This is a genomic window from Burkholderia sp. 28_3 (assembly GCF_003253915.1).
Taxonomy (GTDB): Bacteria; Pseudomonadota; Gammaproteobacteria; order Burkholderiales; family Burkholderiaceae; genus Burkholderia; species Burkholderia cenocepacia.
Genome location: NZ_QKZF01000003.1, coordinates 50,264 through 105,249, shown reverse-complemented (window position 1 = coordinate 105,249; position 54,986 = coordinate 50,264). Strand labels below are relative to the sequence as shown.

The 54,986-nt window shown below is 65.4% G+C and carries 60 protein-coding genes and 1 pseudogene (2 of these 61 running past the window's edge); 20 read left to right on the top strand and 41 right to left on the bottom strand.

Annotated features, from left to right (window positions below):
* The 18 genes from DFS13_RS08580 to DFS13_RS08485 all read right to left on the bottom strand — a co-directional run.
* Positions 1–678, bottom strand: the 5' portion of a protein-coding gene (locus DFS13_RS08580; RefSeq protein WP_060211526.1) for an amino acid ABC transporter permease. 48 nt of this gene lie to the left of the window's left edge; the window shows 678 of its 726 coding nt (coding positions 1–678); the start codon lies at positions 676–678; the stop codon falls past the left edge of the window.
* A 2-nt stretch (positions 679–680) separates the two neighbouring features.
* Positions 681–1,403 (bottom strand): amino acid ABC transporter permease, encoded by a 723-nt coding sequence (locus DFS13_RS08575; protein WP_006483961.1) that lies wholly within the window; start codon positions 1,401–1,403, stop codon positions 681–683.
* A gap of 94 nt (positions 1,404–1,497) precedes the next feature.
* Positions 1,498–2,313 (bottom strand): ABC transporter substrate-binding protein, encoded by an 816-nt coding sequence (locus DFS13_RS08570; protein ID WP_111441625.1) that lies wholly within the window; start codon positions 2,311–2,313, stop codon positions 1,498–1,500.
* A 457-nt stretch (positions 2,314–2,770) separates the two neighbouring features.
* Positions 2,771–4,075: an MFS family transporter gene (locus DFS13_RS08565; protein ID WP_006483959.1), complete on the bottom strand. Its 1,305-nt coding sequence runs from the start codon at positions 4,073–4,075 to the stop codon at positions 2,771–2,773.
* A gap of 232 nt (positions 4,076–4,307) precedes the next feature.
* Positions 4,308–5,987 (bottom strand): SpoVR family protein, encoded by a 1,680-nt coding sequence (locus tag DFS13_RS08560; protein ID WP_006483958.1) that lies wholly within the window; start codon positions 5,985–5,987, stop codon positions 4,308–4,310.
* A complete protein-coding gene (locus tag DFS13_RS08555) occupies positions 5,984–7,252 on the bottom strand; it encodes a YeaH/YhbH family protein (RefSeq protein WP_006483957.1) in 1,269 nt (422 codons plus the stop codon). The genes DFS13_RS08560 and DFS13_RS08555 overlap by 4 nt, the downstream gene beginning before the upstream one ends.
* A gap of 125 nt (positions 7,253–7,377) precedes the next feature.
* Positions 7,378–9,300, bottom strand: coding sequence for a PrkA family serine protein kinase (locus DFS13_RS08550; RefSeq protein ID WP_006483964.1), 1,923 nt, complete (start codon positions 9,298–9,300; stop codon positions 7,378–7,380).
* Positions 9,301–9,851: 551 nt separating this feature from the next.
* Complete coding sequence (locus DFS13_RS08540) at positions 9,852–11,624, bottom strand: methyl-accepting chemotaxis protein (protein WP_058901432.1); 1,773 nt, start codon at positions 11,622–11,624, stop codon at positions 9,852–9,854.
* A 291-nt stretch (positions 11,625–11,915) separates the two neighbouring features.
* Complete coding sequence (gene rbsK / locus DFS13_RS08535) at positions 11,916–12,845, bottom strand: ribokinase (protein WP_034201811.1); 930 nt, start codon at positions 12,843–12,845, stop codon at positions 11,916–11,918.
* Entirely contained in the window at positions 12,842–13,873 is a 1,032-nt protein-coding gene (locus DFS13_RS08530; RefSeq protein ID WP_006484167.1) for a LacI family DNA-binding transcriptional regulator, read from the bottom strand. The genes rbsK and DFS13_RS08530 overlap by 4 nt, the downstream gene beginning before the upstream one ends.
* A 34-nt stretch (positions 13,874–13,907) precedes the next feature.
* Complete coding sequence (locus DFS13_RS08525; RefSeq protein ID WP_111441624.1) at positions 13,908–14,927, bottom strand: ABC transporter permease; 1,020 nt, start codon at positions 14,925–14,927, stop codon at positions 13,908–13,910.
* Positions 14,924–16,537 carry a sugar ABC transporter ATP-binding protein gene (locus DFS13_RS08520; RefSeq protein WP_111441623.1) on the bottom strand — a complete coding sequence of 538 codons (1,614 nt, stop codon included), beginning with the start codon at positions 16,535–16,537 and terminating at the stop codon, positions 14,924–14,926. Before DFS13_RS08520 ends, DFS13_RS08525 begins: the two co-directional genes overlap by 4 nt.
* A 145-nt stretch (positions 16,538–16,682) precedes the next feature.
* The gene (locus DFS13_RS08515) at positions 16,683–17,633 is read right to left on the bottom strand and encodes a sugar ABC transporter substrate-binding protein (protein ID WP_006484190.1); all 951 of its coding nucleotides are present in this window, start codon (positions 17,631–17,633) and stop codon (positions 16,683–16,685) included.
* Between the two features lie 725 nt (positions 17,634–18,358).
* Positions 18,359–19,285, bottom strand: coding sequence for a CysB family HTH-type transcriptional regulator (locus DFS13_RS08505; protein WP_006484201.1), 927 nt, complete (start codon positions 19,283–19,285; stop codon positions 18,359–18,361).
* Between the two features lie 75 nt (positions 19,286–19,360).
* Entirely contained in the window at positions 19,361–20,419 is a 1,059-nt protein-coding gene (locus DFS13_RS08500) for a sulfate/molybdate ABC transporter ATP-binding protein (RefSeq protein WP_006484184.1), read from the bottom strand.
* Between the two features lie 13 nt (positions 20,420–20,432).
* Positions 20,433–21,377, bottom strand: a complete 945-nt coding sequence (gene cysW / locus DFS13_RS08495; protein ID WP_006484215.1) for a sulfate ABC transporter permease subunit CysW — start codon at positions 21,375–21,377, stop codon at positions 20,433–20,435.
* Positions 21,374–22,267, bottom strand: coding sequence for a sulfate ABC transporter permease subunit CysT (gene cysT / locus DFS13_RS08490; protein WP_034201813.1), 894 nt, complete (start codon positions 22,265–22,267; stop codon positions 21,374–21,376). The genes cysW and cysT overlap by 4 nt, the downstream gene beginning before the upstream one ends.
* Before the next feature lie 123 nt (positions 22,268–22,390).
* Positions 22,391–23,428: a sulfate ABC transporter substrate-binding protein gene (locus DFS13_RS08485; RefSeq protein ID WP_048986575.1), complete on the bottom strand. Its 1,038-nt coding sequence runs from the start codon at positions 23,426–23,428 to the stop codon at positions 22,391–22,393.
* 264 nt (positions 23,429–23,692) lie between these two features.
* On the opposite strand from DFS13_RS08485, the gene lexA reads away from it, so the two are divergent.
* The 3 genes from lexA to DFS13_RS08465 are packed head-to-tail and all read left to right on the top strand — an operon-like array spanning position 23,693 to position 25,451.
* On the top strand, positions 23,693–24,340 hold the full coding sequence (gene lexA / locus DFS13_RS08475) for a transcriptional repressor LexA (protein WP_006484226.1): 648 nt from the start codon (positions 23,693–23,695) through the stop codon (positions 24,338–24,340).
* Between the two features lie 26 nt (positions 24,341–24,366).
* Entirely contained in the window at positions 24,367–24,702 is a 336-nt protein-coding gene (locus tag DFS13_RS08470; protein WP_006484149.1) for a hypothetical protein, read from the top strand.
* A gap of 29 nt (positions 24,703–24,731) precedes the next feature.
* On the top strand, positions 24,732–25,451 hold the full coding sequence (locus DFS13_RS08465) for a DUF2939 domain-containing protein (RefSeq protein ID WP_111441622.1): 720 nt from the start codon (positions 24,732–24,734) through the stop codon (positions 25,449–25,451).
* Between the two features lie 87 nt (positions 25,452–25,538).
* Here DFS13_RS08465 and DFS13_RS08460 read toward each other — a convergent pair whose 3' ends face one another.
* Complete coding sequence (locus DFS13_RS08460) at positions 25,539–26,036, bottom strand: universal stress protein (protein WP_006484144.1); 498 nt, start codon at positions 26,034–26,036, stop codon at positions 25,539–25,541.
* Between the two features lie 330 nt (positions 26,037–26,366).
* On the opposite strand from DFS13_RS08460, the gene nodI reads away from it, so the two are divergent.
* Both nodI and DFS13_RS08450 read left to right on the top strand, forming a co-directional pair.
* Positions 26,367–27,281, top strand: coding sequence for a nodulation factor ABC transporter ATP-binding protein NodI (gene nodI, locus DFS13_RS08455; RefSeq protein ID WP_111441621.1), 915 nt, complete (start codon positions 26,367–26,369; stop codon positions 27,279–27,281).
* A 6-nt stretch (positions 27,282–27,287) separates the two neighbouring features.
* Entirely contained in the window at positions 27,288–28,121 is an 834-nt protein-coding gene (locus DFS13_RS08450) for an ABC transporter permease (protein ID WP_006484127.1), read from the top strand.
* A 37-nt stretch (positions 28,122–28,158) separates the two neighbouring features.
* Here the strand turns inward: DFS13_RS08450 and DFS13_RS08445 are convergent, their stop codons facing one another.
* The 4 genes from DFS13_RS08445 to DFS13_RS08430 all read right to left on the bottom strand — a co-directional run bounded on the left by DFS13_RS08445 (position 28,159) and on the right by DFS13_RS08430 (position 31,886).
* On the bottom strand, positions 28,159–28,581 hold the full coding sequence (locus tag DFS13_RS08445) for a hypothetical protein (RefSeq protein WP_006484198.1): 423 nt from the start codon (positions 28,579–28,581) through the stop codon (positions 28,159–28,161).
* A gap of 101 nt (positions 28,582–28,682) precedes the next feature.
* On the bottom strand, positions 28,683–29,741 hold the full coding sequence (locus DFS13_RS08440) for a permease (protein WP_006484180.1): 1,059 nt from the start codon (positions 29,739–29,741) through the stop codon (positions 28,683–28,685).
* A complete protein-coding gene (mnmH, locus tag DFS13_RS08435; RefSeq protein ID WP_060211536.1) occupies positions 29,738–30,868 on the bottom strand; it encodes a tRNA 2-selenouridine(34) synthase MnmH in 1,131 nt (376 codons plus the stop codon). Before mnmH ends, DFS13_RS08440 begins: the two co-directional genes overlap by 4 nt.
* 64 nt (positions 30,869–30,932) lie before the next feature.
* Entirely contained in the window at positions 30,933–31,886 is a 954-nt protein-coding gene (locus DFS13_RS08430; protein ID WP_059723595.1) for a LysR substrate-binding domain-containing protein, read from the bottom strand.
* A 162-nt stretch (positions 31,887–32,048) separates the two neighbouring features.
* Here DFS13_RS08430 and DFS13_RS08425 point away from each other — a divergent pair, with 162 nt between their 5' ends.
* Together DFS13_RS08425 and DFS13_RS08420 are read left to right on the top strand one after the other, a co-directional pair.
* The gene (locus DFS13_RS08425; protein ID WP_111441620.1) at positions 32,049–33,470 is read left to right on the top strand and encodes a M20 family metallopeptidase; all 1,422 of its coding nucleotides are present in this window, start codon (positions 32,049–32,051) and stop codon (positions 33,468–33,470) included.
* Positions 33,471–33,505: 35 nt separating this feature from the next.
* Entirely contained in the window at positions 33,506–34,792 is a 1,287-nt protein-coding gene (locus DFS13_RS08420; RefSeq protein WP_006495224.1) for an MFS transporter, read from the top strand.
* A gap of 77 nt (positions 34,793–34,869) precedes the next feature.
* Here the strand turns inward: DFS13_RS08420 and DFS13_RS08415 are convergent, their stop codons facing one another.
* Both DFS13_RS08415 and DFS13_RS08410 read right to left on the bottom strand, forming a co-directional pair.
* Positions 34,870–35,922 (bottom strand): NADP(H)-dependent aldo-keto reductase, encoded by a 1,053-nt coding sequence (locus DFS13_RS08415; RefSeq protein WP_111441619.1) that lies wholly within the window; start codon positions 35,920–35,922, stop codon positions 34,870–34,872.
* A gap of 148 nt (positions 35,923–36,070) precedes the next feature.
* Positions 36,071–36,508, bottom strand: coding sequence for a PaaI family thioesterase (locus DFS13_RS08410; RefSeq protein ID WP_006484216.1), 438 nt, complete (start codon positions 36,506–36,508; stop codon positions 36,071–36,073).
* Between the two features lie 187 nt (positions 36,509–36,695).
* On the opposite strand from DFS13_RS08410, the gene DFS13_RS08405 reads away from it, so the two are divergent.
* Together DFS13_RS08405 and DFS13_RS08400 are read left to right on the top strand one after the other, a co-directional pair.
* Entirely contained in the window at positions 36,696–37,184 is a 489-nt protein-coding gene (locus DFS13_RS08405; RefSeq protein ID WP_006495227.1) for a helix-turn-helix domain-containing protein, read from the top strand.
* 343 nt (positions 37,185–37,527) lie between these two features.
* Positions 37,528–38,151: a phospholipase D family protein gene (locus DFS13_RS08400; RefSeq protein WP_034201824.1), complete on the top strand. Its 624-nt coding sequence runs from the start codon at positions 37,528–37,530 to the stop codon at positions 38,149–38,151.
* Between the two features lie 160 nt (positions 38,152–38,311).
* Here the strand turns inward: DFS13_RS08400 and DFS13_RS08395 are convergent, their stop codons facing one another.
* On the bottom strand, positions 38,312–38,530 hold the full coding sequence (locus DFS13_RS08395) for a hypothetical protein (protein ID WP_006484186.1): 219 nt from the start codon (positions 38,528–38,530) through the stop codon (positions 38,312–38,314).
* A gap of 264 nt (positions 38,531–38,794) precedes the next feature.
* On the opposite strand from DFS13_RS08395, the gene DFS13_RS08390 reads away from it, so the two are divergent.
* The gene (locus tag DFS13_RS08390; RefSeq protein ID WP_006484192.1) at positions 38,795–39,766 is read left to right on the top strand and encodes a diguanylate cyclase; all 972 of its coding nucleotides are present in this window, start codon (positions 38,795–38,797) and stop codon (positions 39,764–39,766) included.
* Between the two features lie 77 nt (positions 39,767–39,843).
* Here DFS13_RS08390 and DFS13_RS08385 read toward each other — a convergent pair whose 3' ends face one another.
* The 4 genes and pseudogenes from DFS13_RS08385 to DFS13_RS08370 all read right to left on the bottom strand — a co-directional run bounded on the left by DFS13_RS08385 (position 39,844) and on the right by DFS13_RS08370 (position 41,313).
* On the bottom strand, positions 39,844–40,317 hold the full coding sequence (locus tag DFS13_RS08385; RefSeq protein WP_006484195.1) for a VOC family protein: 474 nt from the start codon (positions 40,315–40,317) through the stop codon (positions 39,844–39,846).
* A 160-nt stretch (positions 40,318–40,477) separates the two neighbouring features.
* Positions 40,478–40,703 (bottom strand): annotated as a pseudogene (locus DFS13_RS08380) (hypothetical protein); the annotation flags it as partial.
* Positions 40,704–40,715: 12 nt separating this feature from the next.
* Positions 40,716–40,964: a hypothetical protein gene (locus tag DFS13_RS08375; protein WP_006484170.1), complete on the bottom strand. Its 249-nt coding sequence runs from the start codon at positions 40,962–40,964 to the stop codon at positions 40,716–40,718.
* A gap of 40 nt (positions 40,965–41,004) precedes the next feature.
* Positions 41,005–41,313, bottom strand: coding sequence for a hypothetical protein (locus DFS13_RS08370; RefSeq protein ID WP_006484174.1), 309 nt, complete (start codon positions 41,311–41,313; stop codon positions 41,005–41,007).
* A 183-nt stretch (positions 41,314–41,496) separates the two neighbouring features.
* Between DFS13_RS08370 and DFS13_RS08365 the strand changes: the two genes are divergently transcribed.
* Both DFS13_RS08365 and DFS13_RS08360 read left to right on the top strand, forming a co-directional pair.
* Positions 41,497–42,240, top strand: coding sequence for a DUF695 domain-containing protein (locus tag DFS13_RS08365; protein ID WP_012492591.1), 744 nt, complete (start codon positions 41,497–41,499; stop codon positions 42,238–42,240).
* Positions 42,241–42,634: 394 nt separating this feature from the next.
* Positions 42,635–42,985: a hypothetical protein gene (locus DFS13_RS08360; RefSeq protein ID WP_077021959.1), complete on the top strand. Its 351-nt coding sequence runs from the start codon at positions 42,635–42,637 to the stop codon at positions 42,983–42,985.
* 28 nt (positions 42,986–43,013) lie between these two features.
* On the opposite strand, the gene DFS13_RS08355 is transcribed toward DFS13_RS08360, so the two are convergent.
* Complete coding sequence (locus DFS13_RS08355) at positions 43,014–43,409, bottom strand: hypothetical protein (RefSeq protein WP_006484118.1); 396 nt, start codon at positions 43,407–43,409, stop codon at positions 43,014–43,016.
* 301 nt (positions 43,410–43,710) lie between these two features.
* On the opposite strand from DFS13_RS08355, the gene DFS13_RS08350 reads away from it, so the two are divergent.
* The gene (locus DFS13_RS08350; protein ID WP_006484172.1) at positions 43,711–44,175 is read left to right on the top strand and encodes a hypothetical protein; all 465 of its coding nucleotides are present in this window, start codon (positions 43,711–43,713) and stop codon (positions 44,173–44,175) included.
* A gap of 85 nt (positions 44,176–44,260) precedes the next feature.
* Here DFS13_RS08350 and DFS13_RS08345 read toward each other — a convergent pair whose 3' ends face one another.
* From DFS13_RS08345 to DFS13_RS08335, 4 genes are all read right to left on the bottom strand, one after another.
* Positions 44,261–44,776: a GNAT family N-acetyltransferase gene (locus DFS13_RS08345; protein WP_111441618.1), complete on the bottom strand. Its 516-nt coding sequence runs from the start codon at positions 44,774–44,776 to the stop codon at positions 44,261–44,263.
* A gap of 522 nt (positions 44,777–45,298) precedes the next feature.
* Positions 45,299–45,547, bottom strand: a complete 249-nt coding sequence (locus DFS13_RS41150) for a DUF6566 family protein (RefSeq protein ID WP_062910674.1) — start codon at positions 45,545–45,547, stop codon at positions 45,299–45,301.
* A gap of 533 nt (positions 45,548–46,080) precedes the next feature.
* Positions 46,081–46,848, bottom strand: coding sequence for a hypothetical protein (locus tag DFS13_RS39825; protein ID WP_134163138.1), 768 nt, complete (start codon positions 46,846–46,848; stop codon positions 46,081–46,083).
* A 133-nt stretch (positions 46,849–46,981) separates the two neighbouring features.
* Entirely contained in the window at positions 46,982–47,653 is a 672-nt protein-coding gene (locus tag DFS13_RS08335) for an SOS response-associated peptidase family protein (protein ID WP_111441617.1), read from the bottom strand.
* Positions 47,654–47,733: 80 nt separating this feature from the next.
* Between DFS13_RS08335 and DFS13_RS08330 the strand changes: the two genes are divergently transcribed.
* From DFS13_RS08330 to DFS13_RS39820, 3 genes are all read left to right on the top strand, one after another.
* Positions 47,734–48,186, top strand: coding sequence for a hypothetical protein (locus DFS13_RS08330; protein ID WP_111441616.1), 453 nt, complete (start codon positions 47,734–47,736; stop codon positions 48,184–48,186).
* 47 nt (positions 48,187–48,233) lie between these two features.
* Positions 48,234–48,623 (top strand): hypothetical protein, encoded by a 390-nt coding sequence (locus tag DFS13_RS08325; protein ID WP_134163139.1) that lies wholly within the window; start codon positions 48,234–48,236, stop codon positions 48,621–48,623.
* A 100-nt stretch (positions 48,624–48,723) separates the two neighbouring features.
* The gene (locus DFS13_RS39820; protein ID WP_134163140.1) at positions 48,724–48,981 is read left to right on the top strand and encodes a hypothetical protein; all 258 of its coding nucleotides are present in this window, start codon (positions 48,724–48,726) and stop codon (positions 48,979–48,981) included.
* Here the strand turns inward: DFS13_RS39820 and DFS13_RS08320 are convergent.
* The 4 genes from DFS13_RS08320 to DFS13_RS08305 are packed head-to-tail and all read right to left on the bottom strand — an operon-like array spanning position 48,963 to position 50,662.
* Positions 48,963–49,448, bottom strand: coding sequence for a DUF2514 family protein (locus DFS13_RS08320; RefSeq protein WP_111441614.1), 486 nt, complete (start codon positions 49,446–49,448; stop codon positions 48,963–48,965). The genes DFS13_RS39820 and DFS13_RS08320 overlap by 19 nt on opposite strands.
* The gene (locus tag DFS13_RS08315) at positions 49,445–49,993 is read right to left on the bottom strand and encodes a hypothetical protein (RefSeq protein WP_111441613.1); all 549 of its coding nucleotides are present in this window, start codon (positions 49,991–49,993) and stop codon (positions 49,445–49,447) included. The genes DFS13_RS08320 and DFS13_RS08315 overlap by 4 nt, the downstream gene beginning before the upstream one ends.
* Positions 49,990–50,487 (bottom strand): lysozyme, encoded by a 498-nt coding sequence (locus DFS13_RS08310; RefSeq protein WP_111441612.1) that lies wholly within the window; start codon positions 50,485–50,487, stop codon positions 49,990–49,992. Before DFS13_RS08310 ends, DFS13_RS08315 begins: the two co-directional genes overlap by 4 nt.
* Complete coding sequence (locus tag DFS13_RS08305) at positions 50,480–50,662, bottom strand: hypothetical protein (RefSeq protein ID WP_006495243.1); 183 nt, start codon at positions 50,660–50,662, stop codon at positions 50,480–50,482. The genes DFS13_RS08310 and DFS13_RS08305 overlap by 8 nt, the downstream gene beginning before the upstream one ends.
* Positions 50,663–50,836: 174 nt before the next feature.
* Here DFS13_RS08305 and DFS13_RS08300 point away from each other — a divergent pair, with 174 nt between their 5' ends.
* The 4 genes from DFS13_RS08300 (at position 50,837) to DFS13_RS08290 (ending at position 53,347) form a co-directional block, all read left to right on the top strand.
* Entirely contained in the window at positions 50,837–51,121 is a 285-nt protein-coding gene (locus tag DFS13_RS08300; protein WP_111441611.1) for an XRE family transcriptional regulator, read from the top strand.
* Between the two features lie 2 nt (positions 51,122–51,123).
* Positions 51,124–51,855: an SGNH/GDSL hydrolase family protein gene (locus DFS13_RS08295; protein ID WP_111441610.1), complete on the top strand. Its 732-nt coding sequence runs from the start codon at positions 51,124–51,126 to the stop codon at positions 51,853–51,855.
* Between the two features lie 82 nt (positions 51,856–51,937).
* Positions 51,938–52,165 (top strand): hypothetical protein, encoded by a 228-nt coding sequence (locus DFS13_RS39815; protein ID WP_134163141.1) that lies wholly within the window; start codon positions 51,938–51,940, stop codon positions 52,163–52,165.
* Between the two features lie 21 nt (positions 52,166–52,186).
* Positions 52,187–53,347 (top strand): acyltransferase, encoded by a 1,161-nt coding sequence (locus DFS13_RS08290; protein WP_111441609.1) that lies wholly within the window; start codon positions 52,187–52,189, stop codon positions 53,345–53,347.
* Here the strand turns inward: DFS13_RS08290 and DFS13_RS39810 are convergent.
* Together DFS13_RS39810 and DFS13_RS40790 are read right to left on the bottom strand one after the other, a co-directional pair.
* A complete protein-coding gene (locus tag DFS13_RS39810) occupies positions 53,300–53,488 on the bottom strand; it encodes a hypothetical protein (protein ID WP_134163142.1) in 189 nt (62 codons plus the stop codon). The genes DFS13_RS08290 and DFS13_RS39810 overlap by 48 nt on opposite strands.
* 9 nt (positions 53,489–53,497) lie before the next feature.
* A protein-coding gene (locus DFS13_RS40790; RefSeq protein WP_241308501.1) for a hypothetical protein crosses the window boundary here: on the bottom strand, positions 53,498–54,986 show its 3' portion. The gene runs 359 nt beyond the window's last position; only the last 1,489 of its 1,848 coding nucleotides appear in the window; its start codon lies off the right edge, out of view; it ends in the stop codon at positions 53,498–53,500.

Below are 54,986 nucleotides of genomic sequence, written 5' to 3'. Positions count from 1 at the left end.
CGCCCTCGGGCGGCGCGACAGCAGCCAGCGCGCCGCGCCATCGAGCGACGTGCACAGCACCAGATAGATCAGCGCGACGAACAGGAAGATCGGCGCCGGATACACCATCAGCCGGTTGTTCACCTGCGTCGCGACGAACGACAGTTCCGGCACGCCAACGATATACGCGAGCGACGTGTCCTTCACGAGCGCGACCCACTGGTTGACGAACGACGGCGTCATGATCCGGATCGCCTGCGGCAGCAGCACGTAGCGCACCGTCTGCCAGCGCGTGAGCCCGAGCGACAGCCCGGCCTGCCATTGCCCGTCGCCCGCCGCAACGATCCCCGCATGCACCGCATGCGCGAGATACGCGCCACCGATCAGCGCCAGCGCGCACACGACCGTCGCGAGCCCTGGCACGTCCATGTGCAGCAGCACGGGCATCAGGAAATACGTCCAGAAGATCAGCATCAGCACCGGAATCGCGCGGAAGAAGCCGATGACCGCGAGCAGCAGCATGCGCGCCGGGCCGCGCGCGAGCGCCATCGCGACGCCGAGTGCCACGCCGAGCACGGCCGACGCGACTGCGGACGCGAGCGCCAGCACCAGCGACAATGCGGCGCCGCCGAGCGGGCCGTCCGGAAACGCGCCGACCAACAGGTACGGCAGATTCGAGAGCAACAGCGAAAGATCCATCGTCAGCGTCCCGCTCCGAGCCGGTCGCGCCATTGCGTGGCCGCATACGCGCCGGCCTCGATCGCGGCCACCGCCGCGACGTACAGCACGGTCGCGACACCGAACGCGGCGAAGGTCTGGAACGTCTCCGTCTCGACCTGCCGCGACGCATACGACAGCTCGGCCACGCCGATCGCCATCGCGAGCGACGAGTTCTTCACGAGATTCATGTATTGGCCGAACAGCGGCGGCAGCGCGATGCGCACGGCCTGCGGCAGCACCACGTAGCGCAGCGACTGCATCGGCGTGAGGCCGAGCGCGGCCGCCGCGTCGTGTTGCGCGCGCCGCACGCCGCGCAAACCGGCTTCGCATTCCTCGGCGACGAAGGCAGCCGTATAGGCGCTCAACCCGACCCAGCCCGCCACGAATTCGAAGGACGGCCACGCGAGCGTGACCGGGCCCACGCTCACCGCATGGCGCGCATTGAGCCACGCGATCCACGTATCGGGCAGCAACGACGCGACGCCGAAATACCAGAACAGCAACTGCACGAGCAGCGGCGTGTTGCGGAACGCGACGACGTACGCGGCAGCGACCGTGCGCGGCGCCCTGCCGCGCGCATGCCGCATCACGGCGAGCAGCAACCCGCCGACGGTCGCGGCGACGGCCGACGCGGCCGCGAGGCCGAGTGTCAGCAGGAAACCCTGCCAGAGCCAGGACAGATATTTGGGAGCCAACCCGAGCATGCTGGGGAGCGCGCACGACGCGCGCGGTCGGATGAAAACGAAAAGCGCCGCGCGGCCGAGGTTCCGGCCAAACGCGGCGCGCGTGCGGCAGCGGTCAGGTCTTGTCGCCGATCCGGAAAATGCGCGTGAGCGGCGTTTTCGTCGTCGGCCCGAACCATGCGTCGTAGATCTGCGTCGCGCGGCCGTTCGCCTCGAGCCCCTTCAGCGTGTCGTTGACGAAGCCGAGCAGGCGCGTCTCGCCCTTCGGCACGCCGACGCCCATGTAGTCGTTCGAGATCGTGAACGCCGGGATCTCGTAGTTCTGCTTGTCGGGCACGTTCGCGAGCAGGCCGATCAGCTTCGGGCCGTCCTGCGTGATGGCCTGCACGTTGCCGGCGCGCAACGCGGCGAACGCGAACGGCGTGTCGTCGTACGCGACGATCGTCACCTTCGGGAATTTCTCGCGCAGCGTGATTTCGTTGGTCGTACCCTTGTCGGCGCCGACGCGCAGGCCGTTCAATTGGTCGGCCGATTTCAGCACGCCCTTCTTCGCGAGAAATTGCTGGCCCGACGAGAAATACGGGATGCTGAAGTCGACCTGCTTCGCACGCTCGTCGGTGATCGTGAAGTTCGCGAGCACGAGGTCGACCTTGCCGGACGTCAGGAACGGGATGCGGTTCGCGGGGTTGGTCGGTTGCAGCTGCAGCTTCACGCCGAGCTTGTCGGCGAGCGCCTTCGCGTAATCGACGTCGAGACCGACGATGTGATTGCTTTTCGCGTCGACATAGCCGAACGGCGGATTGCTGTCGAACGTCGCGACGCGCAGCACCCCGGCCTTCTTGATGTCGTCGAGACGGTCCGCATGGGCGACGGTGCCTGCGGTAACGAGCGCGACTCCGATGAGCCACGTAGCGAGCGTGTTGATTTTCATGAGCACGACCTGATTTGTTATGGAGGCCGCCGCGGATCGCGCGGCGGCACGGTTCGAAGAACATCGCGACGGAGTGTGTCGTCGCGAAGCCGCTAACGTATCAGCGCGTGCGGCGAATCCGAACCAACAAATGGTGCTTTGCTCTGCGGGTTTCGTGATGAAGCAGACGGGCTGCGGGCACGCATTGCCGCCGCGCAAAAAAAGACGCCCGCTGCACGCAGCGGGCGCGAATCCCAGTCAAGGAGGTGTCACACGAACTACGCAGTCAGATTAAGGAAATCGGCCGCCACGGACAACGAATCGATTTCCATATCGATATGACGCGGCGCGTTCATGCCGGCACCTGGCCTGTCGAGCCGCGGGTGCCGTCACATGCGCGATTGCTCGTCGCAAAAAAAACGTCCCGCCAACCGGCGGGACGTTCGTCATGATGCGAGTACGCGCGACGCGCGGCCGATCACGGCTCGTGACGCAGATACCCTTCCTTGCTCGGATCGCGCATCCGCCACGACACGATCAGCGAGATCGCGCACAGTGCGGTCACGTACCAGTAGAACGTTTCCTCGCTGCCGATCGACTTGAACCACAGCGCGACGTACTCGGCCGAGCCGCCGAAGATCGCGTTCGCCACCGCGTACGACAGGCCGACGCCCATCGCGCGCACCTCCGGCGGGAACATCTCGGCCTTGATCAGGCCGCTGATCGACGTGTAGAAGCTGACGATCGCCAGCGCCACCGTGATCAGCACGAACGCGGCCACCGGGCTCGTCACGCCCTTCAGCGCATGCATCAGCGGCACCGTGCCGATCACCGCGAATGCACCGAACAGGATCATCGACGTGCGGCGGCCGATCTTGTCCGACAGCGCGCCGAACACCGGCTGCATCAGCATGTAGACGAGCAGCGCGACGGTCATCACGTTGCTGGCCGTCTTCGCGTGCATGCCGGCCGTGTTCACGAGGTACTTCTGCATGTACGTCGTGAACGTGTAGAAGATCAGCGAGCCGCCGGCCGTGAAGCCGACCACCGTGAAGAACGCCCCCTTGTGCTGCCACACGCCGCGGATCGTGCCCGCGTCCTTCTTGTCGCGCGATGCGCTCGTCGACGTCTCGTCGAGCGACTTGCGCAGGTACAGCGAGATCAGCGCGGCCGCCGCGCCGACCACGAACGGAATGCGCCAGCCCCACGCTTTCAGCTCGCCGGCCGACAGCGTCTGCTGCAGGATCACGAGCACCAGCAGCGCGCACAGCTGGCCGCCGATTAGCGTCACGTACTGGAACGACGCGAAGAAGCCGCGACGGCCCTTCAGCGCCACTTCACTCATGTAGGTCGCGCTCGTCCCGTACTCGCCGCCCACCGACAGGCCCTGGAACAGGCGCGCGACCAGCAGCAGCGCCGGCGCGAGCGCGCCGATCTGCGCATAGGTCGGCAGCACCGCGATCACGAGCGACCCGCCGCACATCATCAGCACCGAGATCATCATCGCCGCGCGACGGCCGTGACGGTCGGCGATGCGGCCGAACAGCCAGCCGCCGATCGGACGCATCAGGAAGCCGGCCGCGAACACGCCGGCCGTGTTCAGCAGCTGCGTCGTCGTGTTGCCGCTCGGGAAGAACGCCGGCGCGAAGTACAGCGCGCAGAACGAGTAGATGTAGAAGTCGAACCATTCGACGAGGTTGCCCGATGAGGCGCCGACGATGGCGAACACGCGTCGCCGGGTGTCATGCGCGGACAGCGCAGCTTGGTCGGTCTGGACGTCCATGGGTTGGTCTGTTCCTTTTAGTGCTTTCTGGGCGAGACGGCCGGGGCCGCCGCGTGCGGTCGCACGTGGCACCGGTTCCGGCGCACGGCGCTACGGGATTTTAGCGAAATGTAAAGTAACAAGCGCTCCGGGTTCGTCCGGATGTAGAAAATTTTTCTCCCGCCACGCATTCGTCATATGAAAACGCCAGCCCGCAGGCTGGCGTCCGATGCAAACATTGTCGACGCGACGATCACACGCGCACTTCCGGCGGCACGTAGCGGCACTCGTAGCGCTTGCGCACGGTGCCGGCCTCGTCGACGCTCTCCAGGTACACGTCGAACTGCCAGAGCCGCGCCATGTGCTTGAGCACTTCGTCGCTGTCGTTCGACAGATGGCGGTTGTCGGTCATGAAGTGGCGCAACGTGAGGCTGCGGTCGCCGCGCGTGTTGACGGCCCACACCTGGATGTTCGGCTCGCGGTGATGGATGTCGTACTGCCGAGACAACGCCTGCCGCACGTACTGGTAGCCGGAATCGTCGTGGATCGCCGATACCTCGAGCGAATCGCGCATGTCGTCGTCGAGCACCGAGAAGAGCCGCATCTCGCGGATCAGGTTCGGCGACAGGTACTGCGCGATGAAGCTCTCGTCCTTGAAGTTGCGCATCGCGTAGTGCATCGCCGGCAGCCACGGCGTGCCCGCGATCTCCGGAAACCACTTGTAGTCTTCCTCCGTCGGCGCTTCGCAGATCCGGCGGATGTCGCTCATCATCGAGAAACCGAGCGCATACGGGTTGATCCCGCTGTAGTACGGCTTCGTGACGGGCGGCTGGTAGACCACGTTGCTGTGCGAGTGCAGGAACTCCATCATGAAGCCGTCTTCCAGCTTCCCCTGGTTGTACAGCGTATTGAGCAGCGTGTAGTGCCAGAACGTCGCCCAGCCTTCGTTCATCACCTGCGTCTGTCGTTGCGGATAGAAATACTGGCCGATCTTGCGCACGATGCGGATCACTTCCCGCTCCCACGGTTCGAGCAGCGGCGCATTCTTCTCCGCGAAATACAGCAGGTTCTCCTGCGGCTCGGGCGGATAGCGGTCCTCCTGCTCCTCCGTGAGCTCGGGCTTCTTGCCCGGCAGCGTGCGCCACAGTTCGTTCACCTGCGACTGCAGGTACGCCTCGCGCTCGCGCCGCAGCGCCGCTTCCTTCGACAGCGACGGTTTCTGCGGCCGCTTGTAGCGGTCGACGCCGTAATTCATCAGCGCATGGCACGAGTCGAGCAGTTCCTCGACGCGATCGAGGCCATAGCGCTCCTCGCATTCTGCGACGTAGTTCTTCGCATACACGAGGTAGTCGATGATCGCGTGCGCGTCGGTCCACAGGCGGAACAGGTAATTGCCCTTGAAGAACGAGTTGTGCCCGTACGCCGCGTGCGCGATGACGAGCGCCTGCATCGTCATCGTGTTCTCTTCCATCAGATATGCGATGCACGGGTTCGAATTGATGACGATTTCGTAGGCGAGGCCCATCTGGCCGCGACGATAGCTCTTCTCGGTCGCGAGAAAGTGCTTGCCGAACGACCAGTGACGGTAGTTGACGGGCATCCCGACCGACGCATACGCATCCATCATCTGCTCGGCGCTGATCAGTTCGAGCTGGATCGGGTAGATGTCGAGCTCGTATTGTTCGGCGACCTGCGAGATGTGCGTGTCGTATTCCTCGAGCAATTCGAACGTCCAGTCGGACGGACACGGCAGCGGCTTGCGTTCGGCAACGTTCATACGCGCTTCCTTTTGCCCGGAACCGGGCAAGTCGGCGGCCGGCGGCGACGGTTCGGCCTGCCCATGTTGCTGCGGTGCGGCAGGACCGGCCGTGTCGTCGCCGGAAGGGCGCGGCTCGTAGCCGCGCGACTCGTTGTGCAGATGGCGGGTCGTCATGACATTTCCACCTGCTTTTCGAACAATTCGCGAAACACCGGGTAAATGTCCGCAGCCGATTCCACTTTTTTCATCGCGAGATGCGGTTGCGACAGGGCCAGTTGCGCGTATTCCAGCCACAGATTCTGCTCTTCCGGCGCGACCTGGATATACGCGAAGTAACGCGTCTGAGTGAGGATATCCTCTTCCAGGATTTTGCGACACTTGGGCGAATCGTCAGTCCAGTTGTCGCCGTCGGACGCCTGCGCGCCGTAGATGTTCCACTCGGTCGGCGAGTAGCGCTCGCTCATCACCTTGCGCATCAGTTCGAGCGCGCTCGACACGACGGTGCCGCCGCTTTCGGTCGAATGGAAGAAGGTGTCCTCGTCGACTTCCTCGGCGCGCGTGTGGTGGCGAATGAACACCACCTCGATGCGCTCGTAGTTGCGCTTGAGGAACAAGTACAGCAGGATGAAGAAGCGCTTCGCGAGATCCTTGCGCTGCTCGTCCATCGAGCCGGATACGTCCATCAGGCAGAACATCACGGCCTGGCTCGACGGTTGCGGCTGCTTCACGCGATTGATGTAGCGCAGGTCGAACGGATCGATGAACGGAATCCGCCAGATGCGCCCTTTCAGATGATGGATCTCGGCCTCGAGCGTCGCGATTTCGGCGCGGCGGTCTTCGGGGTCGTTCTTCAGCGCTTCGAGCTGCGCCTCGAGCTCGCGCAGCTCGTTGACGAGCGGCGAGCCGAGCGCGATGCGCCGGCCGAGCGCGCTGCGCAGCGAACGCACGACGTCGATGTTGTTCGGCGTGCCTTCCGCCGACCAGCCCGCGCGCACGTTCTTCCAGCTCGGCACCGTCAGCAGGTGCGTCTTCACGAGGCGCGGCAGTTCGAGGTCGTCGAAGAAGTACTGCATGAACTCGTCGCGCGACAGCTCGAACACGAAGTCGTCCTGCCCTTCGCCCTCGTTGCTCGCCTGACTGCCTCCGCCACCCGAGCCGCCCTGCGGACGCGGGATCTTGTCGCCGCGCACGTAGTCCTCGTTGCCGGGGTGCACGTACTCGCGACGCCCGCCCGGCGCGTGCCGGAAATTCGGCTCCGCGATGTCCTTGCGCGGGATCGTGATGCTCTGCGTGCTCTGGATATCCTTGATGCTACGGTCGCGCACCGCGTCGGACACGGCACGACGAATGTAGTTCTTGACGCGACGCAAAAAGCGTTCGCGATTGGCGATGCTCTTGTTCTTGCCGGCCAGCCTGCGGTCGATGATTTGATGAAGCACTCCCGGTCTCCCGCTCGAAAGTCGATACGCCGGGACGCTCGCCGCACATGCCGTCTGCCGTCATGCGGGCGGCGTCTCTGAAAGCGCCCGTACGGACTCGCCGTACGGGCACGGTACCGCGCGCGTCATGACGACTTGCGCACGCGCAGGTACCAGTCGCAAAGCAGCCTCACCTGCTTCGGCGTATAGCCCTTCGCGACCATCCGGTTCACAAAGTCCTCATGCTTGCGCTGCTCCTCCGCCGAACCCTTGGCGTTGAATGAAATCACCGGCAACAGTTCCTCGGTGTTCGAGAACATCTTCTTCTCGATCACGACGCGCAACTTTTCGTAGCTCGTCCACACGGGGTTCTTGCCGGCGTTCGCCGCCCGGGCGCGCAACACGAAGTTCACGATCTCGTTGCGGAAATCCTTCGGATTGCTGATCCCGGCCGGCTTCTCGATCTTCTCCAGCTCCGCGTTCAGCGCGGCGCGGTCGAAGCTCTCGCCGGTATCGTGATCGCGGAATTCCTGATCCTGGATCCAGAAGTCCGCATACGTGACGTAGCGATCGAAGATGTTCTGGCCGTATTCCGAATACGACTCGAGATACGCGGTCTGGATCTCCTTGCCGATGAACTCCGCGTAGCGCGACGCGAGCACGTCCTTCACGAACGACAGGTACTTCTGCTCCGTTTCCGGCGGGAACTGCTCGCGCTCGATCTGCTGTTCGAGCACGTACATCAGGTGCACGGGGTTCGCCGCGACCTCACTCGTATCGAAGTTGAACACGCGCGACAGGATCTTGAACGCGAAGCGGGTCGACACGCCGGTCATCCCTTCGTCCACGCCCGCGTAGTCGCGATACTCCTGGTACGACTTCGCCTTCGGATCGGTGTCCTTCAGGTTTTCGCCGTCGTACACCTGCATCTTCGAGAACAGGCTCGAATTCTCCGGCTCGTGCAGCCGCGACAGCACCGAGAACTGCGACATCATCTTCAGCGTGCCCGGTGCGCACACGGCCTCGGCCAGCGACGAGTTGCGGATCAGCTTCTCGTAGATCTTGATCTCTTCCGACACGCGCAGGCAGTACGGCACCTTCACGACGAAGATCCGGTCGAGCAACGCCTCGTTGTTGCGGTTGTTGCGGAACGCCTTCCATTCCGACTCGTTCGAGTGCGCGAGAATCACGCCGTCGAACGGAATCGCGCCGAAACCTTCGGTACCCTTGAAGTTGCCTTCCTGCGTGGCGGTCAGCAGCGGGTGCAGCACCTTGATCGGCGCCTTGAACATTTCGACGAATTCGAGCAGGCCCTGGTTCGCGAGACACAGGCCGCCCGAGTAGCTGTAGGCGTCGGCATCGTCCTGCGCATACTGTTCGAGCTTGCGGATATCGACCTTGCCGACCAGCGACGAGATGTCCTGATTGTTCTCGTCGCCCGGCTCGGTCTTCGCGATGCCGACCTGCCGCAGGATCGACGGATAGCGGCGCACCACGCGGAACTGGCGGATGTCGCCGTTGTATTCGTGCAGGCGCTTGACGGCCCACGGACTCAGGATGCTTTTCAGGTAGCGGCGCGGAATGCCGTACTGTTCCTCGAGGATCGGACCATCCTCGTCGTAGTCGAACAGCCCGAGCGGCGATTCGTTGACGGGCGAGCCCTTCAGCGAATAGAACGGCACGCGCTCCATCAGTTGCTTCAGGCGCTCGGCGATCGACGACTTGCCGCCGCCCACCGGGCCCAGCAGATAGAGGATCTGCTTCTTCTCTTCAAGGCCTTGCGCAGCGTGGCGGAAATACGCGACCACCTGCTCGATCACCTCCTCCATTCCGTAGAACTCACGGAATGCCGGATACACCTTGATGACCTTGTTCGCGAAGATCCGCGACAAGCGCGGGTCGTTGCGGGTATCGATCTGTTCAGGTTCCCCGATTGCTTCCAGCATGCGTTCACCAGCCGTCGCGTACGCGGATGGATCGTTCTTGCAGAGCGCGAGATACTCCTCCAGCGAGAGCTCTTCCTCTCGCGTTTTTTCGAAGCGGTTCGCGAAGCTGCTGTAAATATCCATGCTACCTCCCTCGCCTGAGTCTGAAGACGTGCCTGCCTTCGTATGACTGCGCAGAAGCAAGCGCGTTCGAATTCATCCTAAACCCTTTCTTATTTTTTTTCACGAACTCTTCGTATGAAGTTCGTCATTCTCGACAACACCGCTTGGACAACGCATTTCGCCGTTTTACAATTGATCTCCCGAGCCGCAGAAACTGCATCCGCCGCGTCTCGTCGAACATCGAAACGTCTCGTGCGTTGGACACCGCCGACGTCGCCACTTCTCCCCTTCATCCCTATACGTTCGAGCAGTCGCGTGCGATGACACGCCGCGCGCACCGTTACAAATTTTTTTCGCAGTCCCTTACGGACATACCCGTACGACGAGCGCGGGAACATGACGTGCACGCAGCGCGTTCCTGCGTCTCCGTCGACCGGCGACGCGCACTGCACGCGACGACGCACGATCGATCGTCCGCGCTGTCACATTTCGTCCGTTGCGGAAACGACGACGCCCGCTGATCGCGGGCGTCGTTCGTCACCAAATGGGGATAGATACACGGCGCGCGCCGATCAGAACGTCTCCCAGTCGTCGCCGCCGGCGGTCGCGGCAGCCTGTGCGGGCGCGGGCGCGGCCGATGCGGCGACAGGCTGGCGCGCCGGCATCGCGGCAGGCGCGCGTTTCGGCGCGGCGTCGCGTTCGACGCGCGCGGCAGCCGGTGCAGGCGCCGCGACCGGCGCGGCAGCCGCGCGCGGCGCATGACGCGCCGCAACCGCGACGGCGGTGCCCGCGCGCGCCGTTTCGTCGTCGAGCTGGAATACCGCCGCCGTTTCGCGCAGGCGCGCCGCCTGTTCGTCGAGCGATTGCGCGGCAGCCGCGGCTTCCTCGACGAGCGCGGCGTTCTGCTGCGTGACCTCGTCCATTTGCGCGACCGCACGCGCCACCTGGTCGATCCCGCCGCTCTGCTCCTCGGACGCCGCCGCGATCTCGCCCATGATGTCCGTCACGCGCTGGACCGCGCCGATCACGTCGCTCATCGTGCGCCCGGCTTCGTCGACCAGCGTCGAGCCGGTCCGGATACGTTCCACCGACGCGTCGATCAGCGCCTTGATTTCCTTCGCCGCGCTCGACGAACGCTGCGCGAGGCTGCGCACTTCGCCCGCGACGACCGCGAAGCCGCGGCCTTCCTCGCCCGCCCGCGCGGCTTCGACGGCCGCATTCAGCGCAAGAATGTTGGTCTGGAACGCGATTCCCTCGATGATCGCGATGATGTCCGCGATTTTCGCCGAGCTGTCGTTGATTTCGCCCATCGTGCCGACCACCTGGCCGACCACCGTATTGCCCTTGTTTGCAATCTCGGACGCGTTCGCGGCCAGCGAGCTTGCCTGGCGCGCATTGTCCGCATTCTGCTTCACGGTGCCGGTCAGCTGCTCCATGCTCGATGCGGTTTCCTGCAGCGCCGCCGCCTGCTCCTCGGTACGCGACGACAGGTCGATGTTGCCGGCGGCGATCTGGCGGGCCGCGGTCGCGATCGACTCGCTGCCGCCGCGCACGGTGCGCACCGTGTCGACGAGCCCGCGCTGCATCCGCGCGAGGCCTTCCAGCAACTGGCCCATCTCGTCGCGCCGGTCGACGACGATCGGCCGGCGCAGGTCGCCCGCGGAGATCGCGTCGAAATGCGCCAGCGCGTCGGCGATCGGGCGTCCGATCGCGCGGCTCAGCGTCAGCCACGACAGCACCGCGGCGCCGATGCCGGCCAGCAGCACGACGATCGACAGCGCGCGCATCGTCTCGAATACCGATTCCGCCCGGTCGAAGCGCGCCTGCGCATCGGTGAACTGGAAGGTGCGCAACGCTTCGCCGGCCACGGCCAGCTCGTTATAGCGCGCCTGGAGCTGCTTCGCGCCCTCGCCGATCCGGTCGTGATCGCCGGCCGCGACCGCACTCCCGAACGCGTCGCAGCTGTCCTGCAGCACCTTGCGCCGGGCGGCGACCTCCTGGGCGAGCCGGTCCTCGTCCGCGCCGCGCGGCAGCGCCAGGTATTTCTGCCACCACGCGTCGGACTGCACGCGCATCGCGCGGCTGCGCTCGACGGCCGCCGCCGAGTCGGGCGTGCCGGCCAGCAGCGCCGCCCGGTCGAGTGCGAGACGCTCGCGCGCGGCGAACATTTCCGAGACCGCCACGTTGACCGCGCTCGGCATCTGGTTCGTGAAAATTTCGCGCGTCGAATCGTTCGAACGCGTCATCCCGTACAGACCGAGCACGCCGGTGATACCCAGCAGTACCGCCAGAAACGCCATCGTCAAACCGATGCGCGCACGAATCGTCAGGTTCCTGAACACCATCATCCATCCTGTGTTGCGTCGTCATGAACGGGCCAGGCCCGTTGGCTCGAAGCATTGCTTCACTCGGTGCATTTACGACCGTGCGGCGCATAACTTGATGGTTTTCGCGTCATTATTTCGAATTATTCGTCTGTTTATTACAGACGACTGAATAATTGACGCAATTCGGGGCGGGATGGTGAAGCGGGCAGGAAAGGCGCGCCGGCACGCGAACGCGTTGCCGGCGGCGCGAGCGGCCGTCTCGCGCGACGAACCGGCCGCGTGTCGGAATTTAGAACCGCGGATCCGACCCTAGTCGGCCAGTTCGGCGCGGGTCGGAATCGACGGCTGCGCGCCCGCGCGCGTGACCGACAGCGCCGCCGCGCGTTGCGCGAAGCGGATGGCCGCGTCGACGTCCGCGCCGGCCGCGAGCCGCGCGGAAAAGCCGCCGATGAAGGTGTCGCCGGCCGCCGTCGTGTCGACGGCCTGCACGACCGGCGCCGGATAATGCCGCGCGGCGCCGTCGGCCGTCAGCGCGAGCACGCCGCGCGCGCCGAGCGTGACCAACACGTTGCGCGCGCCGCCGGCTTGCAGCGCCCGCGCGGCGGCCTCGGCCTCCGCCGGATCGCGCACCGGCAGCCCGGTCAGCGCGGCCGCCTCGACCTCGTTCGGGATCAGGTAGTCGACGAGCGGCAGCCAGCCCTCCGGCAGCGGTGCGACGGCCGGAGCCGGATTGAGCACCACCGTGCGGCCAAGCCGGCGCCCGGCCGACAGTGCCGCGAACACCGCGTCCGGCGGCGTCTCGAGCTGGCAGATCAGCACGTCGGCCGCCGCCAGCGCGGCTTCGTGCCGCGCGATCGTGTCGGTCGTGACCTCGCCGTTGCCGCCCGCGACGATCACGATCGCGTTCTGGCTCGCATCGTCGACGACGATCAGCGCGACGCCGGTCGACGCCGACGCGCTGGTCGCGAGCCCCGTGCAGTCGATTCCCTCGGCCTCCAGGCCCGCGCGCAGTGCCGCGCCGTGCGCATCCGCGCCGACGCAGCCGATCATCGTGACCTGCGCGCCCAGCCGGGCCGCGGCGACGGCCTGGTTGCCGCCCTTGCCGCCCGCCGCCTGCGCGAACGCATGCCCGGCGAGCGTTTCGCCCGGCAGCGGCAGCCGCGGCGCCCGCACGACGAGATCCATGTTGAGGCTGCCGACCACCGTCACGCGGCCGGCGCCCGGTGCGTTCGCCGTCATGCGCGACCGCCCGGTGCGGCCGGCTCGCGGTAGACCGCCGTCGATTCGCGCAGCACGAGGCGCGGCGACACGACGCGACGGCGGCTCGGCACGGCGGTCGAACCGCCGCCGATCCGTTCGATCAGCGTCTGCGCGGCCATTTCGCCGAGCGCGCGCACCGACTGGCCGACCGTCGACAGCGCCGGATACGTGTAGCGGGAAAATTCGATGTCGTCGAACCCGATGATCGAACAGTCGTCGGGCACGCGCATCCCGCGCTCGGCCGCCGCGCGCAGCGCGCCGACGCCCATCAGGTCGTTGCCCGCGAAGATCGCGCTCGGCCGCACCGATTCGAACAGCCGCGATGCCGCGTGATAGCCGCCCAGGCACGAGAAATCGCTTTCGGCGATCGCGCCCGGCACGATGTCGACCCCGCGCTCGGCCATCGCGCGGATGAAGCCGTGCACGCGCATCGCGCTGACGGCGGTGTCGGTCGGCCCGGTGATGCAGCCGATCTTCGCGTGCCCGAGTTCGAGCAGGTGGCGCGTGGCCAGGTACGCGCCGCGTTCGTGGTCGATCTGCACGAGATCGGCCGCGAGCCCCTCGATGTTGCGGTCGACGACGACGAGCGGCGCGTGCGTGTCGGCGAGCGTCTGCGCGAGCACCGCGTCCTCGCCCGCCGACGCGACGATCAGCCCGTCGATGCGCTTTTCCTGCAGCACGCGCAGGTAGTTGCGCTGCTTCACGGGATCATCGTCCGAATTGCAGAAGAACACGCAATAGCCGTTGGCCGCGCACTGATCCTCGATACCGCGCGCAAGCTCGGCGAAGTACGGATTCGTGCTGTTCGGCACGACGAGGCCGATCGTCGCCGTCGCCCGCGCCTTCAGCGAGCGCGCCACGGCCGACGGCACGTAATTCAGCTCGCGGATCGCGCCCTCGACCTTCGCACGCACATCCGCGGACACCGGCCGCGAATTGTTCACCACGTGCGAGACGGTCGTAAACGACACGCCCGCCATGGCCGCCACATCCTTGATCGTCGCCATTTCCCGTTTCTCTCTGGTCTGTTCTGTCTGTCTTCTACCGCACGCGTGCGCGCCGGCTGCGATACGTATCGAGCACGACCGCCACCACGATCACCGCGCCCGTGATGATCCGTTTGGTCGGCTCGTTCGCACCGATCTGCGCCAGCCCAGCGGCCAGCACGGAGATGATCAACACGCCGAAGAACGTGCTGATCACCGAGCCGCGCCCGCCCATCAGGCTCGTGCCGCCGATCACGACGGCGGCGATCACCTGCAGCTCGAGGCCCGCGCCCGCGTTCGGATCGGCCGCCTCGAGCCGCGAAATCTGGAACAGCGACGCGAGCCCCGCGAGCGCGCCCATCAGTGCGAATACGAGAATTTTATACGGCCGCGGGTTAACCCCCGCAAGTCGCACCGCTTCCTCGTTCGTGCCAATCCCGACCAGATAGCGTCCGAACACGGTGCGCGTGAGCACGAACTGGGCCGCGATCATCACCGCGACCGCGATCAGGAATGCCGGCGAAATGCCCAGCGCGATCGGGTTCGACAGGAAATCGAACGCATCGCCGATATACGCGGTGCGCGAATTCGTCAGCTGGTACGCGAGGCCGCGCGCGGCCTCCAGCACGCCGAGCGACACGATGAACGACGGAATCCGCCAGCCGACCGTGATCGCGCCGGTCAGCGCGCCCGTCGCGGTCGCGACCGCGATCCCGATCAGCGCGGCGGGCAGCGGCCCCCACTGCCATTTCAGCGCGGCGACGCTGACCATCGACGCGGCCAGCGCGAGCACCGAGCCGACCGACAGGTCGATCCCGGCGATGATCAGCACGAAGGTCATTCCGACCGACATCACGACGAGATCGGGAATCTGGTTCGCGATCGTGCTGAACGTGTCGTAGGTCAGGAAATGCGAGCTCAGCACCGAGAACAGCGCGATCATCGCGGCCAGCGCGCCGGCCAGCCCGAGATAGTTCGACAGGCCGAGCCGCGTGCCGGACAGCGTGCGCGCGCGGCGCCCCGTCACGTCCTGCTGCGCGCCTGCGTCGGTCGGGGATACGGGAGGCTGGGTCATTGCTGTGGTCCTGTCGTCGAAGTGCCCGGATCGGCGCCGTGCGCCTGCCCCGCGTCCGGATGCTGCATGGCCGCCGCCGGCGTCTCGCGGCCGAAGCCGGCGAACGCCGCGGCCAGCAGCGCATCCTGGGTCCAGTTGCCGCGCTCGAACACGGCGGTCATGCGGCCGGCCGACATCACGCCGATCCGGTCGCAGATCAGCATCAGCTCGCGCAGGTCGCTCGATACGACCACGAGCGCGCGGCCTTCGCGCGCGAGCGCGCCCATCAAAGTGTAGATCTCGAATTTGGCGCCGACGTCGATCCCGCGGGTCGGCTCGTCGAACAGCAGCACGCCCATGTCGCGCGCGAGCCAGCGGCCGATCACGACCTTCTGCTGGTTGCCGCCCGACAGCTCGCCGACCGGCTGCGCCGCCCCGTGCGTGCGGATTCGCAGCGCGTCGATCTGCTGCTCGGCCAGCGCCGTTTCGCGCCCCGAATCGACGATGCCGCCACGCGCGAGCCGGTCGAGCTGGCCGAGCGACACGTTCGCGGTGATCGACTGCGACAGCAGCAGACCTTCGCCCTTGCGATCCTCGGTGATCAGCGCGATGCCGTGCTTCACCGCGTCGACGGGCGACGCGATCCGCGCCGGCTTCAGCGGCTGGCCGACGGCGATCGTGCCGGCATCCGGCGTATCGGCGCCGTAGATCAGTCGCAGCAGCTCGGTGCGCCCCGCGCCGATCAGCCCCGAGATGCCGAAGATCTCGCCCGCGCGCACCTCGAGCGACACGTCGCGCACGGCCGTCCCGCGCGTGAGGCCCGATACGGCGAGCCGCGGCGCGCCGAAACGACGTTCGCCGAGATCGATGTGTTCGCCGATCTCGCGCCCGACCATCAGCGTGACGAGCCCGTCGGACGTCGTCGCCGCCATGTCGCCCGCATGCACGAGCCGGCCGTCGCGCAACACCGCGACGCGCTCGGCGACGCGCGCGAGCTCTTCGAGCCGGTGCGAGATGTAGACGATCGCGACGCCGCGCGCCTTCAGCCGGTCGATCTGCTCGAACAGCAGCTCGACTTCGCGCGCGGTCAGCATCGCGGTCGGCTCGTCGAGGATCAGCACGCGACAGTCGCCGATCAGGTTGCGTGCGATCTCGACCATCTGCTGGTGGCCGATGCCGAGCGCGCCGACCGGCGTATCGGGATCGACCGCGTCGAGCCCGACCTGCGCCATCGCGGCGCGGGCGTCGTCGCGCAGCCGCGCGCGGTCGATGATCCCGAAGCGCCGCGGCAGGCGGTTCAGGAACAGGTTTTCGGCGACGGTCAGCGTCGGCAGCAGGTTCAGCTCCTGCATCACCATGCGCACGCCGAGCGCCTCGGCCTGCGTGCGGCTCGCCGGCGCATAGGCCTCGCCGCCGAGTTGCATCGTGCCGGTGGTCGGGTCGACGAGCCCGCCGATGATCTTCGACAGCGTGCTCTTGCCGGCGCCGTTCTCGCCCGTCAGCGCGAGCGCCTGGCCCGCGTCGAGCGTCAGCGTGACGTCGGCGAGCACGGGTTCGGCATAGGTTTTGCCGATGCCGGATACGGACAGCACGGGATGGGCTGAACGGGAGGGTTGGAAGGTCGGTTCCATCGCGATCCTGGTTGCGGCCGCGCGCACGGGGCGCGCGGGTATGACGCTCACAAGTGCATGTGCATGCAGTGGCCGTGATCGCGCTCACACCGGATAACGGCCGCCGCGCCGGATTCTTGAGGGCAGCGGCCGCACCGGGGCGGCGTTACTTCGTCACGAGATCCACCGGCGTCTCGACCACGCCGGACATGTCGGCCTGCTTGCGATGCTCGGCAATCGCCTTGAGCGCCGTGTCGATGCCGAACACGGCCTGCTTCGCCGCGTACTGGTCGGCGGTCGCGAGCACGCGGCCGTCCTTCAGCATCGGCTTGATCGCGTTGATGTTGTCGTAGCCGACCACGAGCACCTTGCCCTGCTTGCCGGCCGCGCGCACGGCCGACACGGCGCCGATCGCCATGTTGTCGTTACCGCACAGCAGCGCCTTCAGGTTCGGGTATTCGTTGAGCATCGCGGCGGCCACCGCATTGCCCTTGTCGATCTCCCATTCGCCCGACTGCACCGACACGACCTTCATCCCGCCCGCCTTCATCGCGTCCTGGAAGCCGGCCGTGCGCTGCTGCGCGTTGGTCGTCGTCGACACGCCTTCGACGATGCCGACCTGGTCGCCCGCCTTCAGCCGCTTCGCGAGGTAGTCGCCGATCTTGCGCGCGCCCTTGCGGTTGTCCGGGCCGACGAACGGCACGTTCAGGTTCTTCGACTTCAGCACGTCGGGGTCGAGCCGGTTGTCGATGTTCACGACGATGATGCCCGCGTCGACGGCCTTCTTCACGACCGGCACGAGCGCCTTCGAATCGGCGGGTGCGATCACGATCGCGTCGACCTTCGAGACGATCATCTGCTCGACGATGCGGATCTGGTTCGCGGTGTCGGTTTCGTCCTTGATGCCGTTGGTGATCAGGTCGAACTGGTTCGCGTTGTGTTTCTGGTATTCCTTCGCGCCCGTTTCCATGGTCAGGAAGAACTCGTTGGCGAGCGACTTCATCACGAGCGCGACCTTCGGCTTGCCCGCCGATTGCGCGTGGACGGCCGGTGCGGCGGCCACCGCGACGGCGGCGAGCGCGGCGGTCAGGAAGCGACGGCGAAAGCGGACATTCATACACATCTCCTGGCGACTGGCCCGAAGGGCCGGATTGTTGTTTGACTGTTGTTTTAATGTGAGCAAACGTTTGCGCCACACTACCCGGGCAATGGCCATCGATGCTGCTGTCGGTACCACGGAATGGAAGCGAGGCAGACGGCCGACTGCCTGGCGCGTGCTGTCGTTGACGCGCCACCGCCGGCGGGAGGCCGGCGGAGTGAAGGCTATGCTGTACCGATTCGCTTCGGCGCGCAACCTGTCTGATCAATATTTAAGGGTTTATTCGGAGCGCGCGAGCGCGCTTCACGACGCGCAAATACGACACTCGCGATGCCGACGGCGGCTCGCCGGAGCGCTTCGCAGGCGGCTGGCCAGCGAGGAAGCGGATCGTTCCGGACAACGCGCTCGCGTCGACGGTCGGCACGAAGCTCGGCCGCATTCGCCGTCGCGACATGTCGTCGACCGTGACGGAACCGCGCGGCGATTCGCACGCGCGGCCTTGTGAATGAGGACGACTGCCGACCGTGCGTTCCGCGCCAAGGCCTGGCGTTGCAGGTCGTTCTTGTTTTTCTGTTGGTCGGAAACATGGGGCGATCGTCGCCTGGCGCGGGATCGCTCGGCGGGTGCTTCAGCCGTGATGGCGGCCATCGCCTGTCGCGCCCGGCGCCGTATGCGGCACCGCACGCGGGGTGCAAGTCGCGCCATCCGCGGCAACGGCCCGGACGGCGCGCGACGTGCACCGGTCAAACGGCTTCGCGCAACAGCCCGGCGATTTCCGCTTCGTTCAGGTGCGGGGCGAACATTTCGATCAGCCGGTACGCGTACGCACGCAGGAACGCGCCCTTGCGCAGCCCGACCCGCGTCGTGCTCGCCTCGAACAGGTGCTGCGTATCGAGCGCGACGAGCCCCGTGTCGCGCTGCGGATCGTAGGCCATCGCCGCGACCACGCCGATCCCCATCCCGAGTTCGACGTAGGTCTTGATCACGTCCGCATCGATCGCGGTCAGCACCACGTCGGGCACGGCGCCCGCCTGCGTGAACGCCTGGTCGATGTGCGAGCGGCCCGTGAAGTCCTGGTCGTACGTGATGATCGGGTATTCGGCGATCTCCTCGAGCGTCAGGTTCTCGCGGCCGACGAGCGGGTGGCCCTTCGGCACGACGACCGTGTGGTGCCACGAATAGCACGGGAACGTGACGATGTCCGGATAGCGGTCGAGCGCCTCGGTCGAGATGCCGAGATCGGCCTCGCCGTTCAGGATCATCTGCGCGATCTGCTGCGGGCTGCCCTGGCGCAGCGCGAGATGCACCTTCGGGAACACGTCGGTGAACTGCCGGATCACCTTCGGCAGTGCGTAACGCGCCTGCGTGTGCGTCGTCGCGACGACGAGGTGGCCGCTGTCCTGATCGGCAAACTGGCGCGCGACGCGGCGCAGGTTCTCGGCGTCGAGCAGCATCCGCTCGATCAGCTGGTGCACGGCCTTGCCGGGCTCCGTCAGCCCCGTCAGCCGCTTGCCGCGCCGGATGAAGATGTCGACGCCCAGCTCGTCCTCGAGATCCTTGATCTGCTTCGACACGCCCGACTGCGACGTGTACAGCACGTTCGCGACTTCCGTCAGGTTCATGTTCTGGCGCACCGCTTCGCGCACGAACCGCAATTGCTGAAAATTCATGGGTATGCCTCTTAGGCTGTCGTTGTTTGATTGTCGAATCGGAGCGATGCCCGCCCTCTGCCCTGCATTGTCTCGTCAACGCGCGGGAAATACCCGCACGGCGCGCGGCACGGCCGTCGCACCGTCGCCGACCTGCAGCGACAGCGCCCGCCATGCGTCGCGGTCGAGTTCCGCCTCGAGCGCGCCGCCCGCGCGCGCCTCGAGCTCCACGCGCACCGAACCGCCGAGCGGAATCACGCGCCGCACGTCCACCGCGATGCCGTCGCGGTGCCCTTCGCCCGCCGGCCACAGCTGCAGATCGTGCGGCCGCACGTACGCGTGCGCGGGGCCCGCGAAATCGGCGTCGACCTCGATCGGCGCGGCCGCGCCTTCCGCGACGAAGCCGCGCCCGGCAACCGTGCCCGGCAGCCGGTTCGCCGCGCCGAGGAACTCGTACACGAACGCGCTTTGCGGATGATCGTAGACGTCCTGCGGGCTGCCGACCTGCTCGACGTGGCCGCGATTCAGCACGACGATGCGATCGGCCACTTCGAGCGCCTCTTCCTGGTCGTGCGTGACGAAGATCGTCGAGATGTGCAGGTCGTCGTGCAGGCGACGCAGCCAGCCGCGCAGCTCCTTGCGGACCTTCGCGTCGAGCGCGCCGAACGGTTCGTCGAGCAGCAGCACCTTCGGCTCGACCGCGAGCGCGCGGGCGAGCGCGATACGCTGGCGCTGCCCGCCCGACAGCTCGGACGGATAGCGCTGCGCGAGCCAGTCGAGCTGCACGAGCTTGAGCAGCTCGTGCACCTTCTCGCGAATCGCGGCTTCCGACGGCCGCTCGCGGCGCGGCTTCACGCGCAGCCCGAACGCGACGTTCTCGAACACCGTCATGTGGCGGAACAGCGCGTAATGCTGGAACACGAAGCCGACCTGGCGGTCGCGCGCGCCGACCGACGCGACGTCGAGCCCCTGCAGCACGACCTGGCCGGCGTCCGCGTGCTCGAGGCCCGCGATCACGCGCAGCAGCGTGGTCTTGCCGCAGCCGGACGGGCCGAGCAGCGCGACCAGTTCGCCGGGCGGAAAGTCGAGCGACACGTTGTCGAGCGCCGTGAAATCGCCGAAGCGCTTCTGAAGGTTACGGACGGTGATACCCATTCTGGTTGCCTCTTTACGATTTCGACGAAACGGCGGCGACAGGGCCGGCATGTGCGGGAACGGCGTCGTGCGTGTCGGCCAGTTCGGCGGCGAGGTGACGCTCAGCGAGCAGCTTCAGCGCGAGCGTGACGAGCGCGAGCAGCGCCAGCACCGACGCCACCGCGAACGCCGCCGCGAAGTTGTATTCGTTGTACAGGATTTCGACGTGCAGCGGCATCGTGTCCGTCACGCCGCGGATGTGGCCCGACACGACCGACACCGCGCCGAACTCGCCCATCGCGCGCGCATTGCACAGGATCACGCCGTACAGCAGGCCCCACTTCACGTTCGGCAGCGTCACGCGGCGAAAGATCTGCCAGCCCGACGCGCCGAGCACGCGCGCGGCCTCTTCCTCGTCGGTGCCTTGCGCCTGCATCAGCGGAATCAGCTCGCGCGCGACGAACGGGAACGTGACGAAGATCGTCGCGAGCACGATGCCCGGCACCGCGAAGATGATCTGCACGTCGTGCCCCTGCAGCCACGGCCCGAGCCAGCCCTGCGCGCCGAACAGCAGCACGTACACGAGGCCCGAGATCACCGGCGACACCGAGAACGGCAGGTCGATCAGCGTCGTCAGCAGCGCCTTGCCGCGGAATTCGAACTTCGCGATCGCCCACGATGCGCACACGCCGAACACGAGGTTCAGCGGCACCGCGATCACGGCGACGGTCAGCGTCAGTTTGATCGCCGACCATGCATCGGGATCGGCCAGCGATTCGAAATAGAAGCCGACGCCCTTGCGCAGCGCCTCGACGAACACCGCGGCGAGCGGCACGACGAGGAAGAACGCGAGGAACGCCAGCGCGATGCCCGTGAGCAGCCAGCGCACGACGCGCGACTCGCTGACGGGATCGAGCCGCTTCGCGGCACGCGCGGCGGGCGACGGGGTTTTCAGCACGACGGTGGCCTCCTGGCTCATTGCTGGCCTCCTGCTGCGACGGCATTGACGGTGGCGGGCGCCGGGCCGCTCGCGCCCTTGCTCGTCCGGCGCTGCAGATACCACTGCAGCGTGTTGATCAGCAGCAGCATCAGGAACGACACGACCAGCATCACGACCGCCAGCGCGGTCGCGCCCGCGTAGTCGTACTGCTCGAGCTTCGTGATGATCAGCAGCGACGTGATCTCGGATTTCATCGGCACGTTGCCGGCGATGAAGATCACCGAGCCGTATTCGCCCAGCGCACGCGCGAACGCGAGCGCGAAACCGGTGAGCAGCGCCGGCAGCACGGCCGGCAGCACGACGCGGCGGAACGTCAGCCAGCGCGACGCACCGAGGCACGCGGCGGCCTCTTCCTGCTCGCGCTCGAAATCCTCGAGCACCGGCTGCACGGTGCGCACGACGAACGGCAGCCCGATGAAGGTCAGCGCGACCAGCACGCCGGCCGGCGTGAACGCGATCTTGATGCCGAGCGGCGCCAGATACTGGCCGACCCAGCCGTTGGTCGCGTAGACGGCCGCGAGCGAGATGCCGGCCACCGAGGTCGGCAGCGCGAACGGCAGGTCGACGATCGCGTCGACGAGGCGCTTGAACGGGAACGTGTAGCGCACCAGCACCCACGCGACGAGGAAGCCGAACACGGCGTTGATCAGCGCGCCGCCGAGCGCGGCCGAGAACGTCAGCCGGTACGACGCGAGCACGCGCGGCGACGTGACGGCGGTGACGAACTGGTCCCACGACAGCGTCGCGGTCTTCAGGAACGTGGCGGCGAGCGGAATCAGCACCACGAGGCTCAAATAGGCCACCGTGATGCCGAGTGTCACGCCGAAACCGGGCAGCGCGCTCGGCTTGCGAAAGGTGTACGTCGTCATCGGATGCTCTTGCTGGGTCGATGCTGCTCACGGGTCCGACGCAAACGCCGGCGCAGTGAATCGCGCCGGCGGGCCGTCGGGGATGCGGCGCGCTGTCGTGGCGCGCCGCTTGTCGTTATGGCGTTACTGCGGCTTGTAGATCGAGTCGAACACGCCGCCGTCCGCGAAATGCGTCTTCTGCGCATTCGTCCAGCCGCCGAACGTGTCGTCGACCGTGTACAGCTTCAGCTTCGGAAACTGCTTGGTCAGCTCCGCCGACACGTTCTTCGAACGCGGCCGGTAGTAGTTGCGCGCGGCGATTTCCTGGCCCTGCGGGCTGTACAGGAAATTCAGGTAGGCCTCGGCCAGCTTGCGCGTGCCTTTCTTGTCGACCACCTTGTCGACCACCGCGACGGGCGGCTCGGCCAGGATGCTCACCGACGGCACGACGATCTCGAACTTGTCGGTGCCGAATTCCTTGACCGACAGGAACGCCTCGTTTTCCCATGCGATCAGCACGTCGCCGATCCCGCGCTGCACGAAGCTCGTCGTCGCGCCCCGCGCGCCCGAATCGAGCACGCCTGCGTTCTTGTAGAGCTTCGTGACGAATTCCTTCGCCGTCTGCTCGTTGCCGCCCGGCTTGTGCAGCGCGTATGCCCACGCGGCCAGGTAGTTCCAGCGCGCGCCGCCCGACGTCTTCGGGTTCGGCGTGACGATCGAGATGCCCGGCTTGGTCAGGTCGTCCCAGTCCTTGATCCCCTTCGGATTACCCTTGCGCACCAGGAACACGATCGTCGACGTGTACGGCGACGCGTTGTCGGGCAGGCGCTTCTGCCAATCTTTGGCCACGAGCCCCTTGTTCGCTAGCGCGTCGATGTCGTAGGCGAGCGCCAGCGTGACGACGTCGGCCTGCAGGCCATCGAGCACCGAGCGCGCCTGCGCGCCCGACCCGCCGTGCGACTGCTTGAAATTGACCGTTTCGCCCGTCTTCGCCTTCCACTCCTTGCCGAACGCCTGGTTGAAATCCTGATACAGCTCGCGCGTCGGGTCGTACGACACGTTCAGGAAAGTCGTATCGGCCTGGGCATGCGTCACGACGCCCAGCGCCGCCGCCGCGCCCAGCGCGAGTGTTGCGATCAGGCGGCCCACTCCGCCCACCAGCCCCGTGTTGCGCTTCGCCATCCTTGGTTCTCCAGTGTTGTCGGTATTGCGATGTCGGGCCAGTCTATCGAACGGGTTACATGATTAAAAATAATCGTTCCTCATTTTTTAATACTCAAAAGTGCTAACGCAGACGGGATGGACGGTTGCGGCGGATAAACCGGCGTCCGGGCGTCGCGAAATCACGCCGGAACCGGCGCGATCGCGTCGAACCTCAAGTAACACTTGAAATTCACCAAGTACTGTATAAAAATACAGCTCACTGTCTATCCATACAGTTGAGCCATGACCAAACTCACCGCCCGTCAGCAGCAAGTGTTCGACTTGATCCGTCGCGCGATCGAGCGCTCCGGATTCCCGCCCACCCGCGCCGAGATCGCGGCCGAACTGGGCTTCAGCTCGCCGAACGCGGCCGAGGAGCACCTGCGCGCGCTGGCGCGCAAGGGCGTGATCGAGCTGGCCGCCGGTGCGTCGCGCGGCATCCGGCTGCTCGGCGTCGACGACGCCCCGCACCAGTTCACGCTGCCGCACGCCGCGCTGATGCAACTGTCGCTGCCGCTCGTCGGCCGCGTCGCGGCCGGTAGCCCGATCCTCGCGCAGGAGCACATCTCGCAGCACTACGCGTGCGATCCCGCGCTGTTCACCAGCAAGCCCGACTACCTGCTGAAGGTGCGCGGCCTGTCGATGCGCGACGCCGGCATTCTCGACGGCGACCTCCTCGCCGTGCAGAAGCGCACGGAAGCGAAGGACGGCCAGATCATCGTCGCGCGTCTGGGCGACGACGTCACGGTCAAGCGCCTGATGCGCCGGCCCGGCGGCCTCGAGCTGATCGCGGAGAACCCGGATTACGAAAACATCTTCGTCAAGGCCGGCAGCGCGGATTTCGCGCTGGAAGGCATCGCCGTCGGGCTGATTCGCTCGGGCGAACTCTGACATTCCGTCTCGCTCAGGAGAACATCATGGAACGCCTTGCCCGCCTGCTGCCTTTCCGTCAATTCGGTCGCCTGCGTCATCTGCGCGGCCGCACGCCCTGCGCACCGCTGTCCGCGGCGGCGCCTGTGCATGAAGAAGTCGCAGTCGAACGGCAGGCGTCCCTGCTGCCGTCAGCGCTGCCCGCGTTCGCGCGGGTATCGCTGAACGCCGGTCTGAATCACGCGGAACCCGCACGCCGCGCGCCGGTGCGCGTCTATCACGGCCGGTCGCGCTTGATCATGGTCGGCACGATCGATGCCGTCTGCCGAATGATCGATCGCTGCATCGCAGAGGAACGATCGGCCACGCCGGGCGGTCTCTGATTGCGGAACCTTCCCGCACCGGAGGCAACGTGACCGAATCGCCGCGCCGTACAGGGCGACTCAAGCCCCTGCTGATCGTCGCGCTGATCGTCGCCGTCATTGCGGCGCTCGGCTATGCGTACGCGTCGCCGTATGTCGCGCTCGGTCGCCTGAAATCGGCGATCGATGCGCGCGATGCGCAGGCGATCAGCGAGTATGTCGACTTTCCATCGCTGCGCATCAGCCTGAAGCAGCAGGTCACGGAAGAGTTGATGCGCCGGATCGACGCAGTGAAGAAGAACAACCCGTTCGCGGTGATCGGCGCGCTGATCGGGTCCGCGTTGATCGGTCCGCTGGTCGATGCGTACGCGACGCCGGAAGGCGTCGCCGCGCTGATGAGCGGATTGCCGCCGCGCGGCAATCCGGGCGAACGTCCGCCTGAGTGGTCGAATCAGCCGCCGGCAGGCAATGCCCCCGGCACCACGCCTGCCGCACCGCCCGCCAATCCGGCGCCGGCAAGTGCGGGGGTATCGGGCAGCAACGCGGTCGCTTCGGCGGCATCGTCGCCGGCGCCCGCACCTGCCGCACCGGCCAGCCCGAGCGAAGCCACGCAAGCGCCGCACCAGCAGCAAACCAGCGCGGGCTACCGAAATATCGATGAGTTCGTCGTGACGTATCAGCGCAGTGCCGACGGCACACGCTATGCGGCGATCTTTCACCGCTTCGGGCTGTTCTCGTGGAAATTGTCCGGGATCGACCTGTATGCGTAGCAGGCCGCTCTGGACGCCTGCCGTGCTGATGCAGCGCGGTGCGTGACCGGCACGTATCGCCGGTCACGCAGTCGTCCAGTCTTTAGATCATTTGCCGTTCGCTGTGGCCGCCTCACGCTCGCGCGCGATTTCGGCCTTCTGCTCTTCCGCCGACGAACACGCCACCAGGATGCTGCAGTTCACGCGATCGAGCAGTTGCGTATTGCCCGACCCCATCCACCATCTCGACAATCCGCTGCGGCACCGGTGGCCGACGACGACGAGGTCGACTTTCAGCTCCGACGCGAGATTCGCGATTTCGTCGATCGGATACCCGAACGCGAAATGGCCTTCGGCCTGTACGCCGCGCTCACGCAGCCAGTTCACGCCTTCCTGCAGGATTTCGCGCGCGGTTTCCTCGAAGCGGCCGCATGCGACATCGGTCAGCAAACCTGCACTTTGCGCAATGCTCGAACGCATGTCGACAACCGACAGCAAATGCGTCTCGGCTTTCAGGTCCATTGCGAGATTGGCCCCGCAGCGCAGTGCCTTGCGCCCTTCGAGCGTGCCGTCGTAACACAGCAAAATCTTGTTGTAGCTAGCCATGAGACCTCCCTATCGCGACAACGAGCCTACGCATTCATCATGGTGCGCCGCAATTCAGGACGCAAGGGATGGAAAACGCTGATTCGCCCCGCGCGGCGCGTGCGCGATGATGCGGTGCACGATCGGTGCGCGTTTGCATCGCACCGGGCAGGCATGCCCTGAAGCGATGCAGCCGATGCACTAGAATGGCCCGTTCATACTCCAGCGGGCCACCGTACGCTGGCGTCGTGCGCTTCGGTCATGCCCATGTGACACGCATCCGTCCGATCCGTTCGCAAACCGGCCACGCTCGGGCAACGGAACGCGCCCGCTTACAACGACAACCTGCCCATGTCCGTCGCACCGATCGATTTCCGCAACGTCGAAAAGCGCTATGGCGACAAGCTGGTCGTCAACGGTCTGTCCTTCAACGTGAAGGCCGGCGAATGCTATGGCCTGCTCGGGCCGAACGGCGCCGGCAAGACGACCACGCTGAAGATGCTGCTCGGCCTCGCGCACCCCGATGCCGGCACCATTTCGCTATGCGGCGAACCGGTTCCATCGCGGGCGCGACATGCACGCCAGCGGGTCGGCGTCGTCCCGCAGTTCGACAATCTCGACCCCGACTTCACCGTACGCGAGAACCTGCTCATCTTCAGTCGCTATTTCGGGATGTCGGCGCACGCCGCACGCACGCTCGTGCCGCCGCTGCTCGAATTCGCGAAGCTGGAAAACAAGGCCGACGCGAAGGTCGGCGAGCTGTCGGGCGGCATGAAGCGCCGCCTCACGCTCGCCCGTGCGCTCGTCAACGATCCCGACGTGCTGGTGCTCGACGAGCCGACGACAGGCCTCGATCCGCAGGCGCGGCACCTGATGTGGGAGCGGCTGCGTTCGCTGCTTGCGCGCGGCAAGACGATCCTGATCACCACGCACTTCATGGAAGAAGCCGAGCGGCTGTGCGATCGGCTGTGCGTGATCGAGGAAGGCCGCAAGATCGCCGAAGGCGCGCCGCATGCGCTGATCGAATCGGAGATCGGCTGCGACGTGATCGAGATCTACGGGCCCGATCCGGCCGCGCTGCGCGACGAGTTGTCGGCGTTCGCGAAGCACACGGAGATCAGCGGCGAGACGCTGCTCTGCTATGTGAGCGACCCCGAACCGCTCAGCGCGCGCCTGAAGGGCCGCGCGGGGTTGCGCTATCTGCATCGGCCGGCCAATCTGGAAGATGTGTTCCTGCGGCTCACGGGCCGCGAAATGCAGGACTGATCGACCATGGACGTCCGCAACTATTCCGCCACCACGCCATCGGCCCCGCCGCGCGAGTCGCGCTTCGCGATCGCGATGCCCGCGAACGCGAGCAACTGGATCGCCGTCTGGCGGCGCAACTATCTCGTGTGGCGCAAGCTCGCGCTCGCGTCGATGTTCGGCAATCTCGCCGATCCGATGATCTACCTGTTCGGGCTGGGTTTCGGACTCGGCCTGATGCTCGGCCATGTCGACGGCGTGTCGTATATCGCGTTCCTCGCGGCCGGCACGGTCGGGTCGAGCGTGATGATGTCCGCGAGCTTCGAGTCGATGTATTCGGGTTTCTCGCGGATGCACGTGCAGCGCACGTGGGAAGCGATCATGCACACGCCGCTCGCGCTCGGCGACATCGTGCTCGGCGAGATCGTGTGGGCGGCCAGCAAGGCGATGCTGTCAGGGGGCGCGATCATGCTGGTCGCGGGCGGGCTCGGCTACGCGCAGTTTCCGTCGATGCTCGCGGTGCTGCCCGTGATCGCGCTGGCCGGCCTCGCGTTCGCCAGCATCGCGATGATCGTCACGGCGCTCGCGCCGTCCTACGATTTCTTCATGTTCTATCAGACGCTCGCGCTGACGCCGATGCTGCTGCTGTCCGGCGTGTTTTTCCCGATCACGCAGTTGCCGCCGATCGCGCAGCACGCGGCGCGGGCGCTACCGCTCGCGAATGCGGTCGAGCTGATCCGGCCCGCGATGCTCGGCCGACCGGCGACCGACATCGCGCTGCACGTCGCGGTGCTCGCCGGCTACGCGGTCGGCGGATTCCTGCTGTCCGCGTGGCTGTTCCGGCGGCGGATGATGCGCTGACGGCCGGCGCACCGGGCGCCGGCTTCATGCGACGACGTTACTCGTCGTCGTCGCTCCACGGAATTTCGACGTCGGTCAGGAACGCGACGGTCGCGAGCGGGCCGCCTTCCTGGCGGCCGAGCTTGCCGTCCGCGCGATGCCATTCGACGCGGAACTGCGTACCCGGATCGTCGGCCACCAGATACACCGTGCGCAGTTCTTCCTTGTCGGCTTCGTCCACCGGGCCGTCGAACGACACCAGCATCTTCTGCGGCCACAGGCCGTTGACCGGATCGTAGATGCGATCGCCTTGCGGAATGTCGATGCTGGCCTCGACACCGATCGTTGCGGAGGCCTCGATGATCATCGTGCCGAGCGCTTGCAGCACGGCAGTCGCCCGCGCGGAATTGGCCTGGCGGATCGCGAGATCGCCGCGCGTCAGCGCCTTTTCGAGTCGAGGATGAATCTTCGGTTGGGTCATGCGTTTTCCTGTTTGCTTCTTGTAAAGGGCGCCGCACGCGTGAAGCCGCGGCGCCGGATGAATACGACGACGGCGCGCGAGTGGCGCGCCGTTTGCGTGCGTCAGAACCCGAACGCGATCGCGAGCAAGCCGCTCGCGATCCCGAACACGACGACGAGCGTCGCGACGATCGCCAGCATGGTCGGCTTGAACGAACGCGCGAGCATCGCGAGCGACGGCACGCTGATCGGCGGCAGCGTCATCAGCAACGCGGCGGCCGGACCGACGCCCATGCCGAGCGACAGCATCGCCTGGATGATCGGCACCTCGCCGGCCGTCGGGATCACGAACAGCATGCCCGCGACCGCGAATGCGACGATCCAGCCGAGATGATTGCCGATGTCCGGGCCGATATGCGGAAACAGCCACGCGCGCGCGGCGCCGAGCAGCAGCACGAGCACGATGTATTCGGGCACGAGCCGCACGGCCATGCGCGCGAGCAGTTTCATCCAGCGGACGAACGGATTGCCGGCCGCGGCCTGTTCGGCCGCCAGCGCGGCGAGCTGGGCATCGTCGATATTGCGGTCTTCAGGACGCGCGATGCGGTTCAGCAGGTAGCCGATCCCGAACACCATCGCGATGCCGAGCACGAGGCGCAGCGCGCTCCAGTGCCAGCCGAGCACGAAGCCCATGAACACCAGCGCGGCCGGGTTCAGCACTGTGTTGCCGAGCCAGAATGCGACCGCGCCGCCCGGCGATGCATGACGCGCCCGCAGCCCCGCGACGACCGGCGCCGCGCAGCACGTGCACATCATCCCCGGCAGCGACAGCAGCCCGCCCGCGGCGACACTGCCGAACCCGGTGCGGCCGAGCACGCGCGCCACCCAATGCGCGGGCAGCAGCGCCTGCACGGCCGAGCCGAGCAGCAGGCCGAGCACCATCGCCTGCCAGATCGCCTTGCCGTATGCCCACGCGTAGTCGAGCGCCGCCTTCAGCGACGGCTCGGGGGCGGCCGCCGACGTACCCATCAGGATCGACTGGCCGATCGAATGATGCTCGGCGGCAACGAACGCCTTGTTGTAGTACGGGAACCATTTCACATAGAAGAGCCCCGCGACCGCGATCAGCAGGAAGGTCATCCAGCCGAGGGCGGGACTGGGTTGGGTGCGTGTGGTCGTCATCGTGTGGTGATCGTCGATTGGTCTTTGTCGGTTTCGGATGTCGCGCCGCCAGCAAGCGCGGCCGATGCCGGCAACCCGGCTCGCGCGAGTTCGGCCAGCAGCATGCGCGCCTGATCGCGCACGTCGGCCGCGTTGGGCCGGAACGTGAACGTCAGCGCCCGGTTCGGCTTGTCGTACGTCGCACGGTAAGTGCGCGCGTAGGCGGGATCGTAGTGCTTGTCGATCAGCTCGGTGAACAAATCGGCCCGCGCGCCGGCATCGATCAGCCCCTTCCAGCGCGTCACCTCTTCGCGGCTGTGCAGGCCGATCAGCCGATGAAGCTGCGCCTTGAACGCGTCCGGTTCGTCGAACAGGTGCGCGTAATCGTCCAGCAGGAACGCGATCCGCTCGTCGTGGGCCGCTTCGACCTGCACCCACGGCCCCGCGTGAAACGCTTCGATCAGCGCGATCGGCAACTGCACGAGCCCGATCCGGCGGCTTTCCGACTCGACGAACACCGGCCATTGAGGGTCGAAACGCCCGAGCGTCTCGACGAGCCCCGAATCGAACCCCTTCTGCGCCGGCTGCGGCTTGCCCGGTAGCGCGCCGAGCAGCGAACCGCGATGGCACGCGAGCGCTTCCAGGTCGAGCGTCTGCGCGCCGACGTCGCGCAGCGCGTTCAGCAGGCGCGTCTTGCCGCACCCCGTGTGGCCGACCAGCGCGATGTAGCGAAAGCGCGTCGGCAGCGACGCGAGGGTCGCGCACACCGACTGGCGGTACGCCTTGTAGCCGCCGTCGAGCTGGCGCGCCTTCCAGCCGATCAGGTTGAACCAGGTCGTCATCGAACCCGAGCGCTTGCCGCCGCGCCAGCAGTAGATCAGCGGCCGCCAGTTGCGCGGCCGGTCGGCGAAGGTCGTGTCGAGATGGCGCGCGATGTTGCGCGCGACGATCGCCGCGCCGACGCGCGTCGCCTCGTACGGCGACACCTGGCGGTACATCGTGCCGACGAGCACGCGCTCTTCGTTGCTGAGCACGGGCGCGTTCAGCGCGCCGGGAATATGGTCCTCGGCGAACTCGAGCGGCGTGCGCACGTCGATGATCTCGTCGAACTCGCCGGCGCGATCGAGGGTGACAATCAGGTTCTTCAATTTGGCGTCGAACAGGGGCGATGCGGCTCGTGGAGCCGCATGGGCACGGAAGGCGGATTGACGATTATCTCACGGGCCGGCGTCCCGGGCCGCGCGCGGTAGTCCGCGGCGGCGAGGCAGCCTGCATCGCGTCGATCAGGTGGTCGCGAAATGCACGCACCGACGCGGGCAGATCGCGCCCCGCCATCGTCTGTACCTGGATGCTGCGTTCGCGCAGTTGCGGGTTCGTCACGGGCACGACGACGAAGCCGTCCGCATCGGAGCGATCGCGCACCGACAGCAGCCCCGTGAACATCACCGCGCCGGTGCGCCGTGCGTAGCCGTACATCGCCGCGGTATTGTTGCTCGTCAGTTCGGGCTCGAGCAGCAGCCCGTCGAGCGCGCACGCGATGTCGATCAGCTGGCGCACCGTCGTGCCGGCCTCGGGCAGCACGTGCGCGTGGCGCGCGACATCGGCGAGCGACACCGCGTCGCGAGCCGCAAGCGGATGATCGTGCCGGACCAGCGCAAAGACGGGCGCGCGCTCCGTGTGGTCGACACGCACGCCCTTCTCCGGCGCGAGGCTGAAGGTCAACGCGATGTCCGCGTCGCCGTCGCGCACGCGCCGCGTCGCATCCGCCGGCGACACGACCCACACGGTGAAATCGACGCCCGGGTGGCGCGCCTTGAAGCTCGCGAGCACGCCGGGCAGGAAGTCGATCGCGAACCCTTCCGAGCATGCGATCTTCAGCAGGCTGCCGTGCAGCGCGTCGAGCCCGCCGATGTCCTTCATCACGTGCTCGGCCTCCAGCAGGCTGCGCTGCGCGAACGCCAGCAGCCGCTCGCCCGCTTCCGACAGCGTCATCCCGCGCGGCCGCCGCTCGAACAGCGGCGCGCCGAGCTCGCTCTCCAGCTTCGCGATCTGGCGGCTGATCGCCGACACGGCCACGTGCAGCCGCGCGGACGCGTCGCTGATCGAGCCGGTACGCGCCACCTCGACGAAATACCGCAACGCCAGCCCATGCAGAAAAGCCGCCATCGTTCTGTCTCCGCGCCGCATCCGGCCGCGCTGCTTTGCCTTTTCGGCAAAGAAAGGTTCGAAATTCGATCATTGTGACAAAAAACCGGGCTTTCTAGAATCGATCGCACTTCACGTTGCGTGCACGGCCCGCGCGCAGCGGAACCACACGGGAGACACGCTTTGAGCCGTACCGCCGCCATCCAGCACGCGCTGAACCAGTTCGAATCCGGTGCGTTCTTCGCAACCCTGAGCCGCCGCGTCGGCCTGCGCACCGAAAGCCAGGAAAGCGGCAGCGACGCCGCGCTGCGCGCCTATCTGACCGACGAGATCGCGCCCGAGGCCGCCCGCCTCGGTTTCACGTCGCGGATCGTCGACAACCCCGTCGACGGCGGCGGCCCGTTCCTGCTCGCGTCGCGCCACGAAGACGACGCGCTGCCGACCGTGCTGATCTACGGCCACGGCGATGTCGTGCGCGGCTACGACGCGCAGTGGCGCGCGCCGCTGTCGCCGTGGACGCTGACGGCCGACGGCGACCGCTGGTACGGCCGCGGCAGCGCCGACAACAAGGGCCAGCACACGATCAACCTGGCCGCGCTGGCGAGCGTGCTCGACGCGCGCGGCGGCCGGCTCGGCTTCAACGCGAAGCTGCTGATCGAGATGGGCGAGGAAACCGGATCGCCGGGCCTCGACGCGCTGTGCCGCCAGGAGCGCGACGCGCTCGCGGCCGACGTGCTGATCGCCTCCGACGGCCCGCGCATCGCCGCCGCGCGCCCGACGGTATTCCTCGGCTCGCGCGGCTCGGTCAACTTCACGCTGAGCCTGCGCGCCCGCGACGGTGCGCATCACTCCGGCAACTGGGGCGGACTGCTGCGCAACCCGGCGATCGTGCTCGCGCATGCGCTCGCGAGCCTCGTCGACGCGCGCGGCGCGATTCGCGTCGCCGGGCTGCGCCCGCCGCCGATCCCGGCCCCGGTACGCGACGCGCTCGCCGATCTTGCGGTCGGCGGCGGCCCCGGCGACCCGGCGCTCGACGCCGATTGGGGCGAGCCCGGCCTGTCCGCGGCCGAACGCGTGTTCGGCTGGAACACCTTCGAGATCCTCGCGTTCAAGGCCGGCAATCCGGAGCATCCCGTCAACGCGATCCCGCCCGCCGCGTATGCGCACTGCCAGTTGCGCTTCGTCGTCGGCACCGACTGGAAGGCGCTGCATGCGCACTTGCGCGCGCACCTCGATGCGCACGGCTTCGCCGACGTCGAGATCGACGTCGAACGCGGCGCACCGGCGACACGCGTGCCGCCGGACGATCCGTGGGTGCGCTGGGCCGTCGCGTCGCTCGCGCGCACGACCGGCAAGAAGCCCGCGATCCTGCCGAATCTGGGCGGCACGCTGCCGAACGAGGTGTTTGCGGACACGCTCGGGCTGCCGACGCTGTGGGTGCCGCACTCGTACCCGGCGTGCTCGCAGCACGCGCCCGACGAGCATCTGCTCGCGAGCGTCGTCAGCGAGGGGCTGCAGATGATGGCCGGCCTCTTCTGGGATCTCGGCGACGACGCGCCGCCCGTTCGCCGCGCGGCATCCGCCGCGGCCGGCGCCGCCCTGTAACGCGCTTCGCCCCTTTCACGGGACCTGCACACACGATGAATACGACCACCCTGACCTCGCAGGACGCCGCGCGCCCCAGCGCCGCGAAGATCCGGCGCATCATCTTCGCGGCGTCGATCGGCAACGCACTCGAATGGTTCGACCTGATCGTCTACGGCTTCTTCGCGGTGACGATCGCCAAGCTGTTCTTCCCCGCCACGAGCGAAGCGACGTCGCTGATGCTGACGCTCGGCACGTTCGGGCTGTCCTATCTGATCCGGCCGATCGGCGGCTTCGTGCTCGGCGCGTACGCGGACCGCGCGGGCCGCAAGGCGTCGCTGCTGCTGTCGATCGCGATGATGATGGCCGGCACGCTGCTGATCGCGCTGATGCCGACCTATGCATCGATCGGCATTCTCGCGCCGCTCGGGATCATGCTGTCGCGGCTGATGCAGGGCTTTTCCGCCGGCGGCGAATTCGCGAGTTCGACCGCGTTTCTCGTCGAGCACGCGCCGCAGCGGCGCGGCTTCATGTCGAGCTGGCAGTTCGCGAGCCAGGGCCTCGCGACGTTGCTCGCGTCGGGCTTCGGCGCGCTGCTGACGGCCACGCTGACCTCCGCGCAACTCGAAAGCTGGGGCTGGCGCGTGCCGTTCCTGTTCGGCCTCGCGATCGGCCCGGTCGGGCTGTACATCCGCCGCTACGTCGACGAAGGCGTCGAGTTCAAGACGCAGGCGCGCTCCGAAGCGCCGGTGCGCGAACTATTCGCGGACCAGAAGCTGCGGCTGCTGCTGTCGGTCGGCGCGCTGGTGATCTCGACCGCGATCAACTACATGATCCTGTACATGCCGACCTACGCGATCAAGCAGCTCGGACTGCCTGCGTCGACCGGCTTCGCGGCGACGCTCGCGACGGGCTTCGTGCTGACGCTCGTCACGCCGGTCGTCGGCCATCTGTCCGACCGCACCGGGCGGATCCGCATGATGGCGGTCGCGGCCGTGCTGATGCTCGTCACCGTATGGCCGACGTTCGCGTGGCTCACGCGCCACGCGTCGTTCGCGACGATGCTCGCCGCACTCGTCTGGATCGGCGCGCTGAAGGCGATGTACTGCGGCGCGCTGCCGGCGCTGATGGCCGAACTGTTCCCGGCGCAGACGCGTGCCACCGGCCTCGCGGTCAGCTACAACACCGGCGTCACGCTGTTCGGCGGCTTCGCGCCGTTCGTCATCACCTGGCTGATCAGCACGACCGGCAACCGGCTGTCGCCGGCGCTCTATCTGATGGGATGCGCGCTGCTGAGCCTCGCCGCGCTGTTCGTCGCGCGCACCCGGCTGAAGATGCGCTGACGCGGAAAACGACGGCGCAGCGGTGCGCCACCGACGCGGCCCGCCGCGGCATCGCTGCCGCGCGGGCCGCGCGCCGTTTACGGCGCCGGGTTCGGCTGCCGTTCGTGCAATGCGTCGATCTCGGCGAGGACCTCGTCGGACAGCGTCACGTCGATGCTGCCGATGTTTTCCTTCAACTGCTCGAGCGACGTCGCGCCGACCAGGTTGCTGCGCACGAACGGACGGCTGTTGACGAACGCGAGCGCCAGTTGCGCGGGCGACAACCCGTGACGCTGCGCGAGCGCGACGTAACGCGACGTCGCCTCGACGGCCTGCGGCTTGCTGTAGCGCTGGAAACGCTCGAACAGCGTGATGCGCGCGCCGGCCGGACGCGCGCCGTTCTCGTACTTGCCGGACAGCCAGCCGAACGCGAGCGGCGAATACGCGAGCAGGCCGACGCCGTCGCGATGCGTGAATTCCGACAGCCCGTTCTCGAACGTGCGGTTCAGCAGGCTGTACGGATTCTGGATGCTCGCGATGCGCGGCAACCCGAGCCGCTCGGCCGCGCGCAGGAACTGCGCGACACCCCACGGCGTTTCGTTCGACACGCCGATCGCGCGCACCTTGCCGGCCTTCACGAATTCCGCGAGCACGCCGAGCGTTTCCTCGATCGGCACCGTGTACGCGTCGTCGACCCACGGATACGCGGGACGGCCGAACGTGGTCGTGCTGCGATCGGGCCAATGCAGCTGGTAGAGATCGACGTAGTCGGTCTGCAGGCGCTTGAGGCTGCCGTCGAGCGCTTCGGTCAGGTTCTTGCGGTCGAACTGGTTGCCCTCGCCGCGAATATGGCGCGGATTGTGCGGCTGCCGCGCCGGCCCGGCGATCTTCGTCGCGAGCACGATACGGTCGCGCTGCGCGCGATGCTGCGCGATCCAGGTGCCGATGTATTGCTCGGTGCGGCCCTGCGTGTCGGGCTTCGGCGGCACCGGATACATCTCCGCGGCGTCGATCAGCGTCACGCCCTGCCCGAGCGCGTAGTCGATCTGCTCGTGCGCGTCGCGCTCCGAATTCTGCTCGCCCCACGTCATCGTGCCGAGACCGATCAGGCTGACCTCGAGGCCCGAATCGCCGAGTGTGCGGTATTCCATGCTGTTCCTGTCGCGTCGGTGGAAAGCAGGAACGCTATCACATTGAAGCGCGTGCTTCAGATGGGCCCCGCACACGCTTACAAGCGGCCTTCGGTGCTGCCCCATGCGCCTCGCGCGCCCGCCTGGACGGCCGCGTCGCCGCCTTCCGTCACTGCGGCCGCTGGATGAAGCAGGTCGCCGATGCATGCGCGACGATCTTGTCGTCCGGCGTCTTCAGCGTGCCCTCCGCGACGCCCAGCGAACGCGACAGGTGAATCACGCGCCCTTCCGCGATCAGGTCGACGTCGCGCGGCACGGGCCGCAGCATCTTCACATGCAGATCGACGGTGCCGTAACCGACGCCCGCATCGAGCATCGAATGCACCGCGCACCCGGTGACCGAATCGAGCACCGTCGCGGCGAACCCGCCGTGCACGCCGCCCAGCGGGTTCAGGTGCCGGCCGTCCGCCCGCGCCGAAAACTTCACGTAACCGAGCTCGACGTCGAGCGGACGCATCGGAATCGTCTCCGAAATCGACGCAAGGGGCGCGTCGCCCGACACGGCGGCACGCAGCAGATCGAGGCCAGACAGGGAAAGCGGATTCATCGGGTTGTCTCCGGGTTGAAAGCGCGTCGCCGCGCGAGTAAGTTCTAAATTGGAACTCATTATTGTCAACGATGCCGGCGGTTGTCAACGCGACTGCGCCCGTTGCCACCGAACGCGGGTTCTATAATCGAACCCGCTATTTCGCTGAACCGCCGCAAGACCGCCGCATGGGGCAAGAGACTCGACGATGAAATGGGATGACATCGGCACGCTGAACTGTTCGGTCGCGCGCACGCTCGCCGTGCTCGGCGACCGCTGGACCATGCTGATCCTCCGCAACGCATTCCTCGGCTGCCGCCGCTTCGATGCGTTTCAGGCGCAGCTCGGCCTGACGCGCCACGTGCTGGCCGAACGGCTCGCGCGGCTCGTCGACGAAGGCGTGCTCGTCAAGCGCGCGTATCAGGAACGCCCGCCGCGCTTCGAATACCGGCTGACGGACAAGGGCCTCGACCTCTACCCGGCCCTGCTCGCGCTGATGGCGTGGGGCGATCGCTGGAAGGACGACGGCCAGGGGCCGCCGGTGCAACTGCGTCACCGGACCTGCGGCCAGCTGATGCACGCGGTGACCGTATGCTCGGCCTGCGGCGAACCGCTCGACGCGCGTGACGTGCAGCCCGAGCCCGGACCCGGATGGATCGCGTCCGACGGGGCTGAGGCGCCTGCAGCCGGGGATTGACGATCCGCTGCGTGCGCGGATGCCTGTCTGATTGATGCGTCCGCCGGACATACGCTTGGACCACAGGCTGCAAGGCGTCCGGGCCCGACCGAGCGGGCGCGCGTTGCTCGCACGCGAGTGAGCGGCAACGGCAAGCGCAATCGCATGCCATCGCCAGCCCTGTTCCGTATCCGTTAATTGATCGCCCCGCGCGCACGCACGGACTGCGCAACGCAACTTCGCATCACCCTCTCCACCCCTGCCGATCATCGCGCGGACCATCGCTTCGCATCCGCACGTGACCGGGCCGCCACGCGTGCGTTACACTCTCGGCCCGCTGTCTCGAAATTATTCGCTGTCCAAGATGTTGTCGCGCAATCGCCTCGCTGCCGCCTGTCTCGCCGCTTCCCTGCTCGCCACACCCTTCGCCGCCTTCGGCAAGACACAAAGCGAATCGCTGCTCCAGCAAGCGATCGATCTCGTGTCGCGATGGCTGCCGGCCCCCACTCACGAAGCCCCCGCGACCCAGGTCGTCGAATCGGCCTTCTCGCCCGACGGCGGCGCCGAGGCGCTCGTGCTGAAAGCGATCGGGGCGGCGCGCAGCTCGATCCGGGTCGCCGCCTACTCGTTCACGTCGCCGCCCGTCACGCGCGCGCTGCTTGCCGCCAAGCGCCGCGGCGTCAACGTCGCGGTGGTGGTCGACGACAAGGGCAATCGCGCGAAGAGCAGCAAGCAGGCACTGAACCTGCTCGTCAACGCGGGCATCCCGACGCGCACGATCGACGCCTATGCGATCCATCACGACAAGTACCTCGTGATCGACGCCGAGCACGTCGAAACGGGGTCGTTCAACTACAGCGCGTCGGCGGCCAGCCGCAATTCCGAGAACGTCGTCGTGGTCTGGAACAATCCGCAACTCGCATCGCGCTACCTCACGCACTGGCAAAGCCGCTTCGACCAGGGCACGCCGTACCGCTCCAGCTACTGACGCACGACACGCGCGTTCGCCCGACGCTCGACCGCTCGCATGCACGCTACCGTATTGCGGATGATCGGCGAGCGCGGCGCGATGTTCAATTCGGCCCAATGGCCAGCCTGCCGCCTCGCGAAACGCCCGTCACGCGCGACACCGCCGCGTTCGAAGGATGTCAGGCACCCCGCCCGGTCGCGATGCCGACGTGCGCGCCCGGCACACAGCGATTCGCGTGCCCGTCCGCACTGCTTGCCGAATTCGCCGCGAGACCATGGTCGCCCATCGGCAGCGCACTGCGCACGCAATCGGTACTGAACGTCAGCGTGTTCTGCACCAACGGGTAAAGGAGATACAGTGCAAACGCGAGATAGCCCGCGTACAGAATTCGAACCATGGTGTGCGATGGGAGATGACGAACGATTGGACTCGTCCTGTTTACGGCAGCGCGACGCGCAAGCTTGAGGTATCGACGGTCCGATCGCGCATCGCGACGCAACACGGGCCGATGACACCCGCTTCTTGCCGCATCTTCCCTGCGCCTCACGAACCCGATCGCCGCCGCCGCGGTTTGCAGCGTGGCGATGCATCGCGGAATGCGCGATACTGTTCGACGGACGACCCATGACCGGCCCGACGGCCGGGACAAGAGACAAGGCCCATGCAAATCGCACCGAAACCGGCCGACGAGGCGACCCGGCTCGATACGCTTCATTCGCTCTCGATCCTCGACACCCCGCCCGAAGAGCGCTTCGATCGTCTGACGCGCCTCGCGCGACGACTGTTCGATGTCCCGATCGCCCTCGTCAGTCTCGTCGACGAGAATCGCCAGTGGTTCAAGAGTCGTGCGGGCCTCGACGCCACGCAGACGCCGCGCGACGTGTCGTTCTGCGCGCACGCGCTGCTCGCGGGCGATACGATGGTGATCCAGGATGCACTGAACGACGATCGCTTCCACGACAACCCGCTCGTCACCGGCGCGCCCGGCATCCGCTTCTACGCCGGCCGGCCACTCACCGCACCGAACGGCGCGCCCATCGGCACGCTGTGCCTGATCGATACGCGGCCCCGCTCGCTCGAACCCGACGAACTCGCCCTCCTCGGCGATCTCGCCCACATGACCGAGCGCGAGATCGCCGCGCTGCATTTCGCGACGACCGACGAGCTCACGCAGCTCACGAACCGGCGCGGCTTCGAGATTCTCGCCCGCCACGTGCTGCGCCTGTGCGATCGCGTCGGCCGTCACGCCGTGCTGCTGTTCTTCGACCTGAATGGTTTCAAGGCGATCAACGACCGCTTCGGCCACGCCGAAGGCGATCGCGCGCTCAAGGCGTTCGCCGACACGTTGACGGGCGCGCTGCGCGACAGCGACGTCATCGCCCGGCTCGGCGGCGACGAGTTCGTCGTGCTGTTGAGCGCCACCGATCCGGCTGATGTCACCGAGCCCGTCGAACGCGTGACGCAGGCGCTCGCGCAGCGCAACGCAGCCGACGCACGCGGCTACGCGATCCGCTTCAGCGTCGGGCACGTTGCGTACGATCCCGCACGCCATCTCACCGTCGCGGACCTGCTCGCATCAGCCGATCGCCGGATGTACGAGCACAAGCAGCGCGACAAGGCGGCCGGCGCGTAACCGCGGACGAGTCGGCAGGCGCGACGGGATCAAACCGCCGCGCGGCCGCTTCTCCGCGGTCGTGCCAAGACGTCGGTTCAGCTGCCGCAGGGCGGCGCGCTGGCCATCGCGTCCGCGATCTGCTCGGGTGTCAGATCGCGCTGATGCGTCGCCAGCGACCAGCGGTGCCCGAACGGATCCTCGACCTGCCCGTAACGATCGCCCCAGAACATGTCGGCGGCCGGCATCGTCACCGTCGCGCCGGCCGCGACCGCCTTCGCGATCGCCGCATCGGTGTCCGGCACGTACAGATGCAGGCAGACCGGCGTGCCTTTCAGCGCCTTCGGCCCCAGCGCACCGTGCTCGGGCATTTCATCCACCAGCATCAGCGTCGAATCGCCAATCGCGAGGCACGCATGCGCGAGCCGGCCGTCTGGCATCGCGAGGCGAAACTGTTCGGTCGCATTGAATGCGCGCTTGTAGAAATCGATCGCTGCGGTGGCGCCCGCACAGATCAGATGCGGGGTCAGCGTGCGCATCCCTTCCGGGATCGGCTTGACGGACGTGGGCATGGTGTCGCTCCTTCAGTCGGTTGTCTTATCGAAAATCGGGACGGACGCGCGATGCGCACGCCTCCGATGCTACGACGGACGACGCCGACGGAAATCGACACGGCGCCCAGGATTTTTTTGCTTGCTTGACGGACGGGAGCACAGGACGCCGCGTCAGGCGTCATCGGCCCGTTCGATCGGCCGGCTCGCCCGGCTGGCCGAATCGACGGCGGCACACCTCCAGCAACTCGGCCACCGCATCGAGCGGAAGATCGGCAAACCCGGCGATCGGCAGCATCACGCCCCCCCGGCACCTTCACGCGCGACGAATGCGCGGAGAATTGGTAGCCGATGTAATGATTACCGGCGACGCTGACGACCCGGAATGCCGTGACGTCGCGCCACGGCGCCGACGCCGGTCAGTTGCATACCTTGACGGTACCGTTGGTCGTGCATTGGCCCATCGCCCAATGGCTCTGCCCCGCCAGATGAGGCGCGACGCCGATGCCGCGAATCGGCGCGGCCGGCGGAGACGATGCAGGAACGGTCGCCGACGCGGTCTCGGGCGACGGTTGCACGGGCGCCGGCCCGGATGCGGTCTGGCAGGCGGCAAGCGCCAGACACAGCGCGACGGCCAGCGGGACGATGGCGGATCTGGACAGGGTCATGAGCGCGCTCGCATGATGCGTTCTGGATACCGGCCCGCAGTCAGATCTGCGGCAGATCGCGCAACGTGCGCGACTCGCTCGTGGCATCGATGTCGAGTTCGATGCCTTCCGATGCATCGCGATACAGCACGCGTTTCAGCCTGGGCCCGGTTGCGGTGGCATCCGTTGCCGAGAAGATCGCGCGGACATCGTTACCGGACGCGAGCGCGCGCGCCACGTCGGCCACCGGAGCCTCGCTGGGCGTCGACGCCCACGAGCGATCGGCCGGGTTCACGGCCGCCCAGCGCACGTGCGTCACGCGCGCGCTGAGCGGATCGATTCGGACACCATTCACCGCAAACGTCGACATCGGCCTCTCCTTTGAATTTTTGCGGCTCGTCGCATGCATCCGGCCGACTGTGAACGGCCCGGATCCCGCCTGCGCAGCCAGCACGGCCTGCGATCATGTGCGCTGCGCCGGCCGACGCGATTTTCGATGATACATTGGGACGCTTTGCAACCGTCAACAGACAATCGTGTACGGGAGAAACACATGAGCGACGCCTGGGGAACCTTCCCTGCCAGAATGGGCGACCATCAGGCTTTCATCAGCTTCAACCACGGCTTCGCGGAAATCGCCGAAGGCGATCCGCGCACGTCGCTGCTCAGCGTGCGCGTCCCCTTTGCGCATCCGTCGCCCGAAGGTTTGCCGACCGGCGACGAATTCGCCGATCTCGCGAAGATCGAGGATCTGCTCGACGCCGCGATCACCGCGAAAGGCGGCGTGCAGGTCGGCCGCATCACCGTCGACGGCAACCGGGATTTTCTGTTCTACGTACCGTTCGACGAAGAGGCCGCCGCGGAGATCGTCGACTCGCTGGCCGACCAGACGGCCTATGCGCTTCAGTACGCGCATCAGGACGATCCCGACAAGACGACCTACTGGCAGACGCTCTACCCGACCGACGACGACTGGCAGATCATGCGCGACATGCGCACGCTGGATGCGCTGCGGCAGCAAGGCGACGTGCCCGACGTGAGCCGGCGCGTGATGCACTGGGCGTATTTCCCCGACCCGAGCGACGCGCATCAGTTCGCGGACTGGGCCGAAGCGAAAGGCTATCCGGTCGAATCGGTCGCGCCGACCGAAGACGGCAAGTCGGCGGTACGGTTTTCGCACGAAGGCACGATGACGCTCGCCGACATCACGCACCACACGATCGCGCTCAATCGCGAGGTGCGCGCACTCGGCGGGGACTACGACGGATGGGAAACCAGCGTCGAACAGGCGGGCTGAGCGGAGCGCCATGCCCGCGGCGCGTGATGTGACGTCACACGCCATCTGACGCAAAAAACATCCCGGCAGCGTTGTTGCGCGCCGCCGGGATCAAGGCATCGCCGGCAAAAACCGGCGATGGGCCTGAGGGTTCGCTCAGGCACGAGGAAAGCGATGCGTACGGATCAGGCGAACGGATGTCGGGGTGCGAGCGAGTGCCGTTGCGCCGCCCGCCGGACGCCTGTCCGGTTCCGCCGACGCAACCTTCCGGCGTCGGGGGGCAAAAAGCCCCCGCTCCTGCGCGAGCGAGCGGGGAAATGGTTGACCGGGCCGGGGAAGAACGGTCAACCGGTCAAATTGTGATCGCGGGCCGTGCGACGGTCTGTGCGGCAACTCACCCTTTAGTAACAATGTGATGGCGACCGGCATGCGCGCGTACCGGCGAATATCGTCACGATTCAAGCGCCGCGCGCGGCTTGCCGGCTTCGCCGACGAGGAACCGGCCGACAGCTTCTTCGCATCTGCCGCTGTCGAACCGCATCGGAGTACAACCTGTCAGGCCGGCAACAGTCGTCATTGCGCCGGCGTCGACAGCGTTCGTTTTTTCATTTCGGTGTTTTATTTTGTTTTAATTCAAGTGGAATTTTCAGCCCGGGGCGCAGTTTCCGGTAAGTCCCGGGTATTGTCAAAGCAGGATTATTCTATTTTTTTATGCGCGATGATTTTCGCCTCACTTTTTTCGTGCGGAATTTCGCGCCTACAATGACCTGCGTCACGAAAACGCGATTTCTTCGCTACAGCGAACCAGTGGAAAACCAGTCGGCAACCATATCGATCCAGTCGAGATTGCTGACGATTTCAATGGCGGCGTCGCCGACCATTGCGGCTGTCGACACATCTGCGGTCACCACGCCGGTTGCCACCGCGCTCGCCTTCGCAATTCCGGTCGATGCGACGGGCCCGGGATCGGCAAGCCGCTCCAGCCACTCGACGATATTGGCGCGCGCGTCTTCCTCATCCGTGAAATCGTTTCTCGCCAGGAACCGATCGAACACGATCCACCCGAGCGTCTTGTTTCGCTCCTCGGATTCGAGTTGCCGGTCGACGACGGCGACACGGCCGGACTCCGTGATGTCGAGCGTTGCGGTGAAACGGTAATCGAGATATTCGATCTCGAGTTTCGACGACATGGCTTCTCCGCTCAATCTGCCCTCTCGATTTCGATGATGCCCGGCGCGTCACGTGCTTTGCGACACAATGTGAAGCTTGCGTGAATTTCGCGCGGCGCATCATTTTCGCTGGCAGTATCGCGATATTCTCGCGACCTGTCGATATGGACCATCCACGTATGGCCGCCCAGATGCTTTTTTGCCGTGCCGGTTGAGTCGTCAAGCGCTCCGTTTTCCTGTTTCCGGTATCGACCTGCTCCGCAGCCGCAATCGCGCTGCTAAACTCGGATCACAAAGACCGCTTGCGCCACCAGAGGAAATAATGACGCTCGCTCACGCACGACAAAGCGGCGTAGATGTCTGGATCGTCCAGCTTCCCGGGCACGCGCCCTATGCCTATACGCACCTCAAGCGGGTATTCGCGTCCGACGACTCGCGGCATCGGGTCGTGACGATCGACCTGAAGAAGCTGCTGGCCTGCGCCGACCGCGACACCACGGACTATGTGCTGCCATCGGTTCAGTACTGGGCGCCCGGAAAAGCCGCGGGCATTCGCGAATTTCTCGATCCGGACCGGGACCGGATTCCGGACATGCCATTCATCACGTTTCGCGAGACGAGAACACGAACGTTGCTCGGCCTTCCCGGCCTGTCGAAAGTCGGCGTCGCATCGTTCCGTAACGGCCAGCATCGTGCGCGCTATCTCGCGTATGCCGGTGCGACCACCTTGCCCGTCGAAATCCACGAGACCGAAGCCGATTTGCTTGTGCGGTATTGCGGCGAATGACGCCAGGCTGTCGCCCGATGTGAATGCATCGTGGCCAAGCGCGCTTGCACTCGCGCGCGGCCGCTCGCGTCGACGCCGACAAGCCTCACGCCTGGATCGCGTAAATCCGGTCGGTGACTTCCGTCTGGCCGATGCGACTCGTTTCGACATCGATCCATTGCCAGCCGTTGTGCTCGTAGAATCCGATCGCGCGCACGTTGCCGTCCAGCACCTGCAGATGGACCTTGTCCACGCCGATCGACCGGGCCCACGCGCGAACGGCTTCGATCATGCGCTTGCCCGTGCCGCCGCCGTGATGCGCACGATGGACGTGCAGGCAATCGAGCAACACGCCACGCGCCGGATCGACGGGGCGCTCGGCACTGACGAAGCCGACGGGCTCGCCGTTCGCCTCGGCAATCAGCACGAGGCCCCACTCGTTCTCGTTGCGGTCGAGATACTTGCGCCATCGGACCGCGTGCTCCGTCGGTACCTCGTCGGACAGATAGCTGGCCGGAAGGATGTGGCTATAGGCGGTTTGCCAGCTCAGCGTATGCAGGCGAGCGATGTGATTCGCGTCGTGCGGCGTCGCGGCGCGCAGTGTGGTCCGTGTGTCCGGCATCGGTAGCAACTCCTTCTGCTGTTCGCTTGATCGGCATGCGTCGTCGCAAAATATACCGTGCTTTGTGAAATGCCTTTCGCCGGGTTCGTTGTCGGGGCACCGGCACTGCGGGCAAAAAAAATCCCGACACCGTCATCGGTCATCGGGATCGAACGGCCCTGCAAAGCATGAGGGCACGAGGAAGGTCACACATTACACGCATGTAAGACTGTTGCGCTTTGTCGGTTTGCGCCAAGCCCCTGTCCTATTCCGCCAATCAGCTGGTTATGAGCGGCCGTAAACGAAAAAAGCCTGCTCGCGTGTGGCGCGAGCAGGCAAGAAAACGGATCAGCATTCGAGGCACGAGGGCTGTCCAGGAAAGATAACGGCACGGCGCGCGGGAACCTTAGAGGGGAAAGCTAGCGTCGCAGGCAAAGTGGCGTGAACGTTGTTGGCGCAACGACACGGGAACACGATACGAAGCAGGCCCGGCGCGTCGCCCTCGCCGTCATCCACGTCGGCGATGCCGGACAAGCGGTGCCGTCAGTCGATACCCCGTTGCGCGTTGCGCAACGATTGCACGATCGCGCGCCCGATTTCGATACCTGCCCGCGTCGCCTCGTCCGAGGTCTCATATTCGGTATCGAAGTCATATCGCCGGGGCGATTCGATTCCGTCTTTGCGAACCCGCACGTTCGCCATCCACGTGCTGCCGGGTGCCGGCTGCACGGACTCGACGATGATTTCGTAACCGTCGAATACATCGCGATGGCATTCGATTCTTTTGTGCATACGGTGCCCCTCACATGCGCCTGATGTTGCTGCCGCGCAAGCGCGCTTTACGCAATCGTTCTTTTGGAGAACGAGGCCGAAATGGCATCGTGGTCGATTCGTTGAATACGGGATGCTACTTCGTTAAAGACGCCGTGACCAAGACACACATTGGCTGTATCCGAACGCCAGAAAGCAAAAAGCCCGGCTCAACGAACCGGGCTTTTTGCTTGAATTTGTTGGGGTGGCTGATGGGACTCGAACCCACGACGACAGGAATCACAATCCTTATACATTCTCCATATATTTCAATGATTTAGAGAGAAATTCTGGAATATATAGAACCGCGTGTGTCTTATGTGGCGCAGGATAAACTCGGCATCTTCCAGTAAATGCTGACCCTCGATCGCCTTCAGTTCGGCCGCCGTTCGATGATGGTACGCACCTGCAACACTACGCTGCCGCGTTGGGCCGCACGCTAACGCCCGATCTAGTTGGTGCCTAATCTCGCTTCTCTTGCAGCAAGAACACTCGGAGTGTTTGATGATCGACTATTAGAGCGACGGCCCTAACGGTCGCAGACCCACAAATATAACCGCATCGAAGGCTCCAGTTTCACCAAATGAAATATTCACCGGAATATGCGCTTTCTCGAATGCCGCCTTTATCGAATGGGATTTCTGACGATTTTTATCGAGCCTTATTGACACTCCATACTGTGGAGGCGAAACAATCCCCATTGTGCTCGTCTGTCCTTGCACTCCTGCCGCACCAAGGGCATTAATCAGTAACTTCCCATAATTTGCCGACTCTTCGTCTCCAATTAACGTAACCTGCACCGAAATTGGCTGTGGCGCGGCACGAAGTGCGGCAATAAGAGCTCCGCGCTGTTTCTCCGAAATATGCCGAGGTGCAATACTAGCTTCGAGTCGGAGCCTTTCTACACGCTCTTTTTCTAACTCGGTCTGCAACTGAAGATTAAATTTCTTTAATTCCTCCGTTCTCTCATTTGCCAGCGCCGCATTTTCGTTCGCGGTCGCGGCTCTTTCATTTGCAGACGCCGCGCGCGCATTTGCTGACGCAGCGGTCGCCTTAGCGGTAGCCGTTTCAGCCTCGTTACGAGCCGTTCGCTCATCCGAATAACGCTCTCGAATGGCGCCTGTCCAAATTGCCCCAATTGTTCCCAAAAGCACAAATAATGCACCAAAAATCAAACCGATATTTGAAATCTTAAAAATCAAATCGGCATGAGACTGGGACAGGTTAAATATTTCCAATTTCCACCCCGATGTGACGGTTCTATTTTCGTTTGTCGTTGCCACGGTTGCCGCCTTTCTTCGAATTGCATATCAGCACGTGTTTGTGGGGCAGCCTACACCGAAGTCCCCCTCGCCCAGACTCAGAATTTTCTCCCAGAGATTAAACCGTTGTCGGCTGACAGTCGACATTCCGTGGTTACATTGCTTCTGTCACCATATCATCGGCCGGATAAAGCTGCAGCATCGCGCGCGCCGCCTCGACGTTCGAGGTCGTCAACCATTCCTCCCAGTCGTCCGGCCGCAGGATCACCACCGACCGTTTCTCGTCGCCGGGCCGGTGCATGTGCTTCATGATCGGGTGCTCGTCGCCGTTGACCGTGATCATCGCCATGGTGTGCTGCTCGACGCCGTCGGGGTACTGCAGCGTCCGCCAGATGCCGGCGACGCATAGCGGCCGCCACCCGGCCAGCCCGATCCGGTACCGGATGTGTTTCCCCGTCTCCCAGTTCGGCTCGTAGATCCATTTCGCCGGGATCAGGCAGCGGCGCCCGGCGCGCCACGCCGGCCCGTACAGCGGCGACTTGCCGAGGTTGTCGTCTCGCACGTTCATCGTGCTGCGGATGATCGGCGGCTTCTTGCCCTGCTCCTTTGCCTTCTCGACGTTGGCTTTCTGGAGCGCGCGCGGCCAGAAGCCGAAGTTGGCGATCAGCGGCTTGAACTGCCCGTCGACATAGCCGACGATCGGCGCGTCGTAGTCCTGGTAGATCTCGGGCTTCCACGGCGTCCAGCGGTACAGGTCGCGGAAGCTGTCGATCTTGAGCTCGCTCAGGCCCGGATCTTCGTCCGGCGCGACGTAGTTCGTACACATCGCCGTCCCCAATTTTTCGAGTTGACGGCTCCATCTTACCCCGCGATACACTGTATATCCATACAGCACTACATCGCATCATGAAACCGCGCTGGGCCTATATCTGGGAGTACACGCACCTCGAATCTGGGGAGCGCCGGCGCACGCACCTGCCTGTGACGCGGGATGAATTTCAGTCACTGACCGGGCAATTCCCCGACGAATCGGACGTTCGCGCGCTGGAGGAAACGAAGGTCGATCGAAATTTGGTACCACTCAGGGACCCATGCCGCCGCATCGTTGCGATGCCGGACTTCGTTGCCCCCACCGAATCGGAACTGCGCGAGCTCTGGCGCACCAACCGCGATCCCGAGGTCCGGCGCCTGATCCTCGAGATCATCACGCTCCGCAAGTCGCTTCAGAAGGTTATGGACTGGTGGAAGGCGGGAAACGACGCCGGCAATGACCGCGGCGTTCTCGGTGGGCCCAACGGCCCCTTCCTGCGGCTCTACCACCTGCTGCGGGATGAGATGCAACGGGCCGGGATTCTGTAGCGGCGCGGCTATGGCATTCTGAACGTTCACCGCACTTGGAGATCGACATGCGCACGATTGCGGAAGAATTCAACGATTCCGACGATGACTGGTTCGGCTTCGCCTCAGCGCAAGACCGGAAGGACGGCCATTCGCTGCGGGCGTACCTGCTGCGTTACGCGGACCGCATCCCGGAACACCATGTCGTCGTGAACGTCGAGCTGGTGCTACGCACGGAGTATCCGCCTCGCGGCGTCCGCCCTCCGTACCTGATCGTCACCCACTTCGATCCGGGGCACTCGACTGACTTGCCGCTCACGTGGAGGCGCAATATCGAGGAACTCCGATTCGGTGCCAAGACCACGTACGTCGAATGCGGATACGACATTTTCGACTCGTTCAGCGACGCGAAGATGGACCTGACCGCGCGCGGGTTCTACATCGAACCGCCCAACTAGGCATCGCATCGACCGATGGCCCAATAGCCTCCACTTCGGAGCCGTCCGCGGGCATTGGTCTGGTCGCGTAGACAACCCGCTACAGCATGATGAGTTGCACTTGCCGCAGTACTATGGCGGATTCACACCACTACGGGCGGCCGGCATGCGAGCGTTTGCCTTCCAGTTGGGATCTTTTCTGCTCTACGCCGCGGCGTTCGCCGGCGCTGTCTATTGCGGCGCGAAGATCGGCAAGGCAACGGGCCGTGGATGGCTCGGCGTTCTTTCCGGCGTGCTGATCTTCGGTGCAATCGGAACATGGCTTGCGCTGCAAGGGCTGCCATTATCGAGCGGCTACGGTTACGGACCTGACGACTGATTGCTCAGCGCGTCGTAGTCGCGCTCGCACTGCTGGCCGGCGATGCGGGCACGGTCAGCGTATTCTGCCAGCTCGCCCGCGCGCTGGTCAGCGCGGCCGAGCACGTCGGCAAGCAGATCGAGGGCGTCGCCGGTTGCCGGGCCTCCGGCGGCAGCGGCGGAATGGCGGGCGGCGGCGACGAGCTGGTCGACGCGCTGCTGCAGGCTGCCAGCGGCAGCGCGAGCAGCAAAAGCATCCGCGAGCGCGGCAGTGCGTTGTTGATTCGCATCGTTTGCGATCTCCGATTGTGCCGCGGTGCGGCGTTGTTCTTCGGTGCGCGCGGCCGCGACGGCGTCGAGCTGCGCCTTCTGCGCCGCAGCGGCCGTCGTACGCACGCCGTCGGCATGCCCCTTGAAGTAACCGCCGGCCAGGCCGACGATGGCCGCCACGATGACGGCGAGCCAGACACGAGGATCGAACCAGGTCATTTCCGCTCCTTCGCATGCAGCTGCTTCAACTCGTCCGGCGAGTAGACGAAGCCCGGCAGCATGAACGCCTGAACGCTCCAGACCGGATCGCTTTCCTCGTGTCGGCCGTGGTCCTTGCCCAGGTGATGGAGCGCGCACAGCAGCAGCTGGTTGTAGGTCGAGTCCACGAACGCCTCCGGCCGGGCCGGGTCGAACGCCTCCCAGTCGAAGCCCTGCGTCAGCTTGATCACGTCCCAGATCGGGTGCTGGCGCGGGATCGGCACGACGCGGTGCAGTTTGTGGCTGAACATCGTGTCGACCTGATTCAGCGCGACGCCGCGGATCCACTTCCAGTCGATCGCATGCGAGAACGCCCACTCGAAGAACCGGTGATGCGACTCGACCGCCTGGTCGTCGCCGCAGACGGCGCAGACGTAGCCGCCGGCCGCCTTCATCACGCGCTTGCTCGCGCGGAACGTCGGCGATTCGGTGCGCGGCTCGTGATCGGGGTAGAAGACATCCTCAGCGAGCGTGCGCCGCGTTTCGTGGGTTTTCGTGGTCGTCATAGGTCGCGCTCGCAAAGTGCACGCTCTTCGGCGCGCCGCTCCACCAGGCCGGGCAGCACGCGGCCGCCGGCCGTCACCCACTGCGGCCGGCCGTTGTCCGCTTCGTTCATCGCGCGGCAAGCGCCCTTCCAGTCGCCGGCGTTGAATCGGCGCGCCGTCGTGCTGCCGCAGTACGCGCCCGCGCCGACGTTGTAGGCGAAGCTCACGGCGGCCGCGAGCTGGTACGTGTGCCCCTTCAGACCGGGCGTGCACTTCAGCACCGGCTCGGCGTGCTCGATCAGCCGTTGCTCGAGGCGCGCTCGGCACTCTTCCGGCGTGAAGCGCTGGCCGGCGCGCACGTTCTTCGTGTCGCCGTAGCAGGCCGTGATGATCCCGATCGGGTCGGGCCGCGCAACGAGTTCGAGCCCCTCGAATTTCGGGACCATGGAAAAAAGAAGGGCTGCCGTAGCAGCCCCCACAACACCCGCCAGTGTCTTCTTCGGTACGTTAGCCATCGAGCAATGCCCTCTTCCCTTTGTTCTTGACCAGGTAGTACGCCTGCAGCCCGATGTACGCGATCGTCGCGACGGCTACCCACCAGTTGATGTCGTGGCCGGTCAGCCACAGCCAGAAATTGCTTCCCACCGCCGGCGCCGCCTTGGCAGCGCTCACCGCGAGATCGTTCTTCATCAAGTCCCCGAAATGAAAAAGCCACCCGAAGGTGGCGGTGAAATATTCTTGACCATCAGACCCAATGGGTCTACATTGACGGGTAGCGGTAGCGCATCCAGCGCCGCCCGACATCCCGAAAGGAAACGACCATGAAACTCGCTTTTCGCGCGCGCTCGGCGCGCGCCTGCTCCCATGCCCATCAAGTACACACCTCCCGGAACGCGGGATCTCGCGACGCTCAAGCACGAGCTGAACATGACCGGCAAGCAGATGGCCGATCTGTTCTGGTTGGCCGGCGATCACCAGTGGCGCAAGTACACCGGGGGACAGTCGCCGAGGGAACTGAGCCCTCATATGGCGTTTGTGGCGGCAGCGAAGCTCGAGCTCACCGGGGAGGAGTTCGCTCGCGTCCTCGCGAAGATGGCGACCTTCGGCGCGCACGTCGAGGAGGCGCCCGATGGAGAGCCGCAGCAGTAGCGATGCTGTTCAGCTGTGCACTCGCTGCCTGCGGAGGCGGCGGTGACGGAACCACCGCTCCCACCGTCGCGAAGCAGCCCACGCCTGCGCCGGCCAAAATCGTGCTGATCGAGGAATACGGCGATTCCACGACCCACGGCCTCCAGATCTTCAACGGCGTCGCCAGCGTGACGTCCAACAGCGAGCCGGCCGTCCTTCAGCAGTTGTTGCAGCAGCAGTTCGGGGCGGCCGTCACCGTCAGCAACGAGGGCGTCGACGGCGCCGAAGCGGCCCAGCTCCTCAACGGCACCGACAAGAAGCACCTGCCCTGGGATGAGCAGATGGCCGCGTCGAAGGCCGACATCGTCACGCTGAATTTCATGCGCAACGACTCGTTCTACAACAGCGTCCCGCAGCCCGGCCTGCCGCAGGAGTCGCCGGCGGAATACGGCCGGATCCTCACGCAGCTCGTCCAGATCGCGCGCGCCCACGGCAAACAGGTTGTGCTCTACGAGCCGAACCCCGTCGCGTATCCCGAAGGCAACGCCGCGATGCTCGCGTACCTCGACCAGTTGAAGAAGGTCGTTGTCGATCAGCAGGTTCCGGTCGTGTTCAACTGGGAATACTCGCAGGGCTTGGCCGACTACCCGTCACTGCTGAGCGACGGCGTACATCCGGCCGATGCCCTCTACCGGCACAACGCCGAATGGGCCTCGCAAGTTCTGGCGCCGATGGTCCAGAACCTTCTCCGATGACCGACCGTCTCCGGCGTTTCGCGACCGAGAAGTGCTACACTTTTCGACGATCGCGGGGAAATGACGATCGGAGACCAGAAAAATGAAGCACCTTTTGCGCCGAGTCCTTGAGGACCTCGGCAAGCTTACCGTGAGCGATACATATCCGAGCGTGGCGGACAGCAGCCTTGATCGAGAAGCCTACGATCAGGGATGGCACGATTACGACAAGTACATCAACACCAACCCATATGACCCAGGATCGGTTCAGCACGATTCATGGACAGTAGGCCATCGCGACGCCGATCGTCACGATCGGTCTCTTTGGTGAGGTTGGACGACGAGGCGATGGATGACGGCACATCAGAGAAACCAAGAGATCGAGGCGTTGCGTGGCGTTGCTGTTGTGCTAGCAATCATCTCGCATGTCGGCAATCTTTTGTTCTGGAGTGATCGCATCGAGAAAAGCCAACTCGCGTTTTGGGGTGGCGTAGACGTCTTTTTTGCCATCTCCGGATTCGTGATCGCCAGCGCCTTCGCACAACGCATCCGATATGCAAACGCGCAGGGAAACTTCGTCCGTGAAGTAGGCGCCTTCTGGCTGCGCCGAGTTTTTCGCATTTGGCCGACGGCATGGCTGTGGATCCTTTTGGCACTGACCATGTCCGTCGTGTTCAACCGCTCCGGTGTCTTCGGCTCTCCTGAATCGAACATCTCCGACCTCATCGCGATCGTTGCAAACGTATCTAACGTCCACTTCGCTCGCTGCCTAGACCAGACGGCTCTCCTGTGCGGAAACAACGGGCAGTACTGGAGCCTGGCAGTTGAGGAGCAGTTCTATCTTCTCTTCCCGTTGCTTGTGTTGCTGCCGCGCAAATGGTTCGTATGCGTCGCTGCGCTGGTCGTGGTCGGGTGGCAAGCCGCCCTGATCGCGATGCACTGGCAGTCCCCATACCTGTATCTGATGCGCGTCGACTCGATCTTCCTAGGAGTCACCGTCGCCTACTTCGCCGGCACGGCCAGCTATCAAAAGCTTCGACCCACGTGGGCTATAAATCGCGTTGCAGCGCCGCTGATCCTGTTGGCGCTCCTGATGGCGCCCGTCCACACCAGCGAATATCGCCCTTACACCATGATGGTGAGCATTGCAGGAGCGATTCTCGTGTGGCTGGCGTCATACAACAGCGGCTACCTTCTGACTGACGGAAAACTGCGTCGAGTGCTCACATGGATCGGCACGCGCTCCTTCGCGCTGTACCTTGCCCACAACCCTGTATTCCTATTGACGCGCGAACTGTGGACAAGGATTCAACCGGGGACTGCGTTCGATCACACGTACACAATCCCCTTTCTCGCCACCGCTATTCCGCTGATGCTGGTGTTGGCCGACCTCAACTATCGCCTTGTCGAGACGCCGCTACGCCGCCTGGGAGCACGCCTCGCAAACCGTGTTGAGCCGCGTGGGTCACTTCCCCGGCCGCGGAATGTAGGTCTGGCTCACGGCCGGAAGTGACTCGAAAAACGCTTTGTATCGAGCATCCGACGTTTCCATTTCTCCTTGGTTTGGGTACAAATCCTCATCCTGCGGACACGGAAACACCGACGAAACATCGGTCTCCGCCGAATCGGTGAACTGCACGTAGATCGTTGCCATGGACTTCTCCTAGATGGTGTACGACGTGATGTAGATGTTGTATGTCGGCGTACCAGTCGTGTTTGCCGATCCCCAATAGATTGTCTGAGCTGCCGACAGGTAAACGTTCGAGAAGTTGGCAACGTAGCCGGTCGTGCCCACCGACGCCGTCGTGTTTTGCTGACACAACGGCGTTGCGTCTGAGGCGACCGTCAGTGCCACCGTCGAGGTGGACGTGCTTGCGATGCTGAGCTCGCCGGAAACCGACACCGCGTTCTGTGGAACGATGCCTGCGATCGACAGAGATGTGAGCGAACCCTGCACCGTGTTTGTCGTCAGCGCAGTCTTGATCTGGATCCCGACGTTTCGATCCTGCACCAACACCGGCGCAAACTGCCCGCTGCCGTTCGTCGGCACCACCGTAAGCAGCGCGGATGCGGTATAGCCGCTCGGCATGCTGCCGCCGCCGTACACGTTCGACGCTGCCACCGACGTGGCATTCGTCGCCAACAATGCGGCAGTTGCGGTCGACGGATTGTAAATCGCATAGAGCGCGACGTAGCCGTTCACAGGCGCCGTGCCGACATCCATTCCGCCAACGCCGGTCGTGGCCAAGTTGATCGTATTATTGAAGCCGGCCAGCCGGAAGAATCCGCCGCCGAGCGCTGTTTCGACTACGATCTCGTCGGCCAAGAAATTCGCCGACACGCTGGCCGCTGACACATACATACGGGCTTTGCGAACAGCGCCCACAACACCGCCAGAAGCGCGCTGGACGAACGCGGTTGTCGCAAGTCTAGTGGTGTTGTCGAATTGTGGCTGGGTTCTCCAGCCCGGCCCACTCATCACACCCGAGGCCAGAAGCGACATCGATCCGCCAAACATCACCCACACTCCTGACGAAACCAATATGACGGTGTCTCCCGGATTGAGTACGAGCGTGTTCGATGTGGTTCCGTTGAAGATCGAATCGGACCCAGCCCCCACCAATGTGTATGCGGTCGAACCGATGTTCGAAAATTGAATGGCCGCACCGTTCACCCCCGACGAAAGCGGCGGCAGAGTTACGTTGTACGTGGCTGCGCCGAACAGCGTGTACGCGACGCCCCAAGATTGGGCTCCCATGACCGTCGATGCATTGATACCGACCTGCGTTCGAAAGTTGCCGAGCGCTCCCTGCACGAACGCCGTCGTGGCAAGCCGCTTGCTGTTGTCCCACAATGCAGGGCTCGTCGCCTTCGGGGTCGGCGAATAGCAGTCGATTACAACCCAATTTCCATCGCTCGCTAACTTTACGACTGCGTTCTGGTCGATCTGGAACGTTGACGCCGGATTTCCCTGGTCATAGATGCTTGCCGATGGCGTGGCGAGAGTGACAACACCGTTGCTCACGTTTGAGAACGTGAGTGACAAATTCGTCGCGGACGGATTGGGAAGCGTGATCGTATAGCCGCCCGCGCCAGCACACTCAATCCAAGACCCACTTGCGGCGTTGGTGATCGACGTGGTGCCATAAACG

Coding starts and splice junctions, on each gene's coding strand:
- DFS13_RS08575 (WP_006483961.1), bottom strand. CDS start 1,403: ATGCTCGGGTTGGCTCCCAAATATCTGTCCTGGCTCTGGCAGGGTTTC.
- DFS13_RS08570 (WP_111441625.1), bottom strand. CDS start 2,313: ATGAAAATCAACACGCTCGCTACGTGGCTCATCGGAGTCGCGCTCGTT.
- DFS13_RS08565 (WP_006483959.1), bottom strand. CDS start 4,075: ATGGACGTCCAGACCGACCAAGCTGCGCTGTCCGCGCATGACACCCGG.
- DFS13_RS08560 (WP_006483958.1), bottom strand. CDS start 5,987: ATGACGACCCGCCATCTGCACAACGAGTCGCGCGGCTACGAGCCGCGC.
- DFS13_RS08550 (WP_006483964.1), bottom strand. CDS start 9,300: ATGGATATTTACAGCAGCTTCGCGAACCGCTTCGAAAAAACGCGAGAG.
- DFS13_RS08540 (WP_058901432.1), bottom strand. CDS start 11,624: ATGGTGTTCAGGAACCTGACGATTCGTGCGCGCATCGGTTTGACGATG.
- rbsK (WP_034201811.1), bottom strand. CDS start 12,845: ATGACGGCGAACGCACCGGGCGCCGGCCGCGTGACGGTGGTCGGCAGC.
- DFS13_RS08530 (WP_006484167.1), bottom strand. CDS start 13,873: ATGGCGACGATCAAGGATGTGGCGGCCATGGCGGGCGTGTCGTTTACG.
- DFS13_RS08525 (WP_111441624.1), bottom strand. CDS start 14,927: ATGACCCAGCCTCCCGTATCCCCGACCGACGCAGGCGCGCAGCAGGAC.
- DFS13_RS08520 (WP_111441623.1), bottom strand. CDS start 16,537: ATGGAACCGACCTTCCAACCCTCCCGTTCAGCCCATCCCGTGCTGTCC.
- DFS13_RS08515 (WP_006484190.1), bottom strand. CDS start 17,633: ATGAATGTCCGCTTTCGCCGTCGCTTCCTGACCGCCGCGCTCGCCGCC.
- DFS13_RS08505 (WP_006484201.1), bottom strand. CDS start 19,285: ATGAATTTTCAGCAATTGCGGTTCGTGCGCGAAGCGGTGCGCCAGAAC.
- DFS13_RS08500 (WP_006484184.1), bottom strand. CDS start 20,419: ATGGGTATCACCGTCCGTAACCTTCAGAAGCGCTTCGGCGATTTCACG.
- cysW (WP_006484215.1), bottom strand. CDS start 21,377: ATGAGCCAGGAGGCCACCGTCGTGCTGAAAACCCCGTCGCCCGCCGCG.
- cysT (WP_034201813.1), bottom strand. CDS start 22,267: ATGACGACGTACACCTTTCGCAAGCCGAGCGCGCTGCCCGGTTTCGGC.
- DFS13_RS08485 (WP_048986575.1), bottom strand. CDS start 23,428: ATGGCGAAGCGCAACACGGGGCTGGTGGGCGGAGTGGGCCGCCTGATC.
- lexA (WP_006484226.1), top strand. CDS start 23,693: ATGACCAAACTCACCGCCCGTCAGCAGCAAGTGTTCGACTTGATCCGT.
- DFS13_RS08470 (WP_006484149.1), top strand. CDS start 24,367: ATGGAACGCCTTGCCCGCCTGCTGCCTTTCCGTCAATTCGGTCGCCTG.
- DFS13_RS08460 (WP_006484144.1), bottom strand. CDS start 26,036: ATGGCTAGCTACAACAAGATTTTGCTGTGTTACGACGGCACGCTCGAA.
- nodI (WP_111441621.1), top strand. CDS start 26,367: ATGTCCGTCGCACCGATCGATTTCCGCAACGTCGAAAAGCGCTATGGC.
- DFS13_RS08450 (WP_006484127.1), top strand. CDS start 27,288: ATGGACGTCCGCAACTATTCCGCCACCACGCCATCGGCCCCGCCGCGC.
- DFS13_RS08445 (WP_006484198.1), bottom strand. CDS start 28,581: ATGACCCAACCGAAGATTCATCCTCGACTCGAAAAGGCGCTGACGCGC.
- DFS13_RS08440 (WP_006484180.1), bottom strand. CDS start 29,741: ATGACGACCACACGCACCCAACCCAGTCCCGCCCTCGGCTGGATGACC.
- DFS13_RS08430 (WP_059723595.1), bottom strand. CDS start 31,886: ATGGCGGCTTTTCTGCATGGGCTGGCGTTGCGGTATTTCGTCGAGGTG.
- DFS13_RS08420 (WP_006495224.1), top strand. CDS start 33,506: ATGAATACGACCACCCTGACCTCGCAGGACGCCGCGCGCCCCAGCGCC.
- DFS13_RS08415 (WP_111441619.1), bottom strand. CDS start 35,922: ATGGAATACCGCACACTCGGCGATTCGGGCCTCGAGGTCAGCCTGATC.
- DFS13_RS08410 (WP_006484216.1), bottom strand. CDS start 36,508: ATGAATCCGCTTTCCCTGTCTGGCCTCGATCTGCTGCGTGCCGCCGTG.
- DFS13_RS08405 (WP_006495227.1), top strand. CDS start 36,696: ATGAAATGGGATGACATCGGCACGCTGAACTGTTCGGTCGCGCGCACG.
- DFS13_RS08400 (WP_034201824.1), top strand. CDS start 37,528: ATGTTGTCGCGCAATCGCCTCGCTGCCGCCTGTCTCGCCGCTTCCCTG.
- DFS13_RS08395 (WP_006484186.1), bottom strand. CDS start 38,530: ATGGTTCGAATTCTGTACGCGGGCTATCTCGCGTTTGCACTGTATCTC.
- DFS13_RS08390 (WP_006484192.1), top strand. CDS start 38,795: ATGCAAATCGCACCGAAACCGGCCGACGAGGCGACCCGGCTCGATACG.
- DFS13_RS08385 (WP_006484195.1), bottom strand. CDS start 40,317: ATGCCCACGTCCGTCAAGCCGATCCCGGAAGGGATGCGCACGCTGACC.
- DFS13_RS08375 (WP_006484170.1), bottom strand. CDS start 40,964: ATGACCCTGTCCAGATCCGCCATCGTCCCGCTGGCCGTCGCGCTGTGT.
- DFS13_RS08370 (WP_006484174.1), bottom strand. CDS start 41,313: ATGTCGACGTTTGCGGTGAATGGTGTCCGAATCGATCCGCTCAGCGCG.
- DFS13_RS08365 (WP_012492591.1), top strand. CDS start 41,497: ATGAGCGACGCCTGGGGAACCTTCCCTGCCAGAATGGGCGACCATCAG.
- DFS13_RS08360 (WP_077021959.1), top strand. CDS start 42,635: ATGGCGACCGGCATGCGCGCGTACCGGCGAATATCGTCACGATTCAAG.
- DFS13_RS08355 (WP_006484118.1), bottom strand. CDS start 43,409: ATGTCGTCGAAACTCGAGATCGAATATCTCGATTACCGTTTCACCGCA.
- DFS13_RS08350 (WP_006484172.1), top strand. CDS start 43,711: ATGACGCTCGCTCACGCACGACAAAGCGGCGTAGATGTCTGGATCGTC.
- DFS13_RS08345 (WP_111441618.1), bottom strand. CDS start 44,776: ATGCCGGACACACGGACCACACTGCGCGCCGCGACGCCGCACGACGCG.
- DFS13_RS41150 (WP_062910674.1), bottom strand. CDS start 45,547: ATGCACAAAAGAATCGAATGCCATCGCGATGTATTCGACGGTTACGAA.
- DFS13_RS08335 (WP_111441617.1), bottom strand. CDS start 47,653: ATGTGTACGAACTACGTCGCGCCGGACGAAGATCCGGGCCTGAGCGAG.
- DFS13_RS08330 (WP_111441616.1), top strand. CDS start 47,734: ATGAAACCGCGCTGGGCCTATATCTGGGAGTACACGCACCTCGAATCT.
- DFS13_RS08325 (WP_134163139.1), top strand. CDS start 48,234: ATGCGCACGATTGCGGAAGAATTCAACGATTCCGACGATGACTGGTTC.
- DFS13_RS08320 (WP_111441614.1), bottom strand. CDS start 49,448: ATGACCTGGTTCGATCCTCGTGTCTGGCTCGCCGTCATCGTGGCGGCC.
- DFS13_RS08315 (WP_111441613.1), bottom strand. CDS start 49,993: ATGACGACCACGAAAACCCACGAAACGCGGCGCACGCTCGCTGAGGAT.
- DFS13_RS08310 (WP_111441612.1), bottom strand. CDS start 50,487: ATGGCTAACGTACCGAAGAAGACACTGGCGGGTGTTGTGGGGGCTGCT.
- DFS13_RS08305 (WP_006495243.1), bottom strand. CDS start 50,662: ATGAAGAACGATCTCGCGGTGAGCGCTGCCAAGGCGGCGCCGGCGGTG.
- DFS13_RS08300 (WP_111441611.1), top strand. CDS start 50,837: ATGCCCATCAAGTACACACCTCCCGGAACGCGGGATCTCGCGACGCTC.
- DFS13_RS08295 (WP_111441610.1), top strand. CDS start 51,124: ATGCTGTTCAGCTGTGCACTCGCTGCCTGCGGAGGCGGCGGTGACGGA.
- DFS13_RS39815 (WP_134163141.1), top strand. CDS start 51,938: ATGAAGCACCTTTTGCGCCGAGTCCTTGAGGACCTCGGCAAGCTTACC.
- DFS13_RS08290 (WP_111441609.1), top strand. CDS start 52,187: ATGACGGCACATCAGAGAAACCAAGAGATCGAGGCGTTGCGTGGCGTT.
- DFS13_RS39810 (WP_134163142.1), bottom strand. CDS start 53,488: ATGGCAACGATCTACGTGCAGTTCACCGATTCGGCGGAGACCGATGTT.